At 44.0% G+C, this 57671-nt stretch carries 40 protein-coding genes (1 of these 40 running past the window's edge); 30 read left to right on the forward strand and 10 right to left on the reverse strand.

What is annotated here, in order from left to right:
* Positions 1-373: 373 nt before the first annotated feature.
* From MHN02_RS13550 to MHN02_RS13600, 11 genes are all read left to right on the forward strand, one after another.
* Complete coding sequence (locus MHN02_RS13550) at positions 374-3235, forward strand: TonB-dependent receptor (protein ID WP_024016300.1); 2862 nt, start codon at positions 374-376, stop codon at positions 3233-3235.
* Between the two features lie 130 nt (positions 3236-3365).
* Positions 3366-4886 (forward strand): tryptophan halogenase family protein, encoded by a 1521-nt coding sequence (locus tag MHN02_RS13555; RefSeq protein WP_239246692.1) that lies wholly within the window; start codon positions 3366-3368, stop codon positions 4884-4886.
* 290 nt (positions 4887-5176) lie between these two features.
* Positions 5177-8227 (forward strand): TonB-dependent receptor, encoded by a 3051-nt coding sequence (locus tag MHN02_RS13560; protein WP_239246693.1) that lies wholly within the window; start codon positions 5177-5179, stop codon positions 8225-8227.
* 83 nt (positions 8228-8310) lie between these two features.
* Positions 8311-12642, forward strand: a complete 4332-nt coding sequence (locus MHN02_RS13565; RefSeq protein ID WP_239246694.1) for an alpha-1,6-glucosidase domain-containing protein — start codon at positions 8311-8313, stop codon at positions 12640-12642.
* 166 nt (positions 12643-12808) lie between these two features.
* Positions 12809-13669 carry a patatin family protein gene (locus tag MHN02_RS13570; RefSeq protein ID WP_239246695.1) on the forward strand — a complete coding sequence of 287 codons (861 nt, stop codon included), beginning with the start codon at positions 12809-12811 and terminating at the stop codon, positions 13667-13669.
* Between the two features lie 783 nt (positions 13670-14452).
* A complete protein-coding gene (locus MHN02_RS13575; protein WP_207198495.1) occupies positions 14453-14941 on the forward strand; it encodes an RNA methyltransferase in 489 nt (162 codons plus the stop codon).
* Positions 14942-15037: 96 nt separating this feature from the next.
* Positions 15038-15934 carry a PEP-CTERM/exosortase system-associated acyltransferase gene (locus tag MHN02_RS13580; protein WP_014949457.1) on the forward strand — a complete coding sequence of 299 codons (897 nt, stop codon included), beginning with the start codon at positions 15038-15040 and terminating at the stop codon, positions 15932-15934.
* A gap of 122 nt (positions 15935-16056) precedes the next feature.
* Complete coding sequence (locus MHN02_RS13585; RefSeq protein WP_041449845.1) at positions 16057-18009, forward strand: alpha-amylase family protein; 1953 nt, start codon at positions 16057-16059, stop codon at positions 18007-18009.
* Between the two features lie 156 nt (positions 18010-18165).
* Positions 18166-20106, forward strand: coding sequence for a glycoside hydrolase family 13 protein (locus tag MHN02_RS13590; protein WP_171337069.1), 1941 nt, complete (start codon positions 18166-18168; stop codon positions 20104-20106).
* A 38-nt stretch (positions 20107-20144) separates the two neighbouring features.
* Positions 20145-21626, forward strand: a complete 1482-nt coding sequence (locus MHN02_RS13595) for an MFS transporter (RefSeq protein ID WP_171337068.1) — start codon at positions 20145-20147, stop codon at positions 21624-21626.
* Position 21627: 1 nt separating this feature from the next.
* On the forward strand, positions 21628-23325 hold the full coding sequence (locus MHN02_RS13600) for an alpha-amylase family glycosyl hydrolase (RefSeq protein WP_171337067.1): 1698 nt from the start codon (positions 21628-21630) through the stop codon (positions 23323-23325).
* Between the two features lie 105 nt (positions 23326-23430).
* Here the strand turns inward: MHN02_RS13600 and MHN02_RS13605 are convergent, their stop codons facing one another.
* A complete protein-coding gene (locus tag MHN02_RS13605) occupies positions 23431-24453 on the reverse strand; it encodes a LacI family DNA-binding transcriptional regulator (protein ID WP_014979291.1) in 1023 nt (340 codons plus the stop codon).
* A gap of 296 nt (positions 24454-24749) precedes the next feature.
* Between MHN02_RS13605 and glnS the strand changes: the two genes are divergently transcribed.
* Positions 24750-26417, forward strand: coding sequence for a glutamine--tRNA ligase (gene glnS, locus MHN02_RS13610; protein WP_171337066.1), 1668 nt, complete (start codon positions 24750-24752; stop codon positions 26415-26417).
* Between the two features lie 95 nt (positions 26418-26512).
* On the opposite strand, the gene MHN02_RS13615 is transcribed toward glnS, so the two are convergent.
* Positions 26513-27256, reverse strand: a complete 744-nt coding sequence (locus tag MHN02_RS13615; protein ID WP_014949464.1) for a YciK family oxidoreductase — start codon at positions 27254-27256, stop codon at positions 26513-26515.
* 320 nt (positions 27257-27576) lie between these two features.
* Here MHN02_RS13615 and MHN02_RS13620 point away from each other — a divergent pair, with 320 nt between their 5' ends.
* The 4 genes from MHN02_RS13620 to MHN02_RS13635 all read left to right on the forward strand — a co-directional run bounded on the left by MHN02_RS13620 (position 27577) and on the right by MHN02_RS13635 (position 34830).
* On the forward strand, positions 27577-30174 hold the full coding sequence (locus MHN02_RS13620; RefSeq protein WP_171337065.1) for a VolA/Pla-1 family phospholipase: 2598 nt from the start codon (positions 27577-27579) through the stop codon (positions 30172-30174).
* A gap of 241 nt (positions 30175-30415) precedes the next feature.
* Entirely contained in the window at positions 30416-32938 is a 2523-nt protein-coding gene (locus MHN02_RS13625) for an acylase (protein WP_171337064.1), read from the forward strand.
* Positions 32939-33058: 120 nt separating this feature from the next.
* Positions 33059-34105: a protease SohB gene (gene sohB / locus MHN02_RS13630; RefSeq protein ID WP_239246696.1), complete on the forward strand. Its 1047-nt coding sequence runs from the start codon at positions 33059-33061 to the stop codon at positions 34103-34105.
* Between the two features lie 101 nt (positions 34106-34206).
* A complete protein-coding gene (locus MHN02_RS13635; RefSeq protein ID WP_014949468.1) occupies positions 34207-34830 on the forward strand; it encodes a TetR/AcrR family transcriptional regulator in 624 nt (207 codons plus the stop codon).
* A 175-nt stretch (positions 34831-35005) separates the two neighbouring features.
* Here the strand turns inward: MHN02_RS13635 and MHN02_RS13640 are convergent, their stop codons facing one another.
* The gene (locus MHN02_RS13640) at positions 35006-35353 is read right to left on the reverse strand and encodes a hypothetical protein (protein WP_171337063.1); all 348 of its coding nucleotides are present in this window, start codon (positions 35351-35353) and stop codon (positions 35006-35008) included.
* Between the two features lie 230 nt (positions 35354-35583).
* Between MHN02_RS13640 and MHN02_RS13645 the strand changes: the two genes are divergently transcribed.
* Together MHN02_RS13645 and MHN02_RS13650 are read left to right on the forward strand one after the other, a co-directional pair.
* Positions 35584-36345, forward strand: coding sequence for a Nif3-like dinuclear metal center hexameric protein (locus MHN02_RS13645; RefSeq protein ID WP_343212224.1), 762 nt, complete (start codon positions 35584-35586; stop codon positions 36343-36345).
* A 15-nt stretch (positions 36346-36360) separates the two neighbouring features.
* Entirely contained in the window at positions 36361-37107 is a 747-nt protein-coding gene (locus MHN02_RS13650) for a methyltransferase (protein ID WP_014979297.1), read from the forward strand.
* Between the two features lie 93 nt (positions 37108-37200).
* Here MHN02_RS13650 and MHN02_RS13655 read toward each other — a convergent pair whose 3' ends face one another.
* A complete protein-coding gene (locus MHN02_RS13655) occupies positions 37201-38241 on the reverse strand; it encodes a 2-hydroxyacid dehydrogenase (protein WP_239246698.1) in 1041 nt (346 codons plus the stop codon).
* 174 nt (positions 38242-38415) lie between these two features.
* A complete protein-coding gene (locus MHN02_RS13660) occupies positions 38416-38901 on the reverse strand; it encodes a glutathione peroxidase (protein ID WP_239246699.1) in 486 nt (161 codons plus the stop codon).
* Between the two features lie 88 nt (positions 38902-38989).
* On the opposite strand from MHN02_RS13660, the gene MHN02_RS13665 reads away from it, so the two are divergent.
* Complete coding sequence (locus MHN02_RS13665) at positions 38990-39865, forward strand: NAD(P)-dependent oxidoreductase (RefSeq protein WP_101564600.1); 876 nt, start codon at positions 38990-38992, stop codon at positions 39863-39865.
* Positions 39866-40010: 145 nt separating this feature from the next.
* Here the strand turns inward: MHN02_RS13665 and MHN02_RS13670 are convergent, their stop codons facing one another.
* On the reverse strand, positions 40011-41594 hold the full coding sequence (locus MHN02_RS13670) for a response regulator (protein ID WP_075176671.1): 1584 nt from the start codon (positions 41592-41594) through the stop codon (positions 40011-40013).
* Between the two features lie 259 nt (positions 41595-41853).
* On the opposite strand from MHN02_RS13670, the gene MHN02_RS13675 reads away from it, so the two are divergent.
* The 3 genes from MHN02_RS13675 (at position 41854) to MHN02_RS13685 (ending at position 45183) form a co-directional block, all read left to right on the forward strand.
* Positions 41854-43008, forward strand: a complete 1155-nt coding sequence (locus tag MHN02_RS13675) for an acyl-CoA dehydrogenase family protein (protein ID WP_014979302.1) — start codon at positions 41854-41856, stop codon at positions 43006-43008.
* A gap of 59 nt (positions 43009-43067) precedes the next feature.
* Positions 43068-44198: an enoyl-CoA hydratase/isomerase family protein gene (locus MHN02_RS13680; protein ID WP_239246701.1), complete on the forward strand. Its 1131-nt coding sequence runs from the start codon at positions 43068-43070 to the stop codon at positions 44196-44198.
* Positions 44199-44334: 136 nt separating this feature from the next.
* The gene (locus tag MHN02_RS13685) at positions 44335-45183 is read left to right on the forward strand and encodes a putative RNA methyltransferase (protein WP_239246703.1); all 849 of its coding nucleotides are present in this window, start codon (positions 44335-44337) and stop codon (positions 45181-45183) included.
* A gap of 535 nt (positions 45184-45718) precedes the next feature.
* Here MHN02_RS13685 and MHN02_RS13690 read toward each other — a convergent pair.
* Positions 45719-47245, reverse strand: coding sequence for a DUF3413 domain-containing protein (locus MHN02_RS13690; protein WP_039227748.1), 1527 nt, complete (start codon positions 47243-47245; stop codon positions 45719-45721).
* Between the two features lie 8 nt (positions 47246-47253).
* Entirely contained in the window at positions 47254-47472 is a 219-nt protein-coding gene (locus MHN02_RS13695) for a DUF1414 domain-containing protein (RefSeq protein WP_014949499.1), read from the reverse strand.
* 159 nt (positions 47473-47631) lie between these two features.
* Between MHN02_RS13695 and yejK the strand changes: the two genes are divergently transcribed.
* From yejK to MHN02_RS13710, 3 genes are all read left to right on the forward strand, one after another.
* Positions 47632-48738, forward strand: a complete 1107-nt coding sequence (gene yejK, locus MHN02_RS13700; RefSeq protein WP_014979307.1) for a nucleoid-associated protein YejK — start codon at positions 47632-47634, stop codon at positions 48736-48738.
* 66 nt (positions 48739-48804) lie between these two features.
* Entirely contained in the window at positions 48805-49680 is an 876-nt protein-coding gene (locus MHN02_RS13705) for a 6-carboxytetrahydropterin synthase (RefSeq protein ID WP_239246705.1), read from the forward strand.
* Between the two features lie 38 nt (positions 49681-49718).
* Positions 49719-50627: a M23 family metallopeptidase gene (locus tag MHN02_RS13710; protein WP_239246707.1), complete on the forward strand. Its 909-nt coding sequence runs from the start codon at positions 49719-49721 to the stop codon at positions 50625-50627.
* A gap of 96 nt (positions 50628-50723) precedes the next feature.
* Here MHN02_RS13710 and MHN02_RS13715 read toward each other — a convergent pair whose 3' ends face one another.
* Positions 50724-52550 (reverse strand): PDZ domain-containing protein, encoded by a 1827-nt coding sequence (locus tag MHN02_RS13715; RefSeq protein WP_101564610.1) that lies wholly within the window; start codon positions 52548-52550, stop codon positions 50724-50726.
* Between the two features lie 192 nt (positions 52551-52742).
* On the opposite strand from MHN02_RS13715, the gene MHN02_RS13720 reads away from it, so the two are divergent.
* From MHN02_RS13720 to MHN02_RS13735, 4 genes are all read left to right on the forward strand, one after another.
* The gene (locus MHN02_RS13720; protein ID WP_101564611.1) at positions 52743-53426 is read left to right on the forward strand and encodes a PilZ domain-containing protein; all 684 of its coding nucleotides are present in this window, start codon (positions 52743-52745) and stop codon (positions 53424-53426) included.
* A 60-nt stretch (positions 53427-53486) separates the two neighbouring features.
* Complete coding sequence (locus tag MHN02_RS13725; protein WP_014949505.1) at positions 53487-53948, forward strand: Mpo1-like protein; 462 nt, start codon at positions 53487-53489, stop codon at positions 53946-53948.
* Between the two features lie 147 nt (positions 53949-54095).
* On the forward strand, positions 54096-55169 hold the full coding sequence (locus MHN02_RS13730; protein WP_014949506.1) for a histidine kinase: 1074 nt from the start codon (positions 54096-54098) through the stop codon (positions 55167-55169).
* A 1-nt stretch (position 55170) separates the two neighbouring features.
* Complete coding sequence (locus tag MHN02_RS13735; RefSeq protein WP_014949507.1) at positions 55171-55998, forward strand: LytTR family DNA-binding domain-containing protein; 828 nt, start codon at positions 55171-55173, stop codon at positions 55996-55998.
* A gap of 111 nt (positions 55999-56109) precedes the next feature.
* On the opposite strand, the gene MHN02_RS13740 is transcribed toward MHN02_RS13735, so the two are convergent.
* Positions 56110-57114 carry an ATP-dependent 6-phosphofructokinase gene (locus MHN02_RS13740; RefSeq protein WP_014949508.1) on the reverse strand — a complete coding sequence of 335 codons (1005 nt, stop codon included), beginning with the start codon at positions 57112-57114 and terminating at the stop codon, positions 56110-56112.
* 176 nt (positions 57115-57290) lie between these two features.
* On the opposite strand from MHN02_RS13740, the gene MHN02_RS13745 reads away from it, so the two are divergent.
* Positions 57291-57671 carry the start of a DUF6279 family lipoprotein gene (locus MHN02_RS13745; protein WP_239246709.1) on the forward strand. 462 nt of this gene lie beyond the right edge of the window, so the window shows 381 of its 843 coding nt (coding positions 1-381); its start codon is at positions 57291-57293; its stop codon lies off the right edge, out of view.

The raw sequence follows: 57671 nt of genomic DNA on the forward strand, positions 1-57671 counted from the left end.
AATTACGCTAAATAACTATGTACATGAGCCGTATACGAGGCCCGTATGTACGGTTCTGTGAGAGGGATGAGGCGGTGACGCCTCACCCTACTCGATGTACGCGCTTATTAACAACTCTGCAGAAATGCATGTAACAAAATTACAACTATCTGCCGTAAAAGCCCCGTATAATCCATATTGTGTTGTTAAATTACATAAAGGCCTGCATATCCTTTGTTAACGGCGTGTTGCACAAATTTTATTGAATACGTATGCAGGCAATTGTGCAAACCCTAGGTCCTCTATAGCATTATGCCGACGAGATGTATTGTCATTTAATTGTCATAAGAACAACAAAAAGACAACAACTATAACCGTATGGGACACCCGTTTTATGAAACAATTTAAACCCAACCTAATTAAAGCTGCGCTTATTTCAGGCGGTATGGCGTTTGGTAGTGCACCAGCATTTGCACAAGATGCAAACACTGATGCTGTTGATGAAGCAAATCTTGAAGTAATTCAAGTTAGCGGTATTCGCGGCAGCTTACAGCGTGCTCAAGCAATCAAAATGGATAACACTTCAATTGTTGAAGCGTTATCAGCAGAAGATATTGGTAAGTTACCAGATACCAGTATTGCAGAATCAATCGCACGTCTTCCTGGTGTAACTGGTGAACGTCGTAACGGTCGTACAAGTGGTATCTCTGTTCGTGGTTTTAACGAGAACTACGTTGGTACGTCACTGAACGGTCGTGAGCTTCTAGGTATGGGTGATAACCGTGGGGTTGAGTTTGACCTTTATCCAACGGAAATCATTTCAAACATTCTGGTATACAAAACACCAGAAGCGGGCATGACTACCCAAAATATCGGTGGTTCAATTGACCTTCAAACGGTTAAGCCTCTAACGGCAGAAAGCACGTTTACCGTAAACGGCACGTTCGAGAAGAATGCTGAAGACTCTCCAAACCCAGATTTTGACAACGATGGTCACCGCATTTCTGTAAACTTTGTCGATCAATTTGCCGACGATACGATTGGTTTAGCGCTAACTGTTGCGAGCATGGAGTCTCCACGTCAGGAGCAACACTTCCGCGGTTGGGGTTACGCCACAGTAAACACTACACCAGAAAACACGTTTGACGATAACGGAAATCCTCTTTGGAACCCTCGTCGTTATGATGGTCAAGACACTGTAGACGTTCCTGATGGTACTGTTGTATTGGGCGGTCACGATTCATTCCAGCGTTCAGCAATGCTAGAACGTGACTCAATTGCCGCTGTAGTCCAGTGGGCACCTACCGATAAGCTCAATATTCAACTTGATGCGCTTTATATCGATTTCGTTGAAGACGATGTACGCCGTGGTCTTGAAGAAGGCGGTGCAGAGTGGGGTACAAGCGCTTACACAATCACTGGTGTTGAAAACGGTCTGGTAACTAGTGGTTACTCTGATGGTTTCTATAGCGTTGTTCGTAACGATGCGCGTCGTCAAGAAGCAGACCTAACCACAGTAGGCATTAATGCTGAATACCAAATCAACGACTCTTGGACACTAGAACTAGATTACTCTACCGGTAAAGTTGAAAAAGAAATTATCGATGTAGAAAGCTACTCAGGTGTAGGTCGTGCTGGTACTGAAGGCCGTCCAATTACTGCACGTAGCTGGGAAATGACATCTTCTGGAGTAATGTTCTCTGACCACCCAACTATTGCACCAGTTGACCTTACCGACCCAACACTTATTAGCCTTGCAGGTCCGCAAGCATGGGGCGCACGCCCGTTACTTGAGTCTGACGCACAGGATGGTTTCGTAAACCAGCCGCTTTTCGAAGAAGAGCTTGATACCCTTCGTTTCGACGTTAAAGGCTATGTAGATTGGGGTGTGGTAACTGGCCTATCTGCTGGTGTTGTATATTCTGACCGCTCTAAATCTAAAGACAATAACGGTGCTTACCTAACAGCGCCTTCATATCCTGGAAATGCTGCTATTCCTGAAGTGCTAGGCGTAACGAACCTTAACTTTATTGGAATTGACGGCGTGTTAGCGTACGACTCGCTAGGTCTTTTCGAAAGTGGTTATTACATTGAAAGCGATGCAAGCCGCGTTCAAAACGATCGCTTAGGTGATACTTACACCGTTGATGAAGAACTACTTACCCTTTACACCAAACTAGATTTGGAAATGGAAGTTGGCGATATTTGGGTGCGCGGTAACGTAGGCCTTCAAGTAGTAAGTGCAGATCAAGAATCAACAGGTTTCTCTGCAACATCTGACCGCGAAGGTTACACCATTGCTAGCCCTGTAACAGGTGGCGCAGACTACACAGATGTTCTTCCAACACTTAACCTTTCAGCAGAAGTGGCTGAGGGCCAGTTTGTGCGCTTGGGCTTGAGCAAAGTTATTTCTCGTCCGCGTATGGATGATATGCGTCCAAATACTCAGGTTACGTTCTCGTTCAACGATAACCAAATTACTAGCACTGAAATTGAAAATGGTCCATGGGGTGGTAGTGCTGGTAACCCTGAATTGCGTCCGCTTGAAGCTAACCAGTTTGACTTAGCTTATGAGAACTACTTTGCAGATACAGGTTATGTAGCTGTGTCGTTCTTCTATAAAGACATTAAAAATTGGCACCGCAGCACGTCAATTGTGGCTGATTTCACAGAGTTTTATATTCCTGAGCTACATCAGGGCTCTGAAGGTCAAACTCCTGTATTGTTCACAGGTCAAGTAAGCAGTGTACTAGATGGGTTCGAAGGCTTTGTTCGCGGTTACGAATTACAAGGTTCACTTCCATTTGACATGATCCATGATTCACTTGAAGGCTTCGGTTTGTTCGCAAGTGCAACCTTTATGGATGGTGAAGTTGACGCGGCTCCGGGTCAAACTGAAACACGTATTCCTGGACTATCTGAAGAGTCTTACAGTATGACTTTCTTCTATGAGAATGCTGGTTTTGAATTCCGTCTTGCGGCAACAAAACGCGATCAGTACCTAACTGAAGAACGTGGTGTTAGTTTGGCGTTAGTTGATGCAACGAAGCAAGGCGGTACGCTTGTTGATGCGCAAATTGGCTATGACTTTAGCGAGTCTGGTATCGAATATCTAGAAGGCCTGCGTGTTACTTTACAAGCACAGAACCTGACCGATGAAGATGATATTCAAGCGTCAGCGGCTGACGGCCGTCAAATCACCCAGTTCCAAACTTATGGAACGAACTACTTGCTAGGATTTAACTACAAGTTCTAATTTCTTCGTGTGTGTAAAGCCACCTGCTGCTTTTTGTTTTAGCTTGTGCTAAAAGAGAGAGCAAATGGTGGCTTTTCTTTTTGTATGAAAGGAACCTTTCAAAATTTTTGGTACGAATTGCGAGAAGTTTATGCAAGATCCTCATAATAAACCGATAAAGCGTGTAGTGATTGCCGGCGGTGGAACGGCTGGTTGGTTAGCTGCATCATTAATGAAAAAGGTGTTGGGTAAAGCAGTTGATATTACTCTGGTTGAATCTGAAGCGATTGGTACGGTCGGTGTTGGCGAAGCTACCATCCCCCCAATACGCCTAGTAAACCAAGTGTTAGGTATCGACGAAGCACAGTTTCTTCATGATACTAAAGCAACGATAAAACTTGCTATACGGTTCGAAAATTGGAAAACGAAGGGTGAAAGCTACTATCACACCTTTGGTGCGCCGGGCAAAAGCATGGCGTTTTGTCATTTTCATCACTATTGGGTAAAGGCGCGCCAGCAAGGCCTAAAAGACGACCTGTGGGATTTTGACCTAAATTACCATGCCGCTGAAGCGGGACGATTTGCGCAGATAAATGCCAAAGACCCAGTCGTTGAGCTACCTTTCGCCTATCATTTTGACGCCAGTTTATACGCTCAGTATTTACGAAAGCTGAGTGAAAATATGGGGGTTGTACGCATAGAAGGTAAAATTTCGCGTGTTCAACGTTTTACCGACAGCGGTTTTATTCAAGCACTTCACTTAGAAAGTGGGGACGTGGTTGAAGGGGACTTATTTGTTGATTGCACGGGCTTTAAGGGGCTATTGATAGAGGAAGCGCTGGGCGCTGGTTACGACGATTGGTCTCACTTACTTCCTTGTGATAGTGCCATTGCTGTACCGTCTGAGCGACATGAAAAAACCGCGCCTTACACGCGCTCTATTGCCCACGATGCGGGTTGGCAATGGAGGATCCCACTGCAACACAGAAATGGTAATGGCCACGTATATAGTTCACGCTATATCAGTGATGATCAGGCCTGTGACACCTTGTTGTCAAACTTAGATACCAAACCATTGGGTGACCCTAAACTGATAAAGTTTACGACGGGCAGACGACGTAAGCAGTGGTACAAAAACGTAGTAGCAGTAGGTCTATCAAGTGGATTCTTAGAGCCACTTGAATCTACCAGTATTCACCTCATTCAATCTGCAATTGTTCGCTTAATTCAGTTGTTTCCCCACAACGGCTTTGCACCGAGCTTGGAAACGGAATATAACAAGCAGTCTGAATTAGAGTTCGAACAAATCAGAGATTTTCTTGTTTTGCATTACACCGTAAATGAGCGAACCGATAGTGCCTTTTTCAATGACATGCGAAATATTACTTTGCCCGATTCCCTAGCACATAAAATTGCGTTGTTTAACGAAAGCGGAAATCTGCTACGAGAACAAAATGATCTATTCCTTGAAAGCTCATGGCTACAGGTCTTGTACGGTCAGGGCATTACTCCTAAGGATTATCACGGTTTGGTAAACAGTGTGCCTGAAGTTCAGTTAAATCAAATGTTAACAAGGTTGTTGGAAATCAAAAAAGAGCCCATTGCTAAGTTGCCGACACATGACGAGTATATAAATGGGATGGTTGCAAAGTATAAGCGCGCAATGAGTTGAATAATTTCATATGGTTAGAAGTGCTGCGAACGAACGCATTAGCTAACTAAACAGGTAAAGGATAAAGCAGCCAAAAGGCTGCTTTATTCGTTTTTAAGGATGAATTGTTACAATTTTGCTGGTTTTTTACTAGCAAATTAAAAATATGTTGCGCCGATGTAAATGAATACGTATGCATAGCATTGCTCCCTTTTTATACAAAACAGTAGTATTTGGTGTTGAACCATAAGAGGCATTTTTGGGTGTGGTAGTCCTAAAAGTGTCGATAATAAACAAGGAATGGGACACCAATGAAAACATTCAAACCCAGCACTATCATGGCGGCCTTGATAAGTAGTGGGGTCGCGTTTAGCGCAGCTCCTCTTTATGCCCAAGAGTCACCAGACACCTCAATAAACGAAGTTGAACGACCACAAGAAGATACCCTAGAGCGTATTGAAGTACGTGGTTTTAGTACCAGCTTGATCCAATCACTAAACCAGAAACGCTTCTCCGATACGGTTTCTGAACAAATATCTGCAGACGATTTGGGCGGACTTCCCGATGTGTCGATGGCGGATGCACTGACCCGCTTGCCGGGTATCTCTGCGGTAAGAACCGGGGGGCAAGCCGCGCAGATAAACATTCGTGGTCTATCCGGTGACTTTGTGTTTTCTACATTAAACGGTAGAGAGCAGGTATCGACCAGCGGAAGCCGAGCAATTGAGTTTGATCAGTATCCTTCAGAGCTTATTAGTGAGGCAGCGGTTTATAAATCACCCAAGGCATCGCTTATTGAGGGGGGTATAGCGGGTACGGTGGAACTTAAAACTGCATCACCGCTTGCCATTGAAGAGCAGCATAAATTCAGCGCCAACATGCGTGGCATGTACAACGATAGAGCGTCAGAGGTGAGTGATGCTACAGAGTATGGACATAGACTGAGTTTTTCATACCAAGGTAAATTCCTTGACGATACGCTAGGTGTATCACTAGGTTATGCTCGTTTATTCCAACCGAGTGTTTCTACTCAATTCATTGGTTTAGCTTATAACGGTCAAGTTGATGTAGACGGACTTGAAGGTGATATAGACGGGCCAGCAGATTGCCCCAATTGTGAACTCATTTCAGAAGGCTTTGAAATGCAGCACAAGGGCGGGGAAGAGACTCGCGATGGCTACGTTGCCGCGTTTGAATGGGCACCTATCGATACCTTTACACTTAAAGCTGATGCTTTTATCTCGAAATTTGACTCCGAAGCCTTTGCACGTGGATTTCGCGTTAAGCTAGGTGGAATAAACGCTGGTATAACTAATCCTGTAGTAGTAAATAATAGCGTAATTGGCGGCACATTTTCTCGTACAGACAACAGCTTTACCCGTGTTGAGTTGGTAAACGACGACAATCAAGATTTCGACAGTGTCACAAACTTAGGCGTGAATGCTAGCTGGGAAATATCGCCAGATTTAGCGGTTCAATTTGACGTCTCCCGCTCAAGTGCTGAAAGCGACTTTAGAAACGGCTTACTGTGGTCGCTTGTTGGCGAAGATGCGACAGCGGCAAACCCCGTGTTCGACGAAAACGTCCAAATTTCTTATTTACTCAACGGTTTAAACTTACCTGATATCGGTTTTAATCAAAGTGATGCTTTTACAGACTTAGACCGTGTAATGGTAAGTAAATACGGTATTTATCCGTATGAAAACAAAGATGAGTTAGACGCCTATCGCGTAGACTTCCAATATTATGTCGATGTGCCAATCATTTCTGGCTTTGAATTTGGCTATCGATACTCAGACCGGGAATATAACAATGACCGCTCTGTGTTTGAATACGGAAACGATAGTGCATTCTCAGTAAGCGAACCGCCACTTCAGTTAACTTCTGATATGATCGAAGAGGTTAATTGGAGCGGTGATTTTGGTTATTTTCCAAGTTATCTTTCCGTTGATCTAGACAGTGCACTTAATGCTTGGTTTCCAAGCGGTAGGCCACAGCCTGTTCAAACGTGGGGACCAGGCGCTGCCGGCGTTATCAATGGTCCAGGTACCGGGCCTGCTACTGCGTGGACGCTACAAGAAAGTGGCGATGTATTTGAAACAGTGAATTCTGCCTACTTGATGGCAAACATTAATACAGAAATTGGCAGTATTCCTGTTACAGGTAATGTTGGTGTTCGTTACGTTAAAAGTAAACAAAGTTCAACGACGCTACAGCGTGCTACTCAGTTAATTGAAGACCTTGAGACCGGAACATCGGTTGAAGTTAGTGACCCTACGGCTGGTGCACAAAACATTACCGACGACGTAGGGCTAATTAATAACTTTTATCGCCCAGCGTTGATAAGTCACGAATATTCTGACGTTTTGCCTTCAATTAACCTGAACTTTAAACTTACAGATGACACGCAACTTCGTGTAGCCGCCGCAAAGGTGATGGGCAGAGCGCCAATAAACCGTTTTGCCGCAAATGCGTCAACCACTATTGAAACGGTTACCGCTTTCCAAGACAGAGACTCGGGTGAAATTACGCTTTCCAACCCTACGGCAAGGGTTAGTGGTAGCGCCCGTAACAGCCCTTATTTAGAACCATTCTATGCAACTCAATACGACGTTTCGTGGGAGTATTATTTCTCAGATACGGAAGGCGCATTAGTTGTTGCTGGCTTTTATAAAGACATTGAATCGTTCGTAGAAGACATCGAAATAGAGCCTTATGATTTTGAAGCAAACGGCATTGTAATTCCTGATAACGTAAGTGTGCCGGTTTACTTGACGCCAGAGTTTGCAGGACAGGAAGCCGAACTAGCGCTTGATGAAAATGGCGACCCCATCTTTATTACCGTCCCTACTGAAAATGGTAGCTACAGCACAGCCGTAAACAATGCCGAAGGTGGCTATATTCGCGGTTTAGAAATCGCCTATACGCAAATTTATAGCATGCTGCCTGGCATGTGGTCAGGCTTAGGCGTTAGCGCAAGTTACTCTTACACCGAAAGTGAAATTCAGCGCACGCTAGGTGATGACGTGTATGCCGCTAACTTACCAGGTCTTTCTGAAAACGTTGCTACGCTAACCGTGTTTTGGGAATACGAAGGTTTTGAAACTCGCTTGTCTAGCCGATATCGCGACGCATTTGTTTCGCAGCAAGTAGCGGTAAACGACCAGGTGGTTAACTTTGACGAAGAATTGGTTATTGATTACCAAGCGTCGTACGAGATTAACGACAATTGGAGCGTACTATTTCAAGTTAATAACCTAACAGACGAGCCAACGAAGAGCTATTTCTCATCAGAAGAGCAAACCGGCACTATCCAATACTTTGGAACGCAATATTACCTAGGGATGACATATCAACTATGAAAAACAGCATCTTAGGTAATTTATTTAGCAACACGACGGAATATTCGGTTGCCAAAAGTAGCGAAAATATTCAGGAGAATTCTATGTTTACTAAAAAAAGAGTAGTGCGCGCTGCGTTACTCGTAGTAGGCGCATATACACTTGCAGGTTGCGGTGGCTCGGGCGTAGAGTCGGGCACCAACGATCTGCTTACCTGTGAGGTTCCAAATGTACCTAATTCATCAGGTACGGCTTGTGAACCGCCACCACCTATTCAATGCGATGCGCCGCTCGTACCTAATGAAGCGAACGATGCATGTGAAGCAGGTGCTGATCCAAGTTTACCTGCACCTGTATTTACCCCTTCATCTAATCAAGCTGTACTTTATTATAATCGGGCTGCTGTTGACGCTGATAACTCAAGTAACGATGCAGCTTATGAAGGCTGGAGACTACATACTTGGAACAATGACGAGTGTGATGCTTATGCTGACGCAGACACGGATTGGGCCAACGGTCGCATTCATAGCGGTATCGATCCAAACTATGGTGCGTATTGGATTCTAGACCTTAAAGACGGGTATGGAAGCTGCCACAATTTCATCATCCACAAAGGCACTGACGATGCCGGAAAAGAAATGGGGGGCGGAGACTTCCAGGGTTCTTTAGTACAAGATGATGAAACATTTGTACGCATGAATTTTACCCTTTCAGGCGAGGCAACCATATTTGAGTTCCCTATCATGTCTCTTGGTCCTCAGCCTGTTGATATCGAGGGTTTTGGCGCGCATTGGTTAGATGCCAACACTATTTTATGGGACGTACCTGAAACCGTTTCAGAGGTGAAACTTCACTATTCAGCACAGGCTGACTTAGAGAGCACTCTGGAAGAGGGTATTAACGGTACTCAAGTAACGTTAATGAGTACAACACTTACCGAAGAGCAATCTGACCGTGCGCCGCACTTATCTGCTATGCAGGCTTGGGAAGGCGACTGGTCGGTTGAAGATGCTAAAACCGTGTTGACGACACAAGCCGTAGTAGGGGGTTACGATGCTGACGGTGCGCTTGTTGTTGCGACCGGGATCCAACTGGCTAACGGAATAGACGCACTATATACGCTCGGTGAAGACGATGCCGACGAAGCTCAACTTGGTGGTATCTACTCTGATACAGGTATTACTGCCGCATTGTGGGCGCCTACTGCTTCAAATGTTGATCTTCTGATTTATAACGACAACAAGACATTAAGCCAACGTATTGATATGGTTCGCGATGATACGTCTGGTGTCTGGCGTCATGAAGGCGATATGTCCCTAGACCGTCAGCTTTACCGTTATGAAGTTACCGTCTATCACCCTATTACGGGGAATGTAGAAACGCTGCTTGTTACAGACCCATATTCTGTGTCACTAAGCACAAACGGCCGTTTCTCTCGCTTCGTAAATCTAGCTGATGATGATTTAAAACCACAAGGCTGGGATACTCATACTATTCCGACGGTTGAAAATTATGAAGATGCAGTCATTTACGAAGGGCACGTTCGTGACTTTAGCGTACGTGATATGTCTACGTCTGAGGAAAATAGAGGTAAATACCTTGCCTTTACTGAAGAGGGCACAGCACCGGTTGAGCACCTTAAAAAGCTTGTTGAAGCAGGGCTTACTTACTTCCATATACTTCCAGCAAATGACATTGCAACTATCGATGAGGATCCAACAAAAACGGTAGATTTATACGATACGGTAGGCAAACTGTGTCGCTTAAATAGCAGTGCTGCGGTATGTGAAGAAGAAAGCGCTGATGCATTGTTAATTGACGTTTACAACAGTTACGATCCTTTATCTCAAGCGGGTAAAGCCCAGCAGCTTACTAATGATTTACGCAATCTAGATACATTCAACTGGGGCTATGATCCTCATCACTTTAACGCGCCGGAAGGCAGCTATGCGTCGAGTGCAGAGGGAGTAGAACGCATTGTAGAAATGCGCGCCATGATCCAAGCACTTCACGAGATGGGGCTACGTGTTGCACTTGATGTAGTCTATAACCATACCAATGCGTCGGGTGTTTTCAGTAAGTCAGTATTAGACAAAGCGGTACCGGGTTACTACCACCGTTATGAAGTGGATACTGGTGCGATTGTTCGTGAAACGTGCTGTGATGACACAGAGCCTCGCAATGTCATGATGGAAAAGTTCATGGAAGATTCGCTGCTCATGTGGGCTGAGCATTATAAGTATGATTCATTCCGTTTCGACATCATGAGCCAAGCTACAAAAGACACTATGGTACGCTTGCGTGATGCAGTCCAAGCTATCGATGCTGACAACTATTTCTACGGTGAAGGCTGGACTAAAATAGACCGCGGTTACGAGCAAGCGAGCCAGCTCAATATGGCTGGTACCGAGATTGGTACCTATAACGACCGTATTCGCGAAGCTATTCGCCAGGGCGCTATCTTTAGACCGGAAGATGAAGGGCTATTAAGCGCGCAAGACCGCGTAAAAATGGGCATGATCGGAACGTTAAAAGACTATGTTTTGGAGACGTCTTCAGGAAGTGCAGGCGCTACCAGTAACTTAGGCGGCTATGCAGAAGATCCTGCGGATATCATTAACTACGTGTCGAAGCACGATAATGAAACACTGTGGGATCAGTTAAACTACACGCTTCCACAAGATATTACTTTAGAACAGCGGGTTCGTGCCCAAAATGTAGCAATGGGTATTAATCTTGTGTCTCAAGGTATTCCGTTTTTACAAATGGGCGGCGACATGCTTCGCTCAAAATCAATGGATAGAAATACCTATGATGCGGGCGACTGGTTTAACTACGTCGATTTCACCTACGAAACGAACAACTGGAACGTAGGTTTACCGTTGGCACAAGACAACGAAGCCCGTTGGGAAGAAATGGGTGAATTCATTTACAATCCAAATCGCGCGGCCTCAATGGCAGATATAATGTTTGCCTCTGATGTGTTTGCAGAATTGCTTAATATTCGAATGACAAGTCCGCTGTTTAGATTAACCACCGCTGAAGACATCATCGACCGTATAGGTTTCCACAATATTGGCGAACGCCAGCAGCGTGGTCTTATAGCGATGAGCATTGATGACGGCATATCTGAAAACAGCGAAGTACCTCGCCTAGATTTAGACATGATGAATGATGCGGTTATGGTGCTTGTGAATACGGGGTATGAAGAGAAGTCTATCACGGTAAACACAGCAACAGGCTTTTCGCTTCACGCCACACAAATGAATTCTGTCGATGCAGCGGTACGCGGCGCCACATTTGTAGAAGGTGAAGATGGTAATGGAACCTTTACCGTTCCTGCACTAACTATTGCTGTTTTCGTAAAACCACAGTCTGGAGCTCAAGGTTATGGTCTATCAGCGTATGCCACGTCTGGTGCGCCTGATGTTGTTCCTTACGGCGACACCATCGCTTACCTGCGTGGAGATATGAATGGTTGGTCAACGGATGATGCATTTACCTATCAGGGTAACGGTAAGTACACCGTAACAGCTACACTTGAAGGTGGCGTTACATATGGATTCAAATTCGCATCTGAAGATTGGAGTACAGTGAACTTTGGCGCAGCGGATGGTGAAGAAGGTACAGTAATAGCGGGCGAAGAAAAGGTTCTTGCACGTACTAATACCAACCTTTCATTTACACCAGCGACGAGCGCGACCTATCTGTTTACTATTGATGCGACTGATAGCGAAGCACCAATCCTTATGGTTGAGAACGAAGAGCCCTATGTTGGCACACCAGTGTATCTTCGTGGTGCAATGAACGACTGGGGTACGGCTGAGGAGTTTGCTTACCAAGGCGGACGTATTTACACTTTCTCTCGTGATGTTGAGCCAGGGACTTACGAGTTTAAGGTTGCTTCAGAAGATTGGAGTACCGTGAACTTCGGTGCGATATCAGCAGATGATTCAGATCGCAACCTTGCGCCTGGTCAGACTTTGGGGCTCGCCGCTACTAACGACAATCTTATTTTGAACATTGAAACCGCCGACCGCTATGTGTTCGTATTCAACGTCACTGATTTAAATGCGCCAACCGTTGGTGTATTTAAAGAAGCGTTTTGGGGCGACACTCAAGTTTATATCCGTGGTGGTATGAATGGCTGGGGAGCTGTCGATATGTTTGAATATCAAGGAGAAGGTGTTTATACCGCAGACATTGAATTGAGCGCAGGTAGTATTGAATTCAAAGTCGCTTCTGAAGACTGGTCGACAGTAAACCTTGGCAACCCGAACGATGCAGCAAGCAACGTAGTAACGCCTAGCGAGCCGAAAATACTTGGCGCAAGTAACAATAATCTAATGATTGAAGTTGCAGAGTCTGGTCTATACGAGTTTAAGGTATCTGGCCCTGATGGAAATGCACCTACGTTAACGGTTACGAAAAAGTAAGACCGAACAGATGCTAACTTGGTAAATTTCTAATAAACCAAGATTTAAAAACCGCGACGTAGTTTGCGGTTTTTTGTTTTTGGCATATCTCTTGATTCTCTAGTAGTATCACCAAGAAAATAGTGGTCGTACCAGAGTGGTTGAAATTATTCAAAAGGAGATGAAAATGAAACGTGCACTCGTTGTTGAAGGTGGCGCTATGCGCGGAGTTTTTGCAGCAGGCGTGTTAGACAAATTCATGGAGCATGACTACCATTCGTTCGACTTCGCGATTGGTGTTTCAGCTGGCGCAACTAATCTTTCAACCTACGTGTCGAAAATGCATGGGCTTAGTAAAACCATCATCACGCAATACGCCACAAAGAGGGAGTTTTTTAGCCCGCTTCGTTTCATAAAAGGTGGGCACATGACAGATGTTCATTGGCTATGGCATCACTCTAAACAGTCCATGAATATTCCTGCACCAGGTGAAAAAAGCAGCATGCCACTGTATGTTGGGATTACTAATGCAGAGTCAGGTGAATGTGAATATATACAAGCCACCAAAGATAATGTTGATGATTTAATGGTAGCTTCCTGTGCGTTGCCAACTGCATACCGAGACGAAATTTCAATAAACGGTACGCGATACTTGGACGGGGGAGTGGCAGATGCAATACCTGCTATCCAAGCATACAAAATGGGTGCGAAGGATATCACGGTTATTCTTTCTCAACCGTTAGGTTTTACAAAACCAGAAGTAAAGTCTGTTTGGCTAATGCAAAAGATGTATCGCAACCAGCCTGCGCTACTCGATAAGATGTTGCAGCGTGCAGCCATTTATAACGAAACGTTAGCTTTTCTCAATAATCCACCCGACGACTGCACAATCCGTGTGATAGCGCCTGATGAAGCTTTTTGCGTTAAGCGTTTAACTATGGATAAGAAGAAGTTATTGCGAGGCTACGGTCAAGGGCGGCGCATGGCAAGACGCTATCTTAAACATTGCTATGAGAATTTAGTGGAAAGACAGCGCAAAAGCGCATAGCTACCAGACTGATTTCTTCTTTCTGTACAAAGCCTGTATGCAAATCGCAACAAAAGGCTTATAGAGCTTGGTTTTTTTTCCAAGCTTTTTTTTATCTCCAATAAAACTTTAATTTTCAGCATCTTACCCTGTTTCAATTTGGCAACAGTTTAAGCTTAAGTTACTGGTTCTTACTTCTAGTACCAGTCTTACACAGCGTGAATTGTTGAACTTAGCAACGCTATTTCCCTCACACCGCTTATAACTAGCGCTGTTGACTTCCCGTTTGAACATAAGTTGCCATTTTTCCTATTTTAGTAACATTTTGAAAAAAATGAATTTTATCGAGTTTATGAAGCATTTTTATGTAAACTTTGCAGGCAATGTGCAATATTTTCATTAAATTGGTCTGCATCTTGCTGAACAGGTGGCAATAAACGCTGTTTTTTTAACGATGCGAAGATTTCAGGTGGTTCATTTATCTCAACATTAAATCCTTCTTAAAAAAGGGATTGAGTAAATAGACCAAACTGTCACACGTTATTAAAATATAGAAATTATAATTGACCACGCTTTGCAATATCACGTGCTTCTCGATAGCAAGAGGAGACCAATGCTCATTGGCAGAAATGCTTATTGGCATAGTTGAATCGCGAGTTTTGTGTCTACCGCTATTTAGATATATTTAATCATACTTAAGGTTAGTTTACGCTAACCTGTCTAGATGCGTGAGAAAGAACGTGGCAATATCAAATGCTGAATAAAAATAAAATAAATATAAACGTGCAAATTGCGAATCAGAAAATGTCAATTGGGTTAATAAACCCGAAAAATCCCGTAAATGTTGCTTCTATACTGCGAGCTGCAGGTTGTTATGGTGTGGCCAGCGTTTTTTATACTGGTCAGCGCTATCGATTTGCTAAAGATTTTAATGCGGATACGAAAGCGTTTCATAAAGTCATTCCGACCATTGGGGTCGACGACTTAAAAGAAGTAGTGCCTGAAGGTGCGTCAGTCGTAGCGGTTGAACTGGTAGAGGGTGCTACACCACTACCTTTGTTTGAGCACCCGAGCAATGCGTTTTACTTGCTAGGTCCTGAAGATGGCAGTATTGGCGAAGACGTTTTGTCTTGGTGCGATCATGTTGTCTACGTTCCTACTTTTTCATGCATGAATTTAGCGGCCACAGCAAATGTGTTGCTGTATGACCGTCTGTCAAAGTCTGATTACGTAAGTGGGGATGCACTTATCAGACAAAGTAGAGATACGAATAACAAATCTAAGATTAAATAGTAATTAAATAACTAAGGCTGTCGTTGCGAACAGGAAGTTACCCACAAGCCTAATAATAAATTAAATCAGGGGAGCTTTGCGTTGAAGATGAGAACAATGAGCGCAGTTCGAGCGTTTAATGGCGCCGTGTCTAACAAACTGAGTCGACTACCACAAACATTTTCTAGGGTACTCCCTAGTCGTTTCTCACTCGAAGAGAGTATTTCTAATTTCTTCTTTAGTCGTTACGAACTTGTGATTGCTAACGAAGAAAGTGAAAAGCAGGTGAGTTATAAAACGCGACACAAAGTGTATTGTGAAGAAATGAACTTCGAGCAGAAAAATGCCACTGCATTAGAAAAAGATAAGTTTGATGATCGCGCGATCAATTGCTACATCAAGCATTTGCCAACAGGAGAGTGTGCAGGCACGATAAGGTTGGTCTTGCCAACTGAAGCTGGCTTGGCACTTCCATTAGAAGAAAAGTGTGCGGAAGTAATTGGCGATGGTGCATTGCTACCTTCAAACTTGTCCCCACAAAGCGTCTGTGAAATCTCTCGCCTTGCAATACCGAGAGAATTTAGAGTGCGACAGTTACGCTCTAAAATCCTACCCTCTGAAAAAATTGAAAAAGTTAAACAAAAGAAAAATGTTCCATTTAACGTTGAGCATTTTCCTTATCTTTCAATTGCACTGTACTTAATGGCAACGAGTGTGTGCCTTCATTTAAACGTTAAGCATGCCTATGTGCTTATGGAGCCTAAGTTAGCAAGAAGAATGAAGGCATTCGGTATTCATTTTAATCCAGTAGGTGAAGCTATTGAATTCAATGGCAAACGTATGCCATATAGATTGTCACCGCATGTACTGCTTGATGATTTAGCAAAACCACTAAAAGGTTTTCACAGAAAGATTCATTCAGAACTAAATAGTGCGTTACAAGCTATTGGCGATGTGGCCGTTCCCACCATTGAGCATACTCGAAAGCCTCTTCGCATAGCCCATGCAGCATGACACCATGCTATCTGGAATACTAAGCCGCCTCGTCAGGCGGTTTTTTTATGTTTGAATACGTATGCATGTTTTTTAACATCCAGTTAACGCGTATCCTGTTGGCATAATTTACGTTTATCACAATGATTACCATGCCAAATTTCCAATTTCGTTTTTGTCTTAAACCCTTGTCAATTGCTATGCTGTCAATTGGAATAACAGCGTGTACAGGGCCGACCTCTCCAGTGAATAATCAAAAGCCGGTGACCAAAGACGCTAGCCTGAAACCATCTGGTCAGAGCGGCGAAAGTTCGACGCTAAACGATTCGGCTGAAAGGCAAGGTAAACCTGTCGTTTATCAAGTTTTTACTCGCTTGTTTGGAAACACGAATACAAATAACCAGCCTTGGGGCACAATTGAGCACAATGGGGTAGGTAAGTTTAGTGATTTTACTCCCGAAGCGCTAAAGGCCATAAAATCTTTGGGAACCAGTCATATCTGGTATACCGGTGTGCCGCACCATGCGGTGATTAATGACTACACTGATTTTGGTATTTCAAACGACGACCCAGATGTAGTGAAAGGCAGAGCGGGCTCTCCCTACGCAGTTAAAGATTACTACAACGTTAATCCAGACCTAGCCGATGATCCAGCCAAGCGTTTAGAAGAATTTGAAGCGCTAATTGCCAGGACTCACGCAGCGGGAATGAAGGTTATTATCGATATCGTGCCTAATCATGTTGCCCGTGATTACCATTCACTTTCTGCACCTGAAGGTGTAAGTGATTTCGGCGCGCACGACGACACGTCTGTTGAATACGCCCGTGATAACAACTTTTACTATGTAGTAGGTGAAGCGTTTCAAGTGCCCACAGCTGATAACTATCAACCTCTAGGTGGTGAAAAGCATCCACTATCTGACGGTAAGTTCGAAGAGTTTCCAGCAAAATGGACAGGCAACGGTGCTAGAGCTTCGAAACCGGATATAAACGACTGGTACGAGACCGTAAAAGTGAACTATGGCGTGATGCCTGACGGCACTTACGACTTTCCAGTTTTACCTGAAGAGTACAGTGATAAGTCCTTTGAAGAACATGCCGCATTTTGGCAAGGAAAAGACGTACCAGACTCGTGGTATAAATTCAGAGATATTGCACATTATTGGATAGATAAAGGTGTCGACGGTTTCCGCTACGATATGGCCGAAATGGTGCCTGTCGAGTTTTGGTCGTTTCTAAATAGCAGTATTAAACAAAAGGCACCTAATGCGTTCTTGCTAGCGGAAGTTTATCAACCAGATAAGTATCGCGAGTATATCCACCAAGGCAAAATGGACTACCTTTACGACAAGGTGGGTTTCTACGACACATTAAAAACGATTATGCAGGGGAGTGGAGAAGTAAGCAAACTGGTTACTATTCATGATGAAATCAATGATATCGCCCCGCATATGCTCCATTTTTTAGAAAATCACGACGAACAACGTATAGCCAGCCCAGACTTTGCCGGTAGTGCCCAGAAAGGTAAACCCGCGCTTGCAGTGAGTGCGCTTATTAGTAGTTCGCCTACGCTGTTGTACTTTGGTCAAGATGTGGGTGAAGACGGTAGCGAGGAGACTGGTTTTGGAGATCCAACACGTACATCAATTTTCGATTATGTAGGTGTTCCTGCCCACCAGCGTTTTATGAACGACGGTAAGTTTGATGCAGGGAAATCTACCGAAGATGAAAAAGCACTTCACCAATTTTACCAAGACGTGATGGCTATTGCTGCCACAAACCCTGCAGTTACAGGTGAATATCAAAGCCTACACGCGCTCAATCTTGATGTGAAAGATTCAGCCTATACTGAGCAGCAATTTGCTTTTGTGCGCGCACAAGGTGAGCACGGATTTGTGGTTGTGGCTAATTTTAACGATAAGCCTACAGGTGCAATGAAGCTTGTTGTTCCTTCAAATGTTTTAGGTAAAGATAGCGATCGGATCACGCTAGCGCCTATGCTTTCTCATGAAGGCATAACACTAGAAAAAGAGGGCATTAACTACAACGCTTCGTTCTCATTGGAAGGGCTTGAGACTAAAGTATTCGCCTTCTAATTAGGTTTTATTACATGCTGCTGAGTTAACGCGAAACACCATGTTTTTTTACATGGTGTTTCGTGAATACGTATGCAGAGCATTGGTCAGATCGGACGGGCAAGGTAGTATCTCATCACCATCTTGTACTTAACGTATTTTTAACATGGGGTTGATGTGCCAAAACGTAATCGTGTAACTAATGACAGTGGTCATAAAAAAATCCAAAAGCGCGCAATTCCGCTTCTCCTCAGCTGTATCACTACATTTCCTTTGTTCTCAGTTCAATCATCTGCAAACAGTGGCATTGATGTTTACCCGCCGAATTGGTGGGTTGGTATGCAAAACAGTAATGTAGAGTTGATGCTTTATGGTGAAGATGTTGCCGATGACACTGTTTCAATAGCGAAAGGCGATGTAAGAGTTAAGCATAGCCAAGCCCTTGATAGTGAGAACTATCTATTCGTAACGCTAGATACGTCGAATGTTAGTGCCCAGGAACTCGTTATCAGGCTTACTGACAGCGATGGTACGACCCGTGATTTCACTTACACGTTAGAAAAAAGAGCACAAGGCTCAGCGTCGCGCGAAGGCTTTGGGCCTCAAGATGCTATTTACCTTATTGCCCCCGACAGATATGCCAATGGTAATAAGGAAAATGATAATGTTAAGGGTTATGGCGATCCCGCAGACCGTTCATTCAAAGGTGGTCGCCACGGTGGTGACATTCAAGGTATTGTTGATAACCTCAACTACATTCAGGATATGGGCTTTACTCAAATATGGACAATGCCCATGCTCGAAAATGCCATGGATAAATACAGTTATCATGGCTATTCCACCACGGATTACTACAAAATAGACCCTCGATTTGGTTCTAATGACGATTTTATTGCGTTAAGTACTGAAGCTAAATCACAGGGTCTTGGCATTATAATGGATATGGTACTTAACCATATAGGCAGTAATCATTTATGGATGAAAGATACGCCGTCACACGACTGGATCAATAACAACGGTAAGTTTGTAGGGACAACCCACAAGCGTGAAGCTCTTCACGACCCTCACGCCATAGCAAGCGATATACAAGGGTTTAGCGATGGTTGGTTTGTGCCAACCATGCCGGACTTAAATCAGCGCAATCCGCATTTAGCGAACTACCTTATTCAAAACGCGATTTGGTGGGTTGAAAGCGCTGGGCTAAGTGGAATACGTGTGGATACGTACTCCTATCCTGATAAGGCGTTTTTGAGCCAATGGACAAACCGCATAATGGACGAGTACCCGAATTTCAATATAGTAGGGGAAGAGTGGTCAGTTAACCCCGCAATCACGGCATATTGGCAGGCGGGTAGCCACCGCCACGATGATTACGATAGCGCTCTACCATCGGTTATGGATTTCCCGCTTCAAGCCGCAGTCGTTGAAGCGTTGAGCAATGACGAAAGCTGGAATTCGGGCTTCATCTCTGTATACGAAACCTTAGCTACTGACTTTTTGTACGGCGACCCGAATAATTTGGTCATCTTTCCTGATAACCACGATATGAGCCGCATTTTTACTCAGCTCGGTCATGATAAAGACAAATGGAATATGGCTATGACGCTATTGCTCACTACGCGCGGTATTCCACAAGTTTTTTACGGTACAGAAATTTTGATGGGTAACGAAGGCAGTGAAGACCACGGTATTATTCGTTCTGACTTTCCAGGCGGGTGGCCTTCGGACAATGACAAAAACGCTTTTACTGGGCACGGTTTAACGGATGATGAGCGTTGGGCACAGCAGCGTGTGAAGGGGTTACTTCAACTGCGTAAATCACACCCTTTGCAGTTTAAAGGCCTGTTGAAGCATTTTGCACCGGAGAATGGGGTTTATACCTATATTCGAGAGGCAAATCTCGATTCAGCCAGTGGTGCAGATAAATCAAATACTAATCAGTCTGATAAAATATTGGTCATCTTAAATAAAAAGCCAGTGGACCTGCCTCTAAGCAAGTATGCAGAGGTGCTAAGCACACACCAGACGTTAACACGTGTTAGCGATGGGATAACTTTTAAGACAACGGATACCTTAAGCTTACCAGCAATGTCTGCTAGTGTTTTCATTGTGCAGTAATTGTATTAATTATAGTAAAACAATAAATAGAGCAAAGTATGCAAGCAACTCAACCACGCCTTTCTTTCTGGCAAATATGGAACGTCAGCTTTGGCTTTCTAGGTGTTCAATTCGGTTTTGCACTGCAAAACGCAAACGTAAGTCGGATCCTTTCAGACTTAGGGGCAGACCTTCACTCGCTATCACTATTTTGGCTAGTCGCGCCAATCATGGGATTAATCGTTCAACCAATTGTTGGCTCAGCATCTGATAGAACGTGGAATCGATTAGGTCGACGCCGCCCGTTCATCCTTGCTGGTGCAATCGCCGCAGTATTAGGTATGATCTTACTGCCAAATGCGCCGATATTTGTTGCCTTCTTGGCACCTATGGTAATGGGCGCGTTAATGGTTGCACTTATGGACGCGTCGTTTAACGTTTGTTTTCAGCCGTTTCGCTCATTGGTGTCAGACATGGTACCGCCGTCACAACGCAATGTTGGCTATTCGATTCAGTCGTTACTGATTAATATAGGCGCAGTTATCGGCTCAATACTGCCATTTGTACTTACCAATGTTATTGGCCTTGAAAATACGGCACAAATGGGTGAGGTTGCACCTTCTGTTGTTTGGGCTTTCTACATTGGGGCTACAGTACTGCTTGGTACGGTCATTTGGACGGTAGTTCGTACCAAAGAATACGCACCAGATGAATACAACCGCTATAAAGGGCTTACCGAAGAGCAGCCTGCAACTGAAAAAGCGCCTAAAGCACCGCTAGGACAACGCTTAAGTGAGTTTTTCACGTTAGTAAAAGATATGCCAAAGACGATGAAACAACTTGCTGTCGTGCAGTTTTTCTCGTGGTTTGCGCTCTTTATTATGTGGGTATATACCACACCTGCTATCACGCAACATATATGGAATGTAGATAAGCAGTGGTTTGACCCAGCTTATATTGCTGCAGCCCCGATGGTGCCTGAAACCATCATCATGGCCAAGGGAGCTGCTGGTGATTGGGTAGGGATTCTATTTGCTGCGTATTCGGTATTTGCTGCTATTTTTTCTATTTTCTTGGCAAAACTTGCTGACAAGTTTGGTCGCAAAACGGTTTACGCTTCGTCTTTAGCGCTAGGTGGCCTGAGCTACGTAAGCTTCTTGTTATTCCAAGACCTAACGATGATCAACGTAAACTTACTGATTACTGAAGTAACAGTACCTTTGGGCGCAGTGAAGCTGTTAATCCCTATGGTAGGCGTAGGTATTGCGTGGGCTGCTATTCTTGCTATGCCTTACGCTATGTTAGCTGGTGCGTTACCTGCAAATAAAACGGGTGTTTATATGGGTATCTTCAACTTTACTGTTGCCGCCCCTCAAATTGTATCGGGCCTAACTGCTGGTTGGATTCTAAGTTCTGTTTTCGACAACGACGCAAAGTACATTATCGTTGTTGCCGGAGTTTCTATGTTAATTGGTGCGGTTTCAGTTTTCTTCGTGAACGAGGCCGATAAGCAAGACATTGAAGAAGCGCAGGGAGCTTAATATGTCATTTAATCGTACAACAATCGCTTTAACGTTAGCTGGTTTATTTTGCTCAGCCTGCTCGAGTACATCTGTTCCTTCATCTAACGATACACAAGAAAACAGCCATGCTATCGTGGGTACCACTACGCCATTTGCTAGCGAAGCGGTGTACTTTGTTGTGACAGATCGTTTTGTAGACGGCGACCCTTCGAACAATTATGAAGAGCAGGGAGGCGATCACCCTACGTGGCAACTGCCTTTAGAAGGTCCTGAAGGTAAGAAAGCCTATGTGGGTTACATGGGCGGTGATTTACAGGGTATCTTAAACAACGCCGATTATATTAAAGAAATGGGGTTCACGGCAGTATGGATGACGCCTGTCCACGATAACCCGGACTATGCGTTTAATGGCGATGAACCCATTACTTATGGCGGTGCCTTTAAAGACGGTGGTAAAACGGGTTATCACGGCTATTGGGCAACGAATTTCTATAAAGCTGACGAGCATTTGGTTAGCGCCAATTTAAGCGTTAGTGACTATACGGCGAAAATGCGTCAGCATGGCCTCAAGTCCGTGTTTGATATTGTGGCAAATCATGGCACACCAAGCTTCACCATGGAGAAGGACTTACCTGGCTACGGGGAAATATATGACAGGGATGGAAATCTGGTTGCTGATCATCAAAACTTGGCGCCTGAAGAACTTGACCCTGAAAACAACCCACTTCATAGCTTTTTTCACAACTATCCAGATTTAGTTAAGCTTTCTAATCTAGATGACGAAAACCCCGCCGTACGCGATTATCTCATCAACAGCTATTTGTATTGGATTTCTCAAGGTGCTGATGCATTTAGAATAGATACAATCAGGCATGTGCCTCATGCGTTTTGGCGTGAAGCGTCAGATCGTATACGCGAACAAAACCCTGACTTTTTTATGTTTGGCGAAGCATTTGACTATGAGGCGAATAACATTGCCCAACATACGTTGCCGAAAAATGGGGGCGTCAGTGTATTAGACTTTCCTATGCAAAAGGCCATGGTGAATGTATTTGAAAAGCCGCTAGAGAGTGATTTTGCTGACTTAGAAACGGTGCTTCACCTTACGCACGGGCCATATAACAATCCATATGAATTAACTACGTTCTACGATAACCACGATATGGCGCGCATTAATGCCACTGATGAAGGCTTTATTAATGCGCATAATTGGTTGTTTACAGTAAGAGGCATTCCGGTTGTATACATGGGATCTGAAATTGGCTTCATGCGCGGTACGGCGGAACATGCTGGCAATCGTAACTATGTTGGCCAAGAGCGCCTAGACCAAGCCAAGACACATCCTATTCAACAGGCGCTTACAAAGATTGCCAACGTGCGTAAAAACACGGTAGCACTGCAGCGCGGTGTTCAAGTCAACGTTGAACTTGACGGTCATCAAGCGGCGTTTTATCGCGTTGTTGATACTGCAGAAACACAGCAGACTGCACTTGTATTACTTAATAAGGGTAATGCCGCACAATCTTTTGAGGTTAGTGACTTTATGCAATCGGGCGACTGGACGGAACAATTATCTGGAGAAACGCAAACGGTAGAACTCGGTGATGCGTTAACCGCAACGGTTAAGCCCAATGGCGTTCAGGTATGGGTGCGCGAAGGTCAAGTAAGTAACAGTGCATTACTTGCTCAAATTAAGCATCAGTTGGCCCGCCAATAAAAAACGTGTTTAGCGCACAATAAAAAAGCCCCGTGGTTGTTTAACGCCCGGGGCTTTTTTGTTAATCAGTGATTGCTTAATTTCTAGCGTGTAATTTGCGCACGCTTACTCACTGCCACATGACTGCCTAATAATAATATCCGCAGGCATTAAATAATCCTGGACGTCTTCGTTGTTAATGGCTTTTAATAAGGTGTTTACCAATAACTCGCCCGCCAGTTTGGTATTTTGCTGAACAGTGGTGAGCGAAGGCGTAGTGTAGGCTGAAACCGCAATATTGTCATAGCCAACCACGGCTACATCATCAGGCACATTCACTTTTGCCTGGCGCAGCGCTCTAAGCACGCCCATTGCAATAAGGTCTGATGCGCAGACAATTGCTTGGGGAAGTTCGCCACTTTGCAGCAATGATTTCACTGCTTCTGACCCCGCATCCTCAGTCGAAATAGCATTGCGTTGAACACTTGACTGATCAAGCCCATGAGATTGAAGTGTTTCAAAATAACCGTTAAAACGCGCTTTGAATTCAGGGGCGTGATCGCCGTTGTCGCCAATAAACGCAAAGGAAGTTTTACCCAAGCTAATTAAATGTGACGTTATGCTTTGGCCACCTTGATAGTTATCACAACCGATACTAACCCCTGGGTGGGCTTCATCTGGCGCACCCCAACGAACAAAGTGGGTGCCCTGCGATTCAAGTTGCGCGACTTTGTTTTGGTAATCAGTATAGTCGCCATATCCTAATAAAATAATGCCGTCAGCCTTATTTGAGTCTTCATATTCTGCGTGCCAGTCATCATCTAAATTTTGGAAGGACACAAGCAGATCATAGTTTGCTTGCGCACACGCGCGGGTAATACTGCCGAGCATCGCTAGGAAGAACGGATTAATCATCGAATCATCGGACGTAGGATCTTCAAACAAGAGTAGGGCAATTGTGCTGCTCTTTTGCTTTCTCAAGTTACTTGCGTTTTTATCCACTTTGTAATTGAGTTCCCGGGCAATACGCTGAACGCGATCTCTAGTTTCTTGATTAACTAGCGGGCTATTATTTAACGCTCGCGAAACCGTCGACTGCGAAACACCTGCCAAGTGGGCAATGTCAAAAGAGGTTGCTTTTTCTTTCATAAACACCATGATTTGCTGCTACGACCTTGTTGTCGCGAATTTAGATTACCATATTTTTATAATGACGCGCGCATTTTGAGACGGAGTCGCTCAAATGCCACGCAAAGTTACGATTTCGTTAGTGCTTATTTATATTTGGGAAGTCATAACGGCATTTAGTTTTAGAAGGTATTTGCAGATCGCTCTTAATTCAATCACTTGTCAGGCTTCTTTGAATAAAACATGGTTGAAGTAATTGCGAGAGTGTTATACTCAGCGAGATTTTGAAATATTACGTGCATAAGGGGAACAAGCGAATGGCCGAGACTGAACACCGTCCGACCAATTTTATCCGTCAGATTATTGATAAAGACCTGTCTAGTGGTCTACATGACGCAATTAAAACACGGTTTCCACCAGAGCCGAATGGCTTCTTACACATTGGCCACGCCAAGTCTATCTGCTTGAATTTTGGTATTGCTCAAGACTACACAGGTACGTGCAATTTACGCTTTGACGATACCAACCCTGCAAAAGAAGACATTACCTTCGTTAATTCAATTAAGGAAGATGTGCAATGGCTTGGATTTACGTGGGACGGAGAAGCGCGCTATTCATCGAATTACTTTGACCAACTACACGCATACGCCGTTGAACTTATTGAAAAAGGCTTAGCCTATGTAGATTTTTCAGCGCAAGACGTTATGCGCGAAATGCGCGGCACACTTAAAGAGCCTGGTCAAAATAGCCCTTATCGCGATACAGACGTTGAAACCAACCTCAGCGAGTTTGCCAAAATGACGGCAGGCGAATATAAAGAAGGTGAGTGTAGTCTGCGTGCGAAAATTGACATGGCATCGCCATTTATGTGTATGCGTGACCCGGTAATTTATCGTGTTAAGCATGCTCACCATCATCAAACTGGTGATAAATGGTGCGTGTATCCAATGTACGATTTTACACATTGTATCTCAGACGCCATTGAGGGAATAACGCACTCCCTGTGTACACTAGAGTTCCAGGATAACCGTCGTCTTTATGATTGGGTTATCGAAAACATTTCTATCGACTGCACGCCAAGACAGTATGAATTCTCACGTCTTAATTTAGAATATACGGTATTAAGCAAGCGTCGTCTTATTCAGTTAGTCGACGAAAACCATGTACATGGCTGGGACGACCCACGCATGCCTACCATTGCGGGTTTACGCCGTCGTGGCTACACACCGGGTTCAATCGTTGAGTTTTGTAAACGCATTGGTGTGACTAAGATGGACAACATGGTTGAAATGTCCATGCTAGAAGCGTGTATACGCGACGACCTAAATGCAAATGCTCCTCGCGCAATGGCCGTACTAGATCCAATAAAGCTCGTTATCGAAAATTATGAGGAAGGCCAGACAGAAACGCTTGTTGCGCCAAATCATCCTAACGATGAAAGTATGGGTACGCGTAACATCGGCTTCAGTCGCGAAGTGTATATAGAAGCAGAAGACTTCCGAGAGTCGGCGAACAAGAAGTTTAAGCGCTTAGTGCTTGATAAAGAAGTTCGTCTTCGCAACGCCTACGTGGTTAAAGCTAATCGCGTTGAAAAAGATGAGAATGGTAATGTAACAACCGTTTTTTGTACTTATGACGCGGATACTCTAGGTAAAGATCCGGCTGATGGCCGCAAAGTTAAAGGTGTTATTCATTGGGTAGATGCAGCAACAGCACAGGCAGCGGAGTTTAGGCTTTACGACCGCTTGTTTAACGTGCCTAACCCAGCAGCGGAAGAAAGCTTTACCGATGCGATTAACCCTGATTCGTTGGAAGTAAAACACGGTTGGGTAGAAGCCGGATTGGCAGACAATGTTCCTGAAGTAGGAGCATGGCAGTTTGAACGCACTGGCTACTTCTGTGTAGATAAAGACAGCACAGACGACAAGCCGGTCTTTAACCGCACTGTAGGTCTACGAGATACATGGGCCAAAATGGGCGAGTAGGCACTGGCCTTTAGCCATTTATGCGCTGTAAATAAAAAACCGCTTAAGTGCTGCTTAAGCGGTTTTTTTGTTTAATGGAACATTGCTTTCGTTAATTACTTTGGTTGGCAATCAAGTGACTGTCCGGTTGTTTCCTTACTGTCTTCGCCCATAAGATAAAGATACGTAGGCATAATATCTTCAGGTGTTTTTAGTGTATCAGGGTTTTCTGCTGGAAACGCTTGAGCGCGCATTTGTGTGCGGGTACCACCTGGATTAATACAGTTAAAGCGCAGTGACTTATTTCGATATTCATCAGCAAGGGTTTGCATAACGCCTTCTGTTGCGAATTTTGATACGGCGTACGTTCCCCAAAATGCGCGACCTTTTCTGCCTACGCTAGAGGTGGTGAAAATTACCGATGCACTTTCTGCCTTCTCTAGAGCGGGAATAAGCGCTTGTGTCATGAAAACCATGCCATTTAGGTTAATTTGCATCACGTCTTGCCATTCTTGCGCATCAATATCTTTAAATGCACTAAGGTGGCCTAAAATACTCGCATTGTGAAGAACACCATCTAATCGGCCAAACTGGTCAATAATGGTTTGCGTCATTTGCTGATAATGAGAGGGCGTTGCGCCTTTGATATCTAAAGGAACAATGGCGGGTTCTTGACCACCTGCTGCGACAATGTCGTCGTACACAGCTTCAAGTTTAGACACAGTGCGGCCCAATAAAATACAGATAGCGCCATGTGCAGCATACGTTTTTGCGGCTTGTGCACCAATTCCATCGCCAGCCCCGGTGATAAGAATAACTTTATCGCGCAATAAATCCGCTGGTGCGTTGTAATCGTTCATCATTTTCCTTCAAAAGGTTCATTTATATCGCAATGATTGGGGCCTGTAGACCCAATTAAGAATCAAACCCCAGATCATACTCAGCCTGACTCACAAGTAAAACAATGAATGAAAATTTCTTCAAACGTAAAAAAAGTTAACAAAAGTAGTTAACAAAACTTTGCAAAGTTGCAACAAAGTCAATAAGATTGAGGAAGATACAACTGGTCTAACATGTTTAAAACTATCATCTACGCCTGTAAAGACAGGGTAGACCAAGCTACTTTTAATAGAGTTAAGTTTTAGACACAGAATAACAACAATGCTTGTAGGGAGTAGAGATGAGAAAACTCGTATTAAGTTCCAGTGTGGCCCTTGCGCTGGGTCTAGCAGGCTGTGGTGGCTCCGATGAAACCCTTTCCGACATTCAGGCCGAAACAGAAGTCCAAACACCATTTTCACGAATCGTTTTTGACCCAGCTAATGGGAACTTAAACATTCCAAACGACCTTCTGATGCTTCCAGGCGATGATGGTTTCTTTGATTACACACTGAATATTCCGGTCGATGACCCTACAGATTTTGCTGACCCGCAAAATGCACTCAACGTGTTAGACGGTTGGTCAACTCAACACCCGTTTGTAATTAATGTAGAAACACCTGCCGGCGCATCGCTTGATGCAAGTACATTATCTTCTGGCGTGTTGCTTTTTGAAGCAACGTTAGGTCTTGACCAAAGTGATCCTGACTGTGCGCAGGTTACAACACCTTCTGCGGGTTGTAAGCTTGGCGATCAACTTACCTTTGGTGTTGATTACGTACTCAGCCTTGCTGATAGTAACACAATCACTTTTGTCCCTCTTAAGCCGCTAAAAGCAGCTCAGGGCTACATGTTAGTAATGACCACTGATTTGAAAGACTCTTCTGGCAAGTCGGTTCAGGGCTCAACTACGTGGGACTCAGTAAGACAAGACATCGACACTAATCCTCTATCAAGTGCAGCACAGCTTCAATTACAAGGCTTAGTTAATTCGTTAGTTAATCCAGTACTTGGTGCGGGTTTCGACCGTGAAGACATCACTTACGTATCAGCTTTCACCACACAGTCTATTGCCAACTCGCTTGATACCATCAAGAAGGTCATGATTAGCCGTTTTGCACAACTGGCTGCTGGCGGAGACCCGTCTGCTCCAACCGCACTACCTGCAATCACGGTAAGCGATGTATCTGCAGCGCCTAATGTCATGGAAGCACTTGGTCTTGTAAACGCTACTGTTGTAGCTGGCGCAGTAGAGCTGGGTAAACAAGGTCAACCTGATAACATTCAAGCAGCGATTGACGCTACTGATTTCAGCTTGTTAGAAACTTGTGCAGGACTTGCGGGTACGGCGTCAGGTCAACTTGCTGCGCAGTGGGGGGCGCTAAATGAATTTGCTGTTGGTGTTTCTACGGGCATTTTAGCGCAAGCCGGACCATTCTGTGCAGCTCAACGTTATGAAGGTAATATTGCATTGCCTTATTTCTTGGGTGTTCCAAGTGCAGAGAACCCACTTGCTCCAGTTAATGATTTCTGGAAGGCAGCTTGTGACAGCGGAATTGTTTTAGCTGGTGCTCCTCAAGAATTACTTGCAGACGCAGAGCCAGGTCCTAATGCAGCAATGTGTTCTTCACTAGGCCTTGCTGACGTTCGTATTAACGGCGAAATGTTAGATAGCGCAAGAAACATTACTAAATTCAACCCATATCCACAGCCTACTGGCGGAAACATGGGTAAAGAAACGTTAGACGTTCAGGTTACTATTCCTGACCCAGCAATTGCAGGTGCTTTAGGTTTTCCTATCAGCATGCCTGAAGCCGGTTGGCCAGTGGTTATTCTAGCGCACGGCATTACCAGCCAAAAAGAAGATATGCTTGCCATCACAGGTACTCTGTCTCTAGCAGGTATTGCGTCAGTAGCAATCGACCAACCATTACACGGTAGCCGCGGTTTTGACCTTAATGGCGACGGTACAGATGAACTGAATGCGACTACGGTTAGCGCAACTCACTATATGAACCTTGCCAGCTTGCCTACGGCTCGCGACAATCTACGCCAAAGCGTGTCAGATTTACTTGGTCTACGTTTAGGACTAAACGCAGTTGTCGATACCACAGCAGCGCAAAATGTTAAGTTTGATATGTCACGTGTATCGATTATGGGTGTGTCTCTAGGCGCTATCACTGGTGGGAATTTTGCTTCAGTGGCAAACACGTCGATGGGTGGCGATTTAGCAGCACTTGATGGCATGTTTGCTGTCAAGCAAGCTTCTCTTGAGTCTCCAGGGGGCGGTGTTGCTCAGTTCCTAATTGAGTCAGCCGCGTTTGGTCCTCTTATCAAAGGTCTGTTGCTGTCTCAGGCTTCTGAAGAGTTTGTTGCCTTGCTAAATCAACTGTATGAAACCACTGATGTGAGCGAAGAACAACTTCGCGCAGCGGTAGCGATTTTTGAAGAAAATCTTACTGCTGAGCAGGCTGCAGAAGTGAATGCTGTATTTGCTGAATTTGCATTCGCTGCACAAACGGTGATGGACGCTGGTGACCCTACTAACTACGCTCAGACACTGGGTAGCAATACGCCAGTTCATATGATGACGGTAGTGGGTGATGGCAGCGACGCGAACCTTCCGGATCAAGTTATTCCAATTTCAACAGCGTTACCATTGTCAGGTCAGCTTCCTCTGGCAGCGACCATTGGCTTAGAGCAAGTGACAACCACGCAAGGTCCTGGTACAGATCCAATTAGCGGAATTGTACAGTTCAATAGTGGTGCTCATGCTTCTAGCTTAAGCCCAGCGGCGAGCGCAGCGGTAACAACGGAAATGCAAAAAGAAGTGGCGGGTTATATTGCGTCTGACGCACTTGTACTGCCAATTTCTGATGAAAGTGTTGTAGCGAACTAGCCAAGGGTAGTTTGCTCCAATGGGCAGCGTTACAACTGCTTACATTTTATAGAAAAAAAAGCCGGCGTTATTGCCGGCTTTTTTGTAGAAAAATTATAATGTTGTTTGAATGTTTTCATTTGTTAATGTAGTGTGAATTCAGGTCGGATCAGTTTTACTTTTGCTGTAATTAACACCGCTTTGAAGACGCGTGCGGTAAGAGTGGTTGACCTTTTTCATTTATCATTAGGGAACATTTGAGATGATTGACAACACCTTTAACGCTAAACGGACGCTTATTGCGTTATCACTCACTGCACTTCTCGGTGCGTGCGGCGATAACGATAACGACTTTTCTAACGTAGAACAACCAGCGCCCACAACGCCTACGACACCCGAACCAACACCAGCACCAATTCCAGCATTTTCTCCTGACGGTACACTGTCCGCGGATGTTACCTGGACCACCTATGGCGTTCCGCATGTGAAAGCCGATAACCTAGAAAGTATGGCTTACGGTGTGGGTTATGCGTTTGCACGCGATAACCTTTGCGTATTGGCCGACCAGATTGTTAAGTATAACTCTGAGAGAGCTAAGTATTTTGGTCCAGATACTGTACCTGGTAGCGGTGATTCAGAGCACCTTATTAACGATTTCGGTTTTCTTACGCTAGGTATTAGAGAGTTAGCAGAAGAGAACTTACCTCGGTTGTCTGCTAATTCACGTGCAATGTTTCAAGGCTACACTGCTGGATACAACCAGTACTTAGCTGAAACTCCTGTAGAAGAACAAGATCAAAGCTGTGCTGGCCAACCATGGGTCACTGAAATTGATAGTGTGGATCTATTAACCTACTCATTAGGCGTGGCGCTATTACCTGGGGCCGCTAATTTCTTAGGACCTATGTTTATTGCAGCGCCTGAAGGTGAGAGTTATCTACCTACTCCAGCTGCGTCCTCAAGTGACGTTGCTTCTACATTTAAGATTTCACCAACGGTAGGTCTGCCTGAAAAAAATCCTCAAGAAATGGGCTCTAACGGTTGGGGGTTAGGCAGCGATAAAACGACCAATGGCAAAGGTATGGTTTTAGGCAATCCGCATTTTCCTCACACAGGAAACCTACGCTTTTGGAATTTCCATGCTCAAGTACCCGGACACTTGAATGTAACAGGTGGCTCGTTGATGGGATTGCCTGGTGCAGTAAATATCGGATTTAACGAAAACGTTGCATGGACACACACCTTCTCGACGGCTGAACATTTTGTTGTGTATCAGCTGACCCTCGACGAAAATGATGAATCTGGCCTTACCCATATGGTTGATGGCAACAGACGCACCATCTATGAAAAGCCACTTCAAATTGATGTCGCAGTGGGTGGAGGGCAAACCATTAAGCTTAATAAGACCGCGTATTACACCAACTACGGTCCAATGATTGAAGTGCCTGGTAACTTTGATTGGAATGGTAGTAATGCCTTTGCCATAAAAGACGCAAACCTGCCTAACTTCGATATCGTAGACCATTGGCTTGCCATGAATATGGCGACATCCATGGACGAGTTTAAGCAGGCGTTTAAAGATTACGACGGTGTTATTTTCAATAATACAATGGCTGCCTCTGATGATGGTCAAGTCTTCTACATTGACGATTCAACCGTGCCGAATCTAACCGAAACCGCAATTGAGCAACTAACGACTAACCCGTTACTTATTCAAACTAAAGCAGCTGCTGGCTTTACCGTATTACCGGGTAACATTTCGCAGTTTGATTTCGAAGGACCCGTTCCATACGAAGAAGCGCCTAAGTACGAGGGCACGGATTCAGTTCAAAACTCGAACGACAGCTATTGGTTAACGAATTTAAACTCACCAATTGTTGTAAGCAATCCGCTATTTGGTAGCGTGGAATATCAACAAACACTACGCTCAAGAATGGGTCAACAGTTTATTGAAAACGAAGCGGGAAGTGACGGAACCTTTACGCCAGACGAAGTGGAAGGCTTACTGTTTAATAACAGAAGTTATTTAGCAGAGAATATTTTGCCTTCATTGCTTTCGCTATGCGCCGCGCAAGGTTCAACACCTGTAGATGTAGACGGAACTAGCGTTGATGTTTCACAAGCCTGTGCTGCGTTGGAGGATTGGGATGGCACCATGAACCTTACAAGTACTGGTGCACACGTGTTTAGAGAGTTTGCATTCCAGTTTAACCAAGCGCCACAGTGGGAGACGCCGTTTTCACTAGAATCACCAGTCACTACGCCTTCTGGCTTGATGCAAAATGACGTTACTCTTGAACAATTGGCAAGAGCAACTCAAGTTATTGAGCAAGCTGGTGTCGCATTTGACGCGCCGCTAGGGGAGGTTCAGTTTGTTGAGCGAAGCCTGCCAGATGGCACGGCGTCTGGTATCAAACTACCATGGGCTGGTGCACACAATATTGAAGGTGGCTTTAACGTGTTTGACGTTATAAGCAACAGGAACGGTACGTTGCTTCCACGTCATAACTACGAGCCTGTGAATAGTAACACCATAATGAGTGCAGAAGCTGAAGGCTACCATATTAACTATGGCACCAGTTGGGCTATGGTTATTAACTTCACTGATGAAGGCCCCAAGGGAAGGGGTATTCTGACCTACTCACAATCTCGCAAGTATGGCAGTGAACACTTCTTAGACCAAACTCAGCTTTATTCTACGCAGCCTACGCTAAGAGATATCTTCTTTACTGACGAGGAAATAGAGGCTAACAAGATAGAGCAAGTTACCCTATCGTCAGAATAAGATGAGACTGGTATTATAACGTAATTAGCAAAGCGGCGTTGCTTTTCACAAAGCAAGGCCGCTATTTACGTTGTGGGTAAACAACGACGCTTACCCGTTTTATTTTACTAGGAGTAAAGTTTGGAGTTTTTGTACGAGTACGGTTTGTTTGTTGCCAAGGCAGTAACGCTAGTTATCGCTTTTATTGTGGTTGTATCTACCATTGTTGGCTTAGCGAGTAAGCAAAAGCATGGGAAAGGGCAACTTGAGATCGTGTCTATTTCTGAGCAGTTGAAAGACATTACAAATTATGCGAAACAGGTTCTGCTAGATAAAAATGCGTTAAAGAAATTAGCCAAGGAACAGAAAAAAGAAGCGAAAGCTAAAAACAAAGCAAAAAACAAAGCCAAAATCACAGAACAGGGCGAAGAGTCTGAGAAGTCCCGTCTTTATGTCATCGACTTTAAAGGTTCGATGGACGCCAATGAAGTGGAACACTTACGAGAAGAAATTACCGCTATCTTATGTGTAGCGAATAAAGAAGACGAAGTCTTGGTTCGACTTGAAAGTGGTGGGGGTGTTGTACACGGCTATGGACTTGCAGCGTCTCAACTTCAGCGTATCAAGGAAAAGGGCCTTAAACTAACGATTGCGGTAGATAAAGTGGCGGCAAGCGGTGGTTACATGATGGCTTGTGTTGCAGACAAATTACTGGCGTCTCAATTTGCTTACATTGGCAGCATAGGCGTTTTAGCTCAGTTGCCTAACTTCAATAAACTATTGAAGAAAAATGATATTGAGTTTGAACAACACACCGCTGGTGAATTCAAGCGTACTCTAACCGTATTTGGTGAGAACAACGATGAAGGCCGCGCAAAATTTAAAGAAGAAATTGAAGAGATTCATGTACTGTTCAAAGACTTCGTTCAAAACCAGCGTCCAGATATGGACATCGATAAAGTCGCCACAGGCGAGTATTGGCCAGGTATTAAAGCTAAGTCGCTTGGCTTAATTGACGACATCACAACCTCAGATGACTACATTCTTTCTCATTATCCCGCACGCGAAATATTTAGTGTTAAGTATGCTGTGAAGAAAAATGTAGCAGAGAAATTGGGGATGTCTGCAGCAAATGTTGTTGAGCGCGTGTTTATGAAATCAATGAGCAAAGCGCGTCACTGGTTTTAATAGCGAAAATTTGTCTGTGTTGATAATTCAGGACCGATAAAACTATTGTTAACACAGACATACGTTAAATTTTTAACCTACAAAAAGATAATAAAAAGAATATGGCACGGCATACTAAAACCGATATATTAGATGCGGCAGAATACTTATTTTCTCAAAGCGGGTTTACTCAAACATCCATGCGCGAGATTACTGCCAGAGCAGAAGTGAATTTGGCGTCGGTGAACTATCACTTCGGCAGCAAGAAGAATTTAATTCAAGCCGTGTTTAAAAGGTACTTTGATCATCTAATGCCGCAGGTAGAGTCTTGCTTGGCGTCTTTGACACCTATGGAAGGTGCGAAGGGCGTTGAGCAACTCTTGTATTCGTTGATCCCTCCTATGCTTAACCTCAACACCATTTCAGAGCAGGGTACTTCAACGTTTGTTAAGTTGCTAGGACGTGGGTACAACGAAACTCAGGGGCATTTGCGTAAGTTCTTAATGAATGATTACGGTGATTGTATCCGTGCACTTGTCGACGCTATAAGACGTTGTCTTCCTGATCTACCTGAGGAAGAACTATTCTGGCGCTTGCATTTTGCGATGGGAAGTTTTGTATTTTCAATGGCGTCGAGCCAAGCGCTAACGGAAATAGCTGAGTCTGACTTTCACAAGCATGTCGATATAAAAGAAGTTATCCAGCACCTAGTTCCATTCGTAGCCCAAGGGCTAGCAGGCAAATAATTCAAGCGCCCTCGTTAAATATTCAGTTGAGAAAGAGTGGTAAGCTATTGTTATTTCATAATAAATAGTGAATGGGTCACATAACATAAGTGCCTCAACGACACTTACGGTATGCGACATTTATTGCGTTTTTACACCAGTAGCTAAACTAGATATTAAATCATGTTATGCAAAATTATCGAGGAAGGGTTGCGCCAGGCGCCTCTGCATTGAGCTTTTCTGCCCAGAAATCCTTTACCGAAAATCCTGACTTTTTGGATGAAGGTGCCTTTTTCTTCGCTGGTTTCGCTGCGGCTTTTGCCTCTTTCTTTGGCGCTTTTTTCTCTTCGCTTTTACTCGTGCCGCCAGAAGAGCCAGAAGCTAACGACGCTGTCATCTCTTGAAGCTGTGCTAAACGGACGTTCTTACCGCCATCTACACTGTACCAACCACTTTTGCTCTCAATAGATGGTGCTTTGCCGTTCGCCTTTTTATAAGCTTCGGTAAATGCTGCTACCACTTCGTCTTTGTCTAAGTTTGCCATGCTTTTTTGCTCTTTATTTTGTTAAGATGACGAACGTTATGCGACGTATGTAATTGCTATAACGCTGAGAAAAACTCACCCAGCGTAACGACCAAGCCAGCAAGTGTCGCAAAACTAAAATTGGATCTACTCACCACTCATAATTGTCTAATTACAGGTATAATGCTAAACGTTCGCGTCTTTTTATAACGTTTTTTGAACAATTTGTCTAACTTTCAACCGGAGGACTTGTGTCTATTACCCGCCTAGAACTACAAAATTATCTTGATGGAATGTTAAGGGTTAGCGAGATCAGTGATTATTGCCCCAATGGATTACAGGTAGAGGGCGCAAGTAAAATTGAGAAGATAGTAACCGGTGTAACTGCGTCACAAGCACTCGTTGATGCCGCCATAGAAGCTAAGGCAGATGCGCTAATTGTTCACCATGGTTATTTTTGGAAAGGTGAGTCACAAGTGATTGCGGGCATGAAAAAGCGCCGCCTTCAAGCGCTACTGTTAAATAATATCAATTTGTTTGCTTATCACCTTCCACTGGATGTACACCCTGAATTTGGCAACAACCGACAACTTGCATCGCTATTAGGCATTCAAAATATAAGTGCGGTGAGCGGTGTGAAGCCTGTTGGCGTTGTTATGCACGGAAGTTTTGAAGAAGAAATTGAAGGGGCAGCGTTACAGGTTAAATTACAGAAGTTGCTAGGGAGAGACGTGCTGATTGAGGGGCCTGTATCAAAACCTATATCTAAGCTTGCTTGGTGCACGGGAGGTGGACAAGGGTTCATCGAACAAGCGGTTGAACTGGGCGTTGATGCATTTATTACCGGAGAAGTGTCGGAACAAACTGTACACACAGCGAGAGAAATGGGGATTACCTTTTTTGCTGCTGGTCATCATGCTACTGAACGCTACGGTGTGAAATCCTTAGGAGAGCATATTGGGCAGCAATTCGACGTGCCTGTCGAGTTTATTGATATTGACAATCCTGCTTAGCGATGACTGTAGTATATGAATAACGATCGTATCTTCGATGGTATTGCAGAAAAATTCTCAAGCAATATATATGGCACTACTAAGGGAAAGCTCAGGCACACCTTATTGTGTGATGTTCTCGAGCCTTATTTAACCACGCCTGTTCGCGCTATTGAAATAGGCGGGGGTACAGGTGTTATGACAGCGCATATTGCTTCTAAAGGGCATTCTGTTGTGTTAACTGATGCGTCGAAGGATGTACTTAAACAAGCTGGGACGCTGCTTGCAGATGCACCAAATATTACAATTAGGCATCAATATCTGCAGCAGATTGAGGATTTAGACAGTTTTGATTTAGTGATTTGCCATGCGGTTTTAGAGTGGCTGGATGCGCCCTTTGATGCTATCGATTTTATGTATAAGAACATGAAGCCAGGGTCCCGTTTAAGCCTAAGCTTTTTCAACCAAGATGCGAATTTGTTTGCCAATGCTATCTACGGCAATTTTGATTACATCGCGAAAGGGATGAAAGCTAAGAAGCAAGTTAGACTGAATCCAAAACAGCCGTTAAGTGCAACCCGCGTGGTTGAACATTGTGAATCATTGGGCTTCAAAATTATCGAAAAAGCAGGCATTCGTTGTTTCCATGATTACATGCGAGATATAACCCATCAAAGCAGCAAATTTGATGACTTACTTGCGCTAGAGCGGCAGTATCATAGGCAAGCGCCTTACCTTTGGTTAGGAAAATATTTTCAGCTGATTCTAGAAAAAGAGAAATAGAAAAAGCCAGTAAAAAAGAGTTTGTTGGATATTTACGTGGCGGACTACATAGGGTTATGAGCGCGCTAATACGTAAATAGTTGTAGTGACGCCTTAGAGCGCGTTCTCACCCGTCATAATATTATTGACCGTGATTTTTGCGATTTCCTCTAAGGCTTCGAGCGTGAAGAACCCTTGGTGGCCCGTTATTAAAACGTTCGGAAACGTAGTTAAGCGCTGAAAAATATCATCCTGAATTATGTCTTGTGAATGATCGTTAAAAAACAGTTCTGATTCTCTTTCGTAGACATCTAGACCTAAATATCCAATTTTTTTCGACTTAAGCCCTTTAATGATGGCATTGTCATCGACAAGCCCGCCTCTTGACGTATTAATTAGCATGACGCCTTGAGGCATTTTATCAATACTCTTCGCATTGATTATGTGATGACTCTGTTCGTCGAGCGGGCAGTGCAGGGTAACAATAACGCTTTTTTCAAGTAGTTCATTTAACGTTACATAATGGGCTCCCATTGTGGTTACATGAGTGTTTGGATTCGGATCGAAGCAAAGCACATGACATCCAAATCCCAATAGTATGCGAATAACCGCTTGCCCAATCTTTCCTGTGCCAATTACCCCTACGGTTTTACCGTGAAGCGTAAAGCCCATCAATCCTCCAAGATTGAAGTTGCCTTCGCGTACTCGGTTGTATGCTTTATGTGTTTTTCGGTTCAACGTAAGGATTAGCGCAATTGTATGTTCAGCTACGGTTTCAGGGCTATAAGCGGGTACGCGGCTTACAGTGATACCTGCCTTTGCTGCTGCATCCACATCAACATTGTTGAAGCCAGCGCAGCGAAGCGCGATATGTTTAACGCCACAGAGTTTTAGAGCTTCAATGGTTTTCCTATTAATGTCGTCATTTACAAACACAACAACATCGCTGAATCCACTGCAACTCGCAGCGGTTGAAGCGTTCAGTGGGTGTTCAAAAAATGTGGCATTGATGGTTTTGTCACTAGCACCGTTTAATGTTTCCAGCAATTCAGAAAACAGAGCGTGTTCATAAGAGCGAGTACTAAAAAAAGCGATGTTTTTGTGTTGTTGGTCGCTGAGGTTATCGTGCGCTTTTTTACGTGCAGAGGTATTCATTTTAGTACCCAGTTAAGTCACTTTGACGGCAAAAAATTACCACATTCACATTCAAACTACATAGATGTAGATCAATAAATCTAGCGGGATGTATTGAGCACTAACGCATTAGGTATATTTCAAAACGCTCGTTCGCTGCCGCCATGTCGGCGGCTATTTAAACTGCAAAGCGTACTAATTCGCTGATAAAAGCTTAGCGATGTCTTTCTCAATGGCTTCTGGTTTTACAGTAGGCGCATAACGTTTTAGCACCTTGCCTTGAGCATTAACTAAGAACTTAGTGAAGTTCCATTTTATACGTTTTGTGCCAAGAAGACCGGGGGCTTCTTTTTTCAATTGCTCAAAGAGCGGATTGGCATCTGGACCATTTACATTTGTTTTCTTAAATAATGGGAATGAAACGCCAAAATTAAGGCTACAAAATTGCGCAATATCTTCGTCGCTACCTGGCTCTTGATGTCCGAACTGATCGCAGGGAAATCCTAAAATTTCAAAGCCCTTATCGTTGTATTTTTTATAGAGCGACTCTAGTCCTTCGTACTGAGGAGTAAAGCCACATTTGCTTGCCGTATTAACAATAAGTAATACCTTACCCTTGTATTGTTCAAGAGTAGTTTGTTCACCGTTGTTCAACGTAATAGCGTGTTCATAGAGCGCCAAAATTATTTTCCTATATTTTTGTTGTTGTTAAGTCTGTTACTCTTAGGTAATCCAACCATCTTTGTTAAGTATCTAGAGTATATTTTGTATGAGTAATTTGAAAGTGAGTTTTTTGGGCTTGGGTGTAATGGGCTATCCTATGGCAGGGCACTTGAGCAAAGCTGGCTATTCGGTCACTGTTTATAATCGTACCTCTCAAAAGGCACAGGATTGGCTAACAACCTATAACACTGGCGACGCTAAAGTCAGTGCTAGCAATACCGTTGCGCAGGCGTGTGAAGGCGCTGACATCGTATTTATGTGTGTGGGTAACGACAATGATGTAAGAGATGTGGGCACACAGGCGTTAGCAGTGATGAAGACGGGCAGTGTGCTGGTCGATCATACGACTGCATCAGCAGATATTGCCAGAGAACTATATAAAAGCTGCCAAGATAAGCAAGTTGGCTTCTTGGATGCACCGGTTTCTGGTGGCCAGGCTGGGGCTGAGAACGGGCAGCTGACCGTTATGGTGGGCGGCGATGAAGACGTATACAGCACGGTTGAGCCGGTAATGGCACATTATGCACGACACAGTCAGCTACTTGGTAAGAGTGGCAGCGGTCAACTAGCAAAAATGATGAATCAGATTTGTATTGCCGGCATTGTACAAGGCTTGGCTGAAGCACTACATTTTGGCCAGCGTGCTGGGCTTGATTGTAATGCGGTTGTCGATGTTATTAGCAAAGGCGCAGCTCAGTCGTGGCAGATGGAAAACAGAGCCAGCACGATGCTAAATAACAGCTTTGATTTTGGTTTTGCTGTTGATTGGATGCGTAAAGACTTAAGTATTGCATTGGATGAAGCGCGTAAGAACGGTTCGACTTTGGCGCTAACGGCACTTGTTGATCAATATTATGCAGATGTTCAAAAGCTTGGTGGCGGCCGTTGGGATACATCGAGTTTGCTTACCCGACTCAAATAACGCTAACAGACTAACAAGAATAAAAGGCCCGCTGGTTTACAATAAAATGTACTAAACAGCGAAAAACAGTGACGTTCTGGAAGCAGTGCGTGTTTATCCATAACGCAGGTTATGGATGTAGTTTTAGTAATTTGCTAAATAAACATTACAGCGCCTGTTCTTGAGCAGATAGGGTAAGCTGTTCCAAACGGGCCTTGTTAACGTCATTCAAGGGGAGTGACATTATCTTGTCGAGTAGCTGTCTGACGTTAAATTTTCGGTAAACACCTGTGTCTGACTCAATCATGCACTGAAGAAGGTTTAAGCCAAATGCTGCGGTATCGGGGGAGAGTTGGAAAGCATCATAAAAATGCCTCATTGCCTTGTTGAATAAGCCTTCGATAAAGAGTTGTGTGCCGGCCTCGTTTATAGAAATGGCCTGTTCGTGATTTAAACCTAACCTTTCACCTCCCGAAAAAATCAGCTCGTCATTCATAACCTGTTCTGAAATAGCTTGTAACTCTGCGTTTTTGCGCTTAGCCATCAAGAGTAACTCACCAGCTTTGCGTTCATCTCCAAGACCGTGATGTACTTTTGCGGCAATAACGAGGATAGACGGCTCAGTGCGAAGGTAGTTGTCGACGTAGTCGCTTTCAAGCAAATGTGCTGCTTTTTCTAAGTCGCCGTCCAGCACAGCCGAGAAAGCCAGAAGGTAGTCTCTTTTTTGTAAAGTCTGCGGGTCGCCCTGACTTCTTCCGGCAATGCCTACTAATTTTCTAGCCTGAGACAAGCTTTCTTTTCTATTGGTTTCAGGCGACTCTTCTGCAAGAAACAAATAGAACTCAGCGAGCTCAAACGTAAAGTCATTGAACCTGTCTTTTGCACTGCGATGCATAGCCCGTTTCTTCTGTAAGAGATCGATGGCTTCTACAACCTTGTCCTGCTTTTGATAGGCAATGGTTTTTAACTTTGCAGCTGGTAGGCTTAATTCACTAAACTTAATTTCATTTAAGTATTTTTCTACTTGATCGTAGGAGTCTTGTTCAAATGATATGGATGCAAGCCATTCAAATGCCTTGTCGCGAGCCAAGCTAGAGTTAACCATTTGGCTCAAATGGCTTTTACAATGAGGCCATTGACCCGAAGCGTACTGGCACTTTACTTTTCCCCATTGTGCCCAAAGAACTTTGTCAGAGCGGGTTAACACGTCGTCATAAATACTTAACGCTCGTTGCAAATCACCATTCTCGAAAAGAAGACGCGCATAAAGCTTTCTAATTTCAGCAACAAGCCGAGGAGGAATGCCTTCGGTGATCTTAGCTCTAACGACACTAATTGCTCGGTCAAGTTGTTTATTATCCAGCGCGTGCAATACGTTTTTAACAAAGTCTCGATAACTTAAGTAATGGTTAATTTGGCGGGTTAGTGAGGCAATGGTGTATGGCTTAATAAGCAAAACGTCAGGCTGTAAATCCATTATACGGCCAATAATTTGCGGTGAGCGATCAGACGTTAAGAAAATAATGCCTGTGCTAGGTCTTATAAAGCCTGCCTCTCTCAAACTCTGGATCCATTCCACGCCTGTTTTGCCTTGGCCTAGGTGATAGTCCATTAACAGGAGTTCAAAGTTTTGCTTTTTAAGTGCCGCTTTCAGTTCTACACCAGATGCAAAGCTGCTTACCGATAAGTTAGCAATTGACATTAAATGTCCTCGAAGCGCAGTCCGAGCAGTAGCATTGTCTTCTACTATAGCTATTCTGAATTCCACGGCGACCAAACAAGGTTTACTTACATCAACCTAGCTTATCAGCGGCGAGATAAAAGTGCATTATTAAAAAGGATAACTTTTTTCTGCTTCGTGCTGGAGTCTATAAAGAAACAGCATTTCTCGTCACAAAATATTTACGTTAACCCTCAATATTTTTAAATAAAAATTTACCTTTACGTTTACGTAAGGGGTAAGTATTGGTTATTGTAGTTCAAAAGCAAATCAATTGAGGGTATGCCTAATGAATTTTGAATTAACCGATGACCAGTTAGCCTTTGAAGACACCGCCCGTCAATTCGCTCAGCAAGAGCTAGCACCTAACGCCGCTATGTGGGATAGAGAACATCACTTCCCAGTAGAAGCAATAAAGAAAGCGGGTGAATTAGGCTTCTGTGGATTGTATGCGCCTGAGAGTGCAGGTGGGTTGGGTTTATCTAGGCTCGATTCCTCCATAATCTTCGAGCAGCTTTCAATGGGATGTACCACGACTACAGCTATGTTAACCATACATAACATGGCAACGTGGATGATTGCCACTTGGGGCACCAGTGAAGTTAAAGATATGTGGTGTGACCAACTGGTAACCGGTGACAAGCTGGCGTCATATTGCCTAACCGAGCCTGGCGCTGGTTCTGATGCAGCGTCGCTAAAAACAAAGGCGACGAAAGCTGACGGTGGGTATGTCCTTAACGGGTCTAAGGTGTTTATCTCTGGTGCTGGCAGTACGGATGTTCTTGTTGTAATGGCGCGTACAGGGGAAGAGGGTCCTAAGGGCGTATCTGCATTCGCGGTTCCGGCTAATGCCGACGGGATTGAGTACGGTAAAGCCGAAGAAAAAATGGGGTGGAATGCACAGCCCACTCGTATGATCACGTTCGATAACGTGAAATTAGATGCTAGTTGGTTACTTGGCGAGGAAGGACAAGGCTTTAAAATGGCCATGCAAGGGCTTGATGGCGGCCGAATTAATATTGCAACTTGCTCGGTAGGAACTGCACAGCAGGCGCTAAACGTTGCGCGCGACTACATGAATGAACGTGAGCAGTTTGGTAAACCTATTGCAGGTTTCCAGGCATTACAGTTTAAATTAGCTGATATGGCTACTGAACTTGTTGCAGCGAGACAAATGGTACGTATGGCGGCTTGTAAGCTGGATAATAACGACCCAGACAAAACCACCTATTGCGCTATGGCGAAAAGGTTTGCGACAGATGTTGGCTTCAATGTATGTAACGATGCCCTTCAGCTACACGGCGGGTACGGTTATATCAAAGAATATCCGTTGGAGCGTCACTTCAGAGATGTTCGCGTACATCAAATATTGGAAGGCACCAATGAAATTATGCGCGTTATCATTGGTAGACGTTTGTTGTCAGATGAGAGAAGTGTACTGTAGTACACTTCGCTAACGAACTAATTCAGGCACGATTTAATGGACTATGGGAAGGAGTGAAAATGACAGATGTGGAATCGGTAGTCATTGTTGATGAAATCAAGACGTCTAGCAACGACTACACAATAGGCCGTTTAACGCTTAACAAGCCAAAGGCATTAAATGCATTGGATTTGGAAATGGCTGGCATCATGCTTGACGCGCTTCAGCGATGGCAGTCTCGCAACGATATCGTAGCTGTTGTGATCGATGCTGCTGGCGAGAAGGCATTTTGCGCCGGTGGTGACATAGTGTCTATGTACAAATCGATGGTGGAAGCTAATGGGCAAATTCCAGCTTTCTTAGAAACATTTTTCGAAACTGAATACACGCTAGATTATACTATTCACAATTACAGTAAGCCTATTGTTGTATGGGGCAGTGGTATTGTTATGGGCGGTGGCATGGGGCTTCTATGCGGTGCAAGCCATCGAATAGTAACCGAAACCTCTCGTCTTGCTATGCCGGAAATTACGATAGGTTTGTACCCGGACGTAGGCGGAAGCTATTTTCTACCTCGCTTACCAGGAAAAGCAGGTCTCTTCCTAGGTTTAACTGGCGGCCAAATGAATGGCTCCGATGCTTGCTTTGTAGGGCTTGCAGACAGTTTGCTGGCGAGTACCGAAAAAGACACTTTGCTTAATACCCTCGTAGAATACACGTGGGAAAAGACCGACAGCGAAAGTTTGGCTTCTAGTGTTTCGCACATTATCAACACAATGAAAACGCCTGAAGAACTTCTCAATGGCAACGTTGAGCCGAATATGGCACTTATTAATGACTTGTGTTCGGCTGACAATGTTACCGATGTAGTTCATGCCATTCTTAACGCAGACATGAGTGAGAATAAGTGGTTACAGAGAGCGCAAAGCACTTTAGCCAAAGGTTCTCCTATCACTATGCATTTGGTGTTCGAGCAATGTAAGAAAGGTGCGAATATGACGTTGGCTGACTGTTTTAGAATGGAAGCTGATATGTCCTGTCGATGTGGAGAAAGTGGAGAGTTCCAAGAGGGTGTAAGAGCGCTTTTGATTGATAAAGACATGTCACCACAGTGGAAATACAAAACAGTAGATGAAGTGCCGCAAAGCGCAATAGCACATTTCTTCACTTCTCCATGGGCTGAAGAGCAACATCCATTGGCAAAGCTGTAGTGTAAAAGTTCTCCAAATAAGCACGAAAGCGCCCAGTATTAGTGTTAACTCGGCGTGTGAAGTTGTTACGCTTATTGCCGTAAAGGTGTCGGGTTTGATATCATTTACGGCAAATTCTCAGTAAAAAGAACCTGTCATGTGGCACTGTCCACTTTGTAAACTCCCTATCTCATTACATACAACGCCTATTCGCTGCGAAAACAACCATACCTTCGATAAAGCGAAATCTGGTTACGTTAACCTTTTGCCCGTTCAATTTAAAAAATCGAAACTTCCGGGTGACGACAAAGCAATGGTCAGAGCCAGAAGGGAATTCCATCAATTAAATGCCTATAAGCCGTTGAAAGATAAATTAGTGACGCTGGTGGAAAAGGTACTAAATGAAACGGCAACCAATGAAGAAGCATCAAAGAATGCCATAAAGGTTTATGACGCGGGTTGTGGTGAGGGGAGTTACTTGGATGCGATGGTACAAGGACTTTCAGCGAGTGGTTTAAAGGTTGAAGGAGCAGGTAGCGATATCGCCAAAATCGCAGTAGAGCTGGCAGCTAAAGCGTACAAACAAGCACAGTTCGTTGTTGCTAGCAGTTTCGATTTACCCCTAAGCAGTAACTCGCAAGACGTGATGATTCAGGTTTTCGCACCTGGGAGTAATGAAGAATATGTGAGGGCTCTTAAAAATAATGGCCTTTTAGTGACGGTCGATCCTGCGCCTGAACACCTGTTTGAGCTTAAACAGCTGGTGTACGACAATCCAAGACAGCATGAAATCGACAACCAAGAACGAGATGGGCTTACACGGGTTTACAATGAATGCTTTTCCTTTCCTATCCATTTCGAAAGCGAAGAACATGCGCTGGCACTTATCAAAATGACGCCGTTTTACTGGAAACTGCCAAACGGCAAAATCGATGAGATTGTTGAAACGTTGAAAAGCGTAACCGCAGACTTCCATATTCAGCTATGGCAAAAAACACCACAGTAATATTTAATACCAGTCCGCATAGATCATTACCCACTCAGCGAGAGTTAAAATGTTCGTAATCGCGGCGTGTTACCGCAGGTATAGTGGTTCTACATCGAGGTAACACAACAAAGTGTACGGACATTTTAAACTCGCCCTTCGGGAATGTCTGGCAAGCTTCCTAGCTTCATTCTGGGAATTTGAAAGGAAACAGCCATTCCTGCATTCCCACGCTTCGCTAGGAAACTTGCCAGCGCCTTCTGAGTGGGCAATTATCTTTGCGGATTGGTATAAAGTGGATTACCCATCGGATTCAATGGTGGGTAGACATCCACACCTCTAGCTAGATGGCCTAAAACTATAGTCTTTATTAGTTTGCGTCCTTAACACAGAGTGTTGCGAGAACCCGTTTGGGCCGGTGCTTCGTTAAGTGCTGGTTTTCTAGATTATTTATGCAAAACAATTAGATGGGTGGTTATGCGTAACTCATATTGGGTGGTTGTACATAACACCGAAGCGCTTAACGGCAGACTTTCCTTAGTCTGCCGCCAGAATTTTAATTCTGTGTTGAGAATCGTGATAGGTGTTTAATAGCCTGACTTAATAAATCGACATTTAGCGCTTCTTTACTGCGCTTGCCGGTCGCCATGTCGCTTATTTCATAGCTGCCGTTACTAAGTACGTCAGTACGCTTATTGTCATGGAACACAACAATGCGTTCACCAGAGGTGCTAACTAGCCATGGTCTTGAAGGAGAAAGTAAGCTTTGGCCAGTAGAATAAAACGTAGCAGGGGCGTTGCATCCCAATGCTCCTAAAATGGTAGGCGCTAAATCTTCCGTGCTGGCTAAGCTAGCATTCAGTTTAAGGGTACTGTACAGCGTGCCTTTGCCACTTTCGCTACCAAAGCCAGTTGCAACAATCACATCGTGTTTGCGCGCCAACGTGTTTTTCACATAGCTTTCGATATCAGCACTCTTCAAAAACGCAATATGCAAACCATCATGATTGTTGCTCAGTGGTTGCAAATATCCCGCTAATTGAGGCAACGGCAACGCTTCATCGCTGTGAATAGAGACCGGCATGCCAGACCCCAATGGAAGCGCTAATAACACCGGACGCTTTTGAGATAAAGCGTCTTGGTATATTTCGGGAACACCAAATAGCGTAGTAGTCATTAAGCCTTCTATGCTGCTGGCCGTCGAATAGTAATTGGCTACTTTGTTTAAGGTGTTGCGCTTAATGTTACTTAAGTCCACCACCTGTTCGTTATCAGTCTGGACAACCACGGTTAAGTTTCTATTAGTTTCAATAGAACAATAAACCGGCTCGGCTGGGTAAGTGATATTGTGAATATCAGGGTTGAACTGAAGTTGTTTTCTTTCTTCATAAGCCGCTAAGTCAAGCAAGCCATAACGCGACATAGTCGTTTTAGCAGTCGCAGGATAAGAAAGCGGAAACATGTTGTCCTGCTTAATGATAGGTTGATACAACTTGGCATCAGCCCACACGTGTATAGCGTGACTGGTAACAAAACAGCTGACAAAAAATGTAGTAACAGGGATGCCCACTTTATGGCGAGTGAAGCGTTCAACACGTTTCCAGATTGCATTGGCTAAGACCAGCTGGAAGCCAAGCCAAACGATAAACAGAAGAAATAAAAATGCCCACTGTTGCCAGCTTTCTATCGCCATTGTTGACTGAGCTTCACTGCGCAGTAAATCCGCGGCGTGAAAGCTAATATGGAAGCCTGTGCGATTAAATAGCAACGCATCGAAAGCCAAGAGCGCTAGCCCCACAGCTGCAATAATAGACGCGCTGACCTTTATGACTCTGGGGTTGTTAACCAAATAGCAAAGAGGGAGGATAAAAATAACAAAGCCAAAAAAAGTCATAAAACCAATATGACCGAACCAGTTGGCTAGAAGATACAAGGTGCCGACACCTGTGCCAGGCATAGGTGATGAGAAAACAAAAATCGAGGCAATAACTATGGCGATGATAATGTTCGCCAAGGCAAACCAATGCCCCCAATTTACCAGTTTAGTAACACGCTGGCGACGAGGTGATTCGGCAAGTATCATGCAATCCCTTAGCTATTTTTAACGCTTTTCTTGAGTACGTCGGCAAATTGCGTTGCCATGGCTTCGCGATTTTCAGGGGCTACCTGAGTATTTAAAATGTGCGTAATGACATTTCCTAATACCATAAGTGAAAGATCGCGGTTTGCACCGCCTTCTTCAAGGGTTAGAATAACGTTATTCATTAGCGTTTCGAATTCGTCGTTGCTATAGCGGCTCTGTTGGGGCATTGCTACGCCTCTTTTTTATGATTTCTTTGATAAAAAGAATGGTTTTACACGTAAAATGATTATAATCGTTGTTTGAGTGAGTACAATCATTCATTCTAAAATCCCGCAATTCTTTGGATATTTCTGACACTTTTTAAGCAACAGGACACCCGATACTCTATGAGTGCACTGATTCATCACTTTGTTGTACATCGTTTGATTGTAAACAAAGAAGAGAAAATTGAAGCAATTCCACGTGACAACTGCTTAGCTGTTACTCCGGAAATCGAGCTTCTTGCCCATCAAATAAACCACAGTTTCAATGCTAAACCTGGAAAAGGGGTTGGCCACTTCGTGACGGAAGTTACCCGTGAAGCAAAAGTGGAAAACGAAGAAGGCGAAGCGACTACGCAAAAAAGCACCGAGAACGTAGCAGAGTTCGCGGAAGGCCTTAAGCAATACATGGATATTCAAAAAGCGGCGGGTGATAACGTTGAAGATGCATTCCATGCGTTTTCGGTATCAGCGACCAATCGCTTAGTTCGCACTTTGGCAGAAACGGGTACGGTTGAGACCGGTTTTCTTATTTTCTGCCAGTATGAGTATTTAGCCACACAGTATTTGATGATTGCATTGTTAAATACCCGCTCGCACGTTGAAGTGACAAACTCTTTAGACCTTTCTGCGCGTGAACACTTAGATTTAGCAAAAATGCAGCTCGCTGTGCGGTTCGATTTAACTCAGTGGGATATTCAGCCAGAACAGCAGCGTTACGTTAGTTTTATTAAAGGTAGAATGGGACGTAAGGTATCAGACTTCTTTATGCAGTTTGTAGGCTGCGAAGAGCTGGTTGATGTTAAACAGCAAAATAAACAACTGATTTCTACGGTGGATGCCTACCTTGCCAGTGAGTCACTAGACCCGCAAGAGCAGCACCAGCATAGAGAAGAAGTTAAATCGTACTTTAAAGAAAAGATTGATGCGGGCGAGAGTTTATCGGTAGATGAACTGGCTAACCGACTTCCACAAAATGAAGAAACTAGCAGTAACTTTTCTGCGTTTACACAGTCTATGGAAGTACCGCTTGAAAAAGAAATTCAGCCAGACCCTGCAGCGCTGAAACAACTTGCTAAATTTACCGGTCAGGGCGGTGGTATATCGCTTAGCTTCGAACGCAAACTAATGGGCGATCGGGTATTTTACGACCCAGCTACGGATACGCTAACAATCCGTGGAATTCCACCTAATTTAAAAGATCAGCTTAATCGCCAATCTTCAATGGACTAGTCGCTGCGAAGCAAAGATAAAAAACGTATACTAGTTAGTAGAATATAAACTCGATTCAAGGGTGTTATGCAATTATTTGTAAATGATTTGACAGTGATGGACTTCTCTTACCTTTGCCCAAAACGCGGCATGGTAGGGGAAAGCTGGATTGTCGATGTGATTTTGGACGGTGAGCTCAACGAAGAGAGCATGGTTCAAGACTTTGGTCACGTGAAAAAGAACTTAAAGCGACTAATCGACGAATATGTTGATCACAAGTTGCTTGTACCTGCTGAATACAGAGGTTCAGAGGTTATTCACGACGACGATTCTGAACAGGTAGAAGCGCGCTTTACCTGCATTGATGGGCGTAGCATCATGCTACATTGCCCCGCTGAAGCTTATGCATTTGTTTATTCTGATGAGATAAACATGGAATCTGTTGGCGTTTACTTAAAAGAAGTATTGGCGACTCATCTTCCAGAAAACGTTGAAAACATTACGCTGCATTTACGTGAAGAAGTCATTAATTCTCCGTATTATCACTATACCCACGGGCTTAAAAAGCACGACGGTAATTGTCAGCGCATAGCGCACGGTCACCGTTCGCGAATCGATATTATGCTTGACGGCAAAGTGTGTGTTGAAAGTCAGCAGTACTGGGCTGACCGTTGGGCCGACATCTATATAGCCACCCGTGAAGACGAAATAGCGTACAGCGACAGAAAGCTTAAAGGTCAAGTTTCAAATGAAGCGGATTACTACTGTTTTGCTTACGAGTCGTCACAGGGCTATTTTGAACTATTAATTCCTAAGTCAGATTGTGAAGTCATCGAAACCGACTCAACAGTTGAGTGTTTGGCGCAGTATCTGCTTGAAGAGCAGAAGAAACGCACGCCTGACGGCGTTTGCCAAGTTATCGCTTATGAGGGCGTAGGTAAAGGCGCCACAGTAAAGGGTTAACATTTGACCACAGCTCGTTATAGGGAAAGGAAACAACTATGGCATTCACGCTTTCAAGAAACGCATTGCATAGCGCACTATCTCGTGTAATGAGTTGTGTAGTGGCAATTAGCACAGTTGCCTCTATGCCATTTGCTTACGCAGATGTAGAGTTAAACGGCCAAAACGAAGCGTTATCTAGTCAAGAGCAAGTAAACGTTGTGTTGAACGGTAAGTTTACGCAAGGCGCCTTACTGCGCGGGCAAGCTCCCGCTGGGTCCAAAGTAACGCTTAATGGCGAAAGTGTTCAAACCAACAAAGACGGAAAATTTGTTGTTGGCTTTGAACGGGAAGCGCCACTGCAGCAAACGTTGGTTGTAAAATTAGACAACGGCCAAAAGTGGCAGCGAGACATTACCCTTGAAAAACGCGAATACAACATTCAGCGTATTGACGGGCTAGAGCAAAAAATGGTTTCTCCGCCAGCAGAAGTGACGGCGCGTATTAAGCAAGACAATATCAACGTAGCTAACGCGCGAAGCGGTAATACTGATTTAGATGCATTATTCACCCGGTTTGAGTGGCCTGCGAAAGGCGTTATTTCCGGTGTTTACGGTAGTCAGCGCATTCTAAATGGTGTGCCGAAATGGCCGCATTATGGTTTGGACATCGCCAATGAAACGGGCACGCCTGTGTATGCCCCAGTTGATGGTGTGGTAACAATGGCTGATGATCTCTATTATTCGGGTAACACCTTGATTCTCGACCACGGCATGCGCGTGTTTTCAACGTTTCTTCATATGGACACTATAACGGTAGAAGTGGGTGAAACCGTTAAGCAAGGCGAGCAGATTGGAACGATAGGTTCAACAGGGCGCTCTACAGGCCCGCATCTGGATTGGCGTATTAATTTGGGCAACACTCGTTTAGACCCACAGACTATCATTTCGGGGTCTCCCGAAGAGTAATGATTAATTTGATTTAGTTTTAACAGGCATAAAGAAAAAGGCGCTTTCAGGTAAACTCTTAAAGCGCCTTTTTAGTTTTTACGCTACAGGGCGGAGTTATTTCCCCAGCCACTGATTAAGCTTTTCTTCATCAGTGATTTCAAAGTAAGCCATTTCTTTTCTTGCCTGAGTTACCTCAAGAGGCAGGGTTAGAAGCCGCCCGTCTCGAATAAGCGTTAACTCCACCTGCGACGTTTGGGCATTATCTAATAGGCGCTGCAGCTTCTGGGCATTGACGATATGACCGTCTAGCCCAATGATGACATCGTTTAAAAGAACACCTGCCTTCATTGCGGCAAGACCCTCAAATACCTGCATTACCGTAAGTCCGAAGGTAGCTGGCTTTAACGTGGCGCCAAGCTGATTTTTAATAGCAGGCAGCGAGGAGGCACCGCCTTTATCTTCACCTGACACGCGAGCACGAACCGCATAGTTAACGCCCATTTCAGATACTAACGAAGCCAATTCTACATCGTCTGTGCCATACACCACGCGATTTAAGTATTCTGAAACATCAATGCCAAAATGCATTGTACATAGATTTTGGATCACGTCATCAGGCGTACCTTTTTCATCCACACCATAGTGTTTCCACAATAACTGCATCAAGGTATCTAAATTCACTTGTTCGTTTGACTGTTTACGAAGGAGTAAATCTAACCCAAGGGCGATAATGCCACCCTTTGTGTAATAACTGACAATATTGTTAGTAGCGCTTGCGTCTTGCTTATAAAACTTTGTCCATGCGTCGAAGCTACTTTCTGCTGCACTTTGTTTAAAGCGACCTGCGTTTTGCAAAAGTCGACTGACATTTTGCGCAACAATATCGAGGTATTTCTGTGGTTCAATAACGCCGGCTCTAGCAAGGGTGACGTCATCATAGAAACTGGTAAAGCCTTCATAAATCCACAGCTGATTCGTGTATGTTTCTTGAGATAAGTCTGGTTTCACCATTACGCTAGGTTTAATGCGCTTAACATGCCATGTGTGGAAAAACTCATGGCTGCACAGACTTAAGAATGTGATGTAGCTGTCGGTTTTTTTCACACTTTCACCAACTTGAGGAAGGTCGAAGCGAGGGTAAAGAAGGGCAGTAGAATACTTATGCTCTAAACCGCCGAACCCATTGTCGGCAAGAAGCGTCATAAACAGGTAGTTATTAATAGGTTGTGGAGCACCAAACAAATCTAGGTGGTGCTTGCAAATTGGCGTTAAGTCATTTGCTATGCGCTCATAATCAATATTGTTGTTACCTGAGAAAAGTAACGTAAACGTAATGCCGTCAACCTCAAAGCTGTGAGTGTCTGCAATGCCCACATAAATGGGATGATCAATGAGCTCATCGTAATTTTTTTCAACGAAGTGCCACCGAGACGGGCTTGTGCGTTCACAACGAGAAGGCATTGACGTATAAGCCTTCCAATTCGAGGTTGCAGAATCGCTGTCGTTAAGCTCAATGTCCACCTCACACGGCACATTCTCGAAGCCGGAAACGTTTAAAAACGCACTGGTTCCATTTATAAACGCATATTGGTCGTTCACAAAAGCAGAGCGAATAGATAAGTCGTTGGCATAAACCGAGTAAACGACCGTACATGGTTTTCCATCTGTGTCTACACGCCAAGTTTGTTTATCGAGCTTAGTTACCGAAAGGCTATAAACGCTTCTATCGCCAACATTTTCAGTACTATGACCTTCAGAAGTGTTTGCAGTTAGCTCGATAATGCTTTTTGCAAAATCGCGCACCATGTAGCTTCCCGGGATCCAGCTTGGAAGGCTAAGCTCAATTGATGAGCCAGAATGCTCAGGTATTTGCAGCGCGACAGTAAATTGATGGGCACGCCAATTGGAAATAGTTAACGTATAGCGAAGAGCAGAGGTCATAAACGTCCGAAAAGATAAGCAAAACTATCCCTCAACTATATCAACCTATTGAGTTAATCCCAATAGATTGCCTGCTACTAAGGGGCAATATTTACGTTTATTGAACATGGTTTTCAATCGTAGTATTGATAAGTTTTTGTTTGATGCGTACATTGAGTTAAATGACATTAAATCCAGCAATAACAAATACAAATGGCTGAAAAAATACAAAGCAATTTACTAAGCGAAGATAATTTGGAATCGTTGCGTACGCTGGTACCCGGCGATACAGTAGATTTACAAATTGCTATGCCTGCAGCGCCAAAGCGTGTGAAGACTGATTACATAGGCATGCTTATTGATGAATGTTTGCTTTTTCATATTCCAACATCGGCGAAGTGGATTACCGTTAGGGATGCACTGACTGTTGGCAACGATATCGTGGTGCGTTCTGTGCTTGAGGGTGACACTGGCCAGGTTATTGCGTTTAAAGTGAAAGTACTCAAATTGCTTTCCAAGCCATCAGGCTTACTTATTACAACCTTTCCGAAACGTATTGAAAGTATAGGGCTTCGCGCTGTAAAGCGTGCTCAACTTGGCGTTTCAGTAACGTTAGAAGCTGACGTTTATCCCAGTGACGAAAACGTAACGGGGATCATCATAGATTTAAGTGAAAAAGGGTGCAAAGTAGCGTTACAGGTCAAGCCAAATTGGCCGGTAATGCTCGATGAAGCTGAGGTTAAGCTAAACTATTCGTTGGACGGTAAAGAAGTAGCGCTTACTGCAAAAGTTAAAAATCATAAGCTTGAGAGTGATGTGGTTTATTATGGGCTCGCCTTTACCTGTGAAGAAAAATTGATAAAAACGCTGTTGTCCCGACACACATTGTTAACGTAGGAAAACAATAGTTGGGTGCTCTTTAGATAATAATCAAAAAAACAGGCTAAGGGGATCTACATGAGAAGTATTGAGCGACTTTTAATGCAGTACGGTGAAAGCCACCAAAACAAGACCAACGTTATCATCCATGCTATTGCCGTACCCAGCATCTATTTCGTAACGATAGGTTTGCTGTGGAGTTTGCCGGTACCTGAAATGATAGCGCAATTCGATATAACGTGGGCGCATATCATAGCGGTTCCCGTATTGTATTATTATTTTATGTTGTCTGGTCCGATTGGGGCTGCAATGACCCTCTTAACTATACTGTGTTTCGGTGCAGTTAATACCCTAGACCACTTCAGTATCTCAGTATGGTTATTTTCTCTTGTACTGTTTGTCGTTATGTGGATTTTGCAGTTTATTGGCCATCATATCGAGGGCAAAAAGCCTTCGTTTTTTGACGATTTGCGCTTTTTGCTGGTTGGCCCAGCCTGGTGGTGGGTGCACTGGCTGAAAAGAATGAATATCAGTTACTGAGCTTAATCAGCGAATTGATATAGCCAAAACATGTCTAATTTCAAGATTTTGCCCTGCGACAAGAAGCATAAGGGGCACGACCAAGGCGCTTGGGTCGTGGCAAGGCTTGCGTATAATCTTCTTATAAGTTTTTAAATTGGTAATATTGTGAGTCGCTTTCAGCGTGTAATAGAAAGTAATGAACGTTTATTTTGGACGTTGCACAGTGCAGGCTGGGCAGGGTTCGCAATAATTTATTACATCGGATCTTTTCTCCATGATGTTCGACCCATTTGGGTTTTCATCATCATGCTTAATGCCTATGCGGGATGGTTGCTAACCATTCCGCTTCGCTACATCTATCGATGGGCAAGAAAGCAATCACCGCTCAACATGATCATCATAGTGATTGTGTCGTGCTACTTAATTGCTTTGCTATGGGCAGTGGTAAAAAACATTAACTACTGGGAAATCTACAAGCACGGATATCGCCCAGACGAATGGTATATGTATTTTACCAACACTATTAACTCGCTAATAATGGTGGGTTGTTGGAGTGGTGTGTACTTTGGCATCAAGAACTTCCAAATGCTTCAAAAAGAGAAGCAGAACGCGTTAAAGGCGAGTACCATGGCGCACCAAGCTCACATAAAGATGTTGCGCTATCAACTCAACCCGCATTTTCTCTTTAATACGCTTAACGCTATCTCAACCCTTATTCTTTTAAAAGAGAACGACACAGCAGAAGCGATGGTGTCGCGTTTGAGTGACTTTCTACGTTATTCATTAGACAACGACCCGATAAAGCGAGTACCGCTAGGTCAGGAAATAAAGGCATTACGACTCTATCTAGAGATAGAGAAGGTACGTTTTGACGATCGTCTAGAAGTGCTATGGGACATCGATGAAGGGTGTGAAAGTGCACTTGTGCCGAGCATGATCTTGCAGCCCATTATTGAAAACTCAATAAAGCACGCCATATCTAAGATGGAAAATGGTGGACGTATAGCGATTACGGCACGTACATTTGGCAATGATTTGTTAATGGATGTTGCCGATAACGGACCTGGTGCAGATATCAAAGACGGAACACTTAGTCGAGAAAACGGCGTAGGCCTAGCCAATATAAAAGAGCGTTTGCAATCCCTCTATCATCGTAATTTTGCATTCTCTATAGAACACAATCAGCCTTCAGGCGTGCGAGTTAGAATACGCATTCCCTATGAAGTTAAGGACGTATAACATGACAAAGCAAGTGATTAAAACCATTGTAGTGGACGACGAACCTTTAGCACGCAAGGGCCTTCGTGCCAGGTTAGAGCGTCATGATGATGTGCAGGTGCTTGCAGAGTGTCAGAACGGCCTAGAGGCTGTAAGTAGCATTTCTCAACATCGTCCAGATTTGGTGTTTTTAGATATTCAAATGCCTGGCTTAAACGGCTTTCAGGTTATTCACAAGTTGCGCGAACTGAAACAGCCCATTCCCATGATCGTTTTCGTAACTGCTTATGACAGCTACGCAATAAAAGCATTTGACGTGCATGCTTTAGATTATCTGTTAAAGCCAGCAGACGACGAGCGCTTAGGTGCGGCGTTAAACAAAGTACGTGAATATTACTCAACTCAGCATCAAGATGAGCAGTCACAAAAATTGGTAAGCCTTGTTGCTGAACTTACTGGCGATGATTGCGAAGAGATTTTACGCAAGTTAGCTAATGGTGAGCCGGTTGAAACCAATCCATACCCAGATGTATTGGCTATTAAAGATGGCTCAGAAGTAACGCGCGTAAACGTTCAAGACATTCAATGGATTGATGCTGCAGGTGATTATATGTGCGTTCACGCACTGGATGGCATGCATATAATGCGCAAAACCATGAAAGAACTTGAGCAGGAACTAAACCCACAGTTCTTTGTTCGAGTGCACCGTTCAGCTATTGCTAATATCCGTTTTGTTAAAAAGTTAGTGAGCCATATTAGTGGCGAGTATCATTTAATACTTCAAAATGATACAGAACTTAAAGTGAGTCGCAGTCATCGTGATAAAGTGAAAGCGGCAATGAAGATGTAAAGAAACTTGAGCCTTAAGTACTAAAAGGCGGTGTTTTATTATAAAACACCGCCTTTTTTGTTTTTACAATCTACAAATGTTTCAGGTTAAACAGCGTCTGAACCATCTTACTTAGTCGCAGCTGTATCTTTCGTTCATTAGGGTACGCATAGCGTCAACCCGAGCTTGATTGAGGGGCTTTGTTTCTTCCCAAGTTTTGGGTAGGGGTACGGTAATAGGGCGCTGATTAACTTCACCAACCATTATGTTGGTGACGTCGCTTCCTACTAAGCTTATGGCGAATTCGCCAAGAGTAGTGGCGAGTAGTCGGTCCTGTGCTACCGGCGAGCCGCCACGTTGGACATGCCCCAAGGTTACTGGCCTAACGTCGTTGATATTGTGATACTGCAAAGCTTCGGTTAATCCTGTTAAGCCATTAGGCCAAACGTTTTCAGCAACTACAACAATAAAACTGACGGGCCCTTTCAAGGCACGCTGCGCTTTGATCTGGTTTACGATCTTTTTGATTTCAGTTTCAGCGGATTCAAAAAACTCAGGAACAACCACATAGTCAGCCGCCGCGGAAAGGGCACCATTTAATGCTAAAAAGCCAGCATTGCGACCCATTACTTCTACAAGGAAAATACGTTCGAAGGCATCAGCTGTATCACGAACTTTATCGATAGAACTCATGGCGGTATCTATTGCGGTAAAGTAGCCTATAGTGGCATCAGTACCCGCTATATCGTTATCAATTGTTCCCGGAATACCAAGAATCTGGCCATCCCATAGTTCGCTCAACTTTGCTGCGCCGCGAAAAGATCCGTCACCACCGATTACAATAAGTGTGTCGATCTCGGCCTGTCTCAAGTTATCAGCCGCTTTGATAAGCCCTTCACGATTTTTAAATTCTTTACACCTTGCGCTGTGTAGTATGGTGCCGCCTTGCTGGATAAGATTGTGCGTTGAATCAAGAGATAGAGGAATAAACTCTTGCTGTAGTAATCCGTTGTAGCCGTGCTTGTAGCCAAGCAAGGTGAAGTTAGCTTTCTGACACGCAATAATTGCGGCACGTATACATGCATTCATACCTGGGGCGTCGCCACCAGAGGTTAAAATTGCGACACGTTTTGACACATTAAAGTCCTTCTTTTTACAGGCAATGCCATTAAAGTAGAGTAAAGGCTGTGCAACGTAAAGTTCTCTATTGCGGATATTTATTGCGTAATATCAAAGTAAAATTCAATTTTTCAGTACACAGCAATAAGCGTTTTTGCTTGTCACGCCGTAACTAACGTAAAAAAGGAAATACTATGCGTTCATTGTTGGTTGTTGTCTTTATTATTTTTCTTACTTCATGCAGTTCTAAGCTGGCTTATAACAACCTGGATTGGTGGGTGTATTGGTACATGGACGATTACATCGAGCTTAAAGATGAGCAAGAGGAGAAGTTTGATGCGCATTTACAAAATTGGTTGAGCTGGCACAAGAAGAGTGAACTTACTCGTTATAAAGCGCAATTAGAGGATATAAAAAAGCAGATTCAGAATGACACCCTTAATTCGAGTATTGTATATAACAACCTTGAGCTAGCTAGATCGCATTGGGAGCGCGTACGAGACGAGGTCAGTCCTGAACTAGCGGCTATAGCTAAAACACTCGATGATGAACAAGTTGTCACCCTATTTGCGGCA

Origin of the sequence: Alteromonas sp. CNT1-28 (assembly GCF_022348345.1) — a bacterium.
In the GTDB taxonomy this organism is placed as follows: Bacteria; Pseudomonadota; Gammaproteobacteria; order Enterobacterales; family Alteromonadaceae; genus Alteromonas; species Alteromonas macleodii.

Bases quoted from the DNA above. Each gene is read 5' to 3' on its own strand.
- MHN02_RS13705 (WP_239246705.1), top strand. From the start codon at position 48,805: ATGCAATTATTTGTAAATGATTTGACAGTGATGGACTTCTCTTACCTT.
- MHN02_RS13735 (WP_014949507.1), top strand. From the start codon at position 55,171: ATGACAAAGCAAGTGATTAAAACCATTGTAGTGGACGACGAACCTTTA.
- MHN02_RS13605 (WP_014979291.1), bottom strand. From the start codon at position 24,453: ATGAAAGAAAAAGCAACCTCTTTTGACATTGCCCACTTGGCAGGTGTT.
- MHN02_RS13715 (WP_101564610.1), bottom strand. From the start codon at position 52,550: ATGACCTCTGCTCTTCGCTATACGTTAACTATTTCCAATTGGCGTGCC.
- MHN02_RS13685 (WP_239246703.1), top strand. From the start codon at position 44,335: ATGTGGCACTGTCCACTTTGTAAACTCCCTATCTCATTACATACAACG.
- MHN02_RS13625 (WP_171337064.1), top strand. From the start codon at position 30,416: ATGATTGACAACACCTTTAACGCTAAACGGACGCTTATTGCGTTATCA.
- MHN02_RS13555 (WP_239246692.1), top strand. From the start codon at position 3,366: ATGCAAGATCCTCATAATAAACCGATAAAGCGTGTAGTGATTGCCGGC.
- MHN02_RS13550 (WP_024016300.1), top strand. From the start codon at position 374: ATGAAACAATTTAAACCCAACCTAATTAAAGCTGCGCTTATTTCAGGC.
- MHN02_RS13585 (WP_041449845.1), top strand. From the start codon at position 16,057: ATGATTACCATGCCAAATTTCCAATTTCGTTTTTGTCTTAAACCCTTG.
- glnS (WP_171337066.1), top strand. From the start codon at position 24,750: ATGGCCGAGACTGAACACCGTCCGACCAATTTTATCCGTCAGATTATT.
- MHN02_RS13635 (WP_014949468.1), top strand. From the start codon at position 34,207: ATGGCACGGCATACTAAAACCGATATATTAGATGCGGCAGAATACTTA.
- MHN02_RS13580 (WP_014949457.1), top strand. From the start codon at position 15,038: ATGAGCGCAGTTCGAGCGTTTAATGGCGCCGTGTCTAACAAACTGAGT.
- MHN02_RS13560 (WP_239246693.1), top strand. From the start codon at position 5,177: ATGAAAACATTCAAACCCAGCACTATCATGGCGGCCTTGATAAGTAGT.
- MHN02_RS13640 (WP_171337063.1), bottom strand. From the start codon at position 35,353: ATGGCAAACTTAGACAAAGACGAAGTGGTAGCAGCATTTACCGAAGCT.
- MHN02_RS13620 (WP_171337065.1), top strand. From the start codon at position 27,577: ATGAGAAAACTCGTATTAAGTTCCAGTGTGGCCCTTGCGCTGGGTCTA.
- MHN02_RS13680 (WP_239246701.1), top strand. From the start codon at position 43,068: ATGACAGATGTGGAATCGGTAGTCATTGTTGATGAAATCAAGACGTCT.
- MHN02_RS13720 (WP_101564611.1), top strand. From the start codon at position 52,743: ATGGCTGAAAAAATACAAAGCAATTTACTAAGCGAAGATAATTTGGAA.
- yejK (WP_014979307.1), top strand. From the start codon at position 47,632: ATGAGTGCACTGATTCATCACTTTGTTGTACATCGTTTGATTGTAAAC.
- MHN02_RS13690 (WP_039227748.1), bottom strand. From the start codon at position 47,245: ATGATACTTGCCGAATCACCTCGTCGCCAGCGTGTTACTAAACTGGTA.
- MHN02_RS13665 (WP_101564600.1), top strand. From the start codon at position 38,990: ATGAGTAATTTGAAAGTGAGTTTTTTGGGCTTGGGTGTAATGGGCTAT.
- MHN02_RS13615 (WP_014949464.1), bottom strand. From the start codon at position 27,256: ATGAACGATTACAACGCACCAGCGGATTTATTGCGCGATAAAGTTATT.
- MHN02_RS13600 (WP_171337067.1), top strand. From the start codon at position 21,628: ATGTCATTTAATCGTACAACAATCGCTTTAACGTTAGCTGGTTTATTT.
- MHN02_RS13655 (WP_239246698.1), bottom strand. From the start codon at position 38,241: ATGAATACCTCTGCACGTAAAAAAGCGCACGATAACCTCAGCGACCAA.
- MHN02_RS13650 (WP_014979297.1), top strand. From the start codon at position 36,361: ATGAATAACGATCGTATCTTCGATGGTATTGCAGAAAAATTCTCAAGC.
- MHN02_RS13695 (WP_014949499.1), bottom strand. From the start codon at position 47,472: ATGCCCCAACAGAGCCGCTATAGCAACGACGAATTCGAAACGCTAATG.
- MHN02_RS13565 (WP_239246694.1), top strand. From the start codon at position 8,311: ATGTTTACTAAAAAAAGAGTAGTGCGCGCTGCGTTACTCGTAGTAGGC.
- MHN02_RS13570 (WP_239246695.1), top strand. From the start codon at position 12,809: ATGAAACGTGCACTCGTTGTTGAAGGTGGCGCTATGCGCGGAGTTTTT.
- MHN02_RS13575 (WP_207198495.1), top strand. From the start codon at position 14,453: ATGTCAATTGGGTTAATAAACCCGAAAAATCCCGTAAATGTTGCTTCT.
- MHN02_RS13710 (WP_239246707.1), top strand. From the start codon at position 49,719: ATGGCATTCACGCTTTCAAGAAACGCATTGCATAGCGCACTATCTCGT.
- MHN02_RS13725 (WP_014949505.1), top strand. From the start codon at position 53,487: ATGAGAAGTATTGAGCGACTTTTAATGCAGTACGGTGAAAGCCACCAA.
- MHN02_RS13595 (WP_171337068.1), top strand. From the start codon at position 20,145: ATGCAAGCAACTCAACCACGCCTTTCTTTCTGGCAAATATGGAACGTC.
- MHN02_RS13675 (WP_014979302.1), top strand. From the start codon at position 41,854: ATGAATTTTGAATTAACCGATGACCAGTTAGCCTTTGAAGACACCGCC.